The 57,671-nt window shown below is 48.3% G+C and carries 53 protein-coding genes and 1 other RNA gene (2 of these 54 only partly in view); 8 read left to right on the plus strand and 46 right to left on the minus strand.

The window, feature by feature from the left end:
- Positions 1 to 328, minus strand: the 5' portion of a protein-coding gene (locus J3A84_RS03825) for a DsbA family oxidoreductase (RefSeq protein ID WP_207598688.1). Its footprint begins 317 nt before the window's first position; 328 of the gene's 645 nt are visible here — the first part of the coding sequence; the start codon lies at positions 326 to 328; its stop codon lies beyond the left edge, outside the window.
- A gap of 228 nt (positions 329 to 556) precedes the next feature.
- Here J3A84_RS03825 and J3A84_RS03830 point away from each other — a divergent pair, with 228 nt between their 5' ends.
- Positions 557 to 883, plus strand: a complete 327-nt coding sequence (locus J3A84_RS03830; protein ID WP_207598689.1) for a PTS sugar transporter subunit IIB — start codon at positions 557 to 559, stop codon at positions 881 to 883.
- 92 nt (positions 884 to 975) lie between these two features.
- On the opposite strand, the gene J3A84_RS03835 is transcribed toward J3A84_RS03830, so the two are convergent.
- The 4 genes from J3A84_RS03835 to J3A84_RS03850 form a co-directional block, all read right to left on the minus strand.
- Complete coding sequence (locus J3A84_RS03835) at positions 976 to 2,187, minus strand: hypothetical protein (RefSeq protein WP_207598690.1); 1,212 nt, start codon at positions 2,185 to 2,187, stop codon at positions 976 to 978.
- A 90-nt stretch (positions 2,188 to 2,277) separates the two neighbouring features.
- The gene (locus J3A84_RS03840) at positions 2,278 to 2,466 is read right to left on the minus strand and encodes a ferredoxin (protein ID WP_207598691.1); all 189 of its coding nucleotides are present in this window, start codon (positions 2,464 to 2,466) and stop codon (positions 2,278 to 2,280) included.
- 90 nt (positions 2,467 to 2,556) lie between these two features.
- Entirely contained in the window at positions 2,557 to 3,504 is a 948-nt protein-coding gene (locus J3A84_RS03845) for a DUF4097 family beta strand repeat-containing protein (RefSeq protein ID WP_207598692.1), read from the minus strand.
- 31 nt (positions 3,505 to 3,535) lie between these two features.
- Positions 3,536 to 3,886 (minus strand): hypothetical protein, encoded by a 351-nt coding sequence (locus tag J3A84_RS03850; RefSeq protein ID WP_207598693.1) that lies wholly within the window; start codon positions 3,884 to 3,886, stop codon positions 3,536 to 3,538.
- A gap of 190 nt (positions 3,887 to 4,076) precedes the next feature.
- Between J3A84_RS03850 and J3A84_RS03855 the strand changes: the two genes are divergently transcribed.
- Positions 4,077 to 8,915 carry a cytidyltransferase gene (locus tag J3A84_RS03855; protein WP_207598694.1) on the plus strand — a complete coding sequence of 1,613 codons (4,839 nt, stop codon included), beginning with the start codon at positions 4,077 to 4,079 and terminating at the stop codon, positions 8,913 to 8,915.
- A gap of 10 nt (positions 8,916 to 8,925) precedes the next feature.
- On the plus strand, positions 8,926 to 10,173 hold the full coding sequence (locus J3A84_RS03860; protein ID WP_207598695.1) for a lactate/malate family dehydrogenase: 1,248 nt from the start codon (positions 8,926 to 8,928) through the stop codon (positions 10,171 to 10,173).
- Between the two features lie 64 nt (positions 10,174 to 10,237).
- Here the strand turns inward: J3A84_RS03860 and J3A84_RS03865 are convergent, their stop codons facing one another.
- Both J3A84_RS03865 and J3A84_RS03870 read right to left on the minus strand, forming a co-directional pair.
- Complete coding sequence (locus J3A84_RS03865) at positions 10,238 to 11,059, minus strand: creatininase family protein (RefSeq protein WP_207598696.1); 822 nt, start codon at positions 11,057 to 11,059, stop codon at positions 10,238 to 10,240.
- Positions 11,060 to 11,067: 8 nt separating this feature from the next.
- Positions 11,068 to 12,435, minus strand: a complete 1,368-nt coding sequence (locus J3A84_RS03870; RefSeq protein WP_207598697.1) for an MFS transporter — start codon at positions 12,433 to 12,435, stop codon at positions 11,068 to 11,070.
- 263 nt (positions 12,436 to 12,698) lie between these two features.
- On the opposite strand from J3A84_RS03870, the gene J3A84_RS03875 reads away from it, so the two are divergent.
- Entirely contained in the window at positions 12,699 to 13,472 is a 774-nt protein-coding gene (locus J3A84_RS03875; RefSeq protein ID WP_207598698.1) for a helix-turn-helix domain-containing protein, read from the plus strand.
- Between the two features lie 81 nt (positions 13,473 to 13,553).
- On the opposite strand, the gene J3A84_RS03880 is transcribed toward J3A84_RS03875, so the two are convergent.
- Positions 13,554 to 17,003, minus strand: coding sequence for a 5'-nucleotidase C-terminal domain-containing protein (locus J3A84_RS03880; protein WP_207598699.1), 3,450 nt, complete (start codon positions 17,001 to 17,003; stop codon positions 13,554 to 13,556).
- Between the two features lie 271 nt (positions 17,004 to 17,274).
- Between J3A84_RS03880 and J3A84_RS03885 the strand changes: the two genes are divergently transcribed.
- A complete protein-coding gene (locus J3A84_RS03885) occupies positions 17,275 to 18,096 on the plus strand; it encodes a PHP domain-containing protein (protein WP_207598700.1) in 822 nt (273 codons plus the stop codon).
- A 203-nt stretch (positions 18,097 to 18,299) separates the two neighbouring features.
- Here the strand turns inward: J3A84_RS03885 and nagB are convergent, their stop codons facing one another.
- From nagB to J3A84_RS04050, 33 genes are all read right to left on the minus strand, one after another.
- Positions 18,300 to 19,025: a glucosamine-6-phosphate deaminase gene (gene nagB / locus J3A84_RS03890; protein ID WP_207598701.1), complete on the minus strand. Its 726-nt coding sequence runs from the start codon at positions 19,023 to 19,025 to the stop codon at positions 18,300 to 18,302.
- 76 nt (positions 19,026 to 19,101) lie between these two features.
- The gene (locus J3A84_RS03895) at positions 19,102 to 20,256 is read right to left on the minus strand and encodes a mannitol-1-phosphate 5-dehydrogenase (protein WP_207598702.1); all 1,155 of its coding nucleotides are present in this window, start codon (positions 20,254 to 20,256) and stop codon (positions 19,102 to 19,104) included.
- The gene (locus J3A84_RS03900; RefSeq protein ID WP_207598703.1) at positions 20,257 to 20,685 is read right to left on the minus strand and encodes a PTS mannitol transporter subunit IIA; all 429 of its coding nucleotides are present in this window, start codon (positions 20,683 to 20,685) and stop codon (positions 20,257 to 20,259) included.
- A 5-nt stretch (positions 20,686 to 20,690) separates the two neighbouring features.
- On the minus strand, positions 20,691 to 22,754 hold the full coding sequence (locus J3A84_RS03905) for a BglG family transcription antiterminator (RefSeq protein WP_207598704.1): 2,064 nt from the start codon (positions 22,752 to 22,754) through the stop codon (positions 20,691 to 20,693).
- A 72-nt stretch (positions 22,755 to 22,826) separates the two neighbouring features.
- The gene (locus J3A84_RS03910) at positions 22,827 to 24,239 is read right to left on the minus strand and encodes a PTS mannitol transporter subunit IIBC (RefSeq protein ID WP_207598705.1); all 1,413 of its coding nucleotides are present in this window, start codon (positions 24,237 to 24,239) and stop codon (positions 22,827 to 22,829) included.
- A gap of 279 nt (positions 24,240 to 24,518) precedes the next feature.
- Positions 24,519 to 25,403, minus strand: a complete 885-nt coding sequence (locus J3A84_RS03915; RefSeq protein WP_207598706.1) for a DMT family transporter — start codon at positions 25,401 to 25,403, stop codon at positions 24,519 to 24,521.
- Positions 25,404 to 25,506: 103 nt separating this feature from the next.
- Positions 25,507 to 26,085 carry a histidine phosphatase family protein gene (locus J3A84_RS03920; RefSeq protein WP_207598707.1) on the minus strand — a complete coding sequence of 193 codons (579 nt, stop codon included), beginning with the start codon at positions 26,083 to 26,085 and terminating at the stop codon, positions 25,507 to 25,509.
- A gap of 193 nt (positions 26,086 to 26,278) precedes the next feature.
- Positions 26,279 to 28,942: an ABC transporter permease gene (locus J3A84_RS03925; RefSeq protein WP_207598708.1), complete on the minus strand. Its 2,664-nt coding sequence runs from the start codon at positions 28,940 to 28,942 to the stop codon at positions 26,279 to 26,281.
- Positions 28,939 to 29,622 (minus strand): ABC transporter ATP-binding protein, encoded by a 684-nt coding sequence (locus J3A84_RS03930; protein WP_207598709.1) that lies wholly within the window; start codon positions 29,620 to 29,622, stop codon positions 28,939 to 28,941. Before J3A84_RS03930 ends, J3A84_RS03925 begins: the two co-directional genes overlap by 4 nt.
- A 129-nt stretch (positions 29,623 to 29,751) precedes the next feature.
- Entirely contained in the window at positions 29,752 to 30,765 is a 1,014-nt protein-coding gene (locus J3A84_RS03935; protein WP_207598710.1) for a sensor histidine kinase, read from the minus strand.
- A gap of 1 nt (position 30,766) precedes the next feature.
- Positions 30,767 to 31,438, minus strand: a complete 672-nt coding sequence (locus J3A84_RS03940; protein ID WP_207598711.1) for a response regulator transcription factor — start codon at positions 31,436 to 31,438, stop codon at positions 30,767 to 30,769.
- Positions 31,439 to 31,602: 164 nt separating this feature from the next.
- A complete protein-coding gene (locus J3A84_RS03945) occupies positions 31,603 to 32,040 on the minus strand; it encodes a Fur family transcriptional regulator (protein WP_207598712.1) in 438 nt (145 codons plus the stop codon).
- A 104-nt stretch (positions 32,041 to 32,144) separates the two neighbouring features.
- Positions 32,145 to 33,074 (minus strand): HPr(Ser) kinase/phosphatase, encoded by a 930-nt coding sequence (gene hprK / locus J3A84_RS03950; protein WP_207598713.1) that lies wholly within the window; start codon positions 33,072 to 33,074, stop codon positions 32,145 to 32,147.
- Between the two features lie 15 nt (positions 33,075 to 33,089).
- The gene (locus J3A84_RS03955; RefSeq protein ID WP_207598714.1) at positions 33,090 to 33,281 is read right to left on the minus strand and encodes a DUF896 domain-containing protein; all 192 of its coding nucleotides are present in this window, start codon (positions 33,279 to 33,281) and stop codon (positions 33,090 to 33,092) included.
- Between the two features lie 62 nt (positions 33,282 to 33,343).
- Positions 33,344 to 33,540: non-coding RNA, 6S RNA (gene ssrS, locus J3A84_RS03960), on the minus strand.
- A gap of 88 nt (positions 33,541 to 33,628) precedes the next feature.
- A complete protein-coding gene (locus tag J3A84_RS03965) occupies positions 33,629 to 34,024 on the minus strand; it encodes a hypothetical protein (protein WP_207598715.1) in 396 nt (131 codons plus the stop codon).
- Positions 34,017 to 34,283 carry a DUF1292 domain-containing protein gene (locus tag J3A84_RS03970; protein WP_207598716.1) on the minus strand — a complete coding sequence of 89 codons (267 nt, stop codon included), beginning with the start codon at positions 34,281 to 34,283 and terminating at the stop codon, positions 34,017 to 34,019. Before J3A84_RS03970 ends, J3A84_RS03965 begins: the two co-directional genes overlap by 8 nt.
- A 190-nt stretch (positions 34,284 to 34,473) precedes the next feature.
- Entirely contained in the window at positions 34,474 to 35,112 is a 639-nt protein-coding gene (locus tag J3A84_RS03975) for a V-type ATP synthase subunit D (RefSeq protein ID WP_207598717.1), read from the minus strand.
- 2 nt (positions 35,113 to 35,114) lie between these two features.
- Positions 35,115 to 36,503 carry a V-type ATP synthase subunit B gene (locus tag J3A84_RS03980; RefSeq protein ID WP_207598718.1) on the minus strand — a complete coding sequence of 463 codons (1,389 nt, stop codon included), beginning with the start codon at positions 36,501 to 36,503 and terminating at the stop codon, positions 35,115 to 35,117.
- Complete coding sequence (locus J3A84_RS03985) at positions 36,496 to 38,259, minus strand: V-type ATP synthase subunit A (RefSeq protein WP_207598719.1); 1,764 nt, start codon at positions 38,257 to 38,259, stop codon at positions 36,496 to 36,498. The genes J3A84_RS03980 and J3A84_RS03985 overlap by 8 nt, the downstream gene beginning before the upstream one ends.
- 13 nt (positions 38,260 to 38,272) lie before the next feature.
- Positions 38,273 to 38,581, minus strand: a complete 309-nt coding sequence (locus J3A84_RS03990; protein WP_207598720.1) for a V-type ATP synthase subunit F — start codon at positions 38,579 to 38,581, stop codon at positions 38,273 to 38,275.
- A complete protein-coding gene (locus tag J3A84_RS03995; RefSeq protein WP_207598721.1) occupies positions 38,574 to 39,575 on the minus strand; it encodes a V-type ATP synthase subunit C in 1,002 nt (333 codons plus the stop codon). Before J3A84_RS03995 ends, J3A84_RS03990 begins: the two co-directional genes overlap by 8 nt.
- Positions 39,576 to 39,585: 10 nt before the next feature.
- Positions 39,586 to 40,140: a V-type ATP synthase subunit E gene (locus J3A84_RS04000; RefSeq protein ID WP_207598722.1), complete on the minus strand. Its 555-nt coding sequence runs from the start codon at positions 40,138 to 40,140 to the stop codon at positions 39,586 to 39,588.
- Between the two features lie 47 nt (positions 40,141 to 40,187).
- The gene (locus J3A84_RS04005; protein ID WP_207598723.1) at positions 40,188 to 40,667 is read right to left on the minus strand and encodes a V-type ATP synthase subunit K; all 480 of its coding nucleotides are present in this window, start codon (positions 40,665 to 40,667) and stop codon (positions 40,188 to 40,190) included.
- 19 nt (positions 40,668 to 40,686) lie between these two features.
- Positions 40,687 to 42,633 carry a V-type ATP synthase subunit I gene (locus J3A84_RS04010; RefSeq protein WP_207598724.1) on the minus strand — a complete coding sequence of 649 codons (1,947 nt, stop codon included), beginning with the start codon at positions 42,631 to 42,633 and terminating at the stop codon, positions 40,687 to 40,689.
- The gene (locus J3A84_RS04015; RefSeq protein WP_207598725.1) at positions 42,620 to 42,946 is read right to left on the minus strand and encodes a hypothetical protein; all 327 of its coding nucleotides are present in this window, start codon (positions 42,944 to 42,946) and stop codon (positions 42,620 to 42,622) included. The genes J3A84_RS04010 and J3A84_RS04015 overlap by 14 nt, the downstream gene beginning before the upstream one ends.
- Before the next feature lie 160 nt (positions 42,947 to 43,106).
- Positions 43,107 to 44,780 (minus strand): B12-binding domain-containing radical SAM protein, encoded by a 1,674-nt coding sequence (locus J3A84_RS04020; RefSeq protein ID WP_207598726.1) that lies wholly within the window; start codon positions 44,778 to 44,780, stop codon positions 43,107 to 43,109.
- A gap of 11 nt (positions 44,781 to 44,791) precedes the next feature.
- Entirely contained in the window at positions 44,792 to 45,523 is a 732-nt protein-coding gene (locus tag J3A84_RS04025) for a zinc dependent phospholipase C family protein (RefSeq protein WP_207598727.1), read from the minus strand.
- A gap of 146 nt (positions 45,524 to 45,669) precedes the next feature.
- A complete protein-coding gene (locus J3A84_RS04030) occupies positions 45,670 to 47,265 on the minus strand; it encodes a putative polysaccharide biosynthesis protein (protein ID WP_207598728.1) in 1,596 nt (531 codons plus the stop codon).
- 12 nt (positions 47,266 to 47,277) lie between these two features.
- The gene (locus tag J3A84_RS04035; protein WP_207598729.1) at positions 47,278 to 48,243 is read right to left on the minus strand and encodes an RluA family pseudouridine synthase; all 966 of its coding nucleotides are present in this window, start codon (positions 48,241 to 48,243) and stop codon (positions 47,278 to 47,280) included.
- A gap of 61 nt (positions 48,244 to 48,304) precedes the next feature.
- On the minus strand, positions 48,305 to 50,029 hold the full coding sequence (locus tag J3A84_RS04040) for an ATP-dependent helicase (protein WP_207598730.1): 1,725 nt from the start codon (positions 50,027 to 50,029) through the stop codon (positions 48,305 to 48,307).
- A gap of 166 nt (positions 50,030 to 50,195) precedes the next feature.
- Positions 50,196 to 50,396, minus strand: a complete 201-nt coding sequence (locus tag J3A84_RS04045) for a hypothetical protein (RefSeq protein ID WP_207598731.1) — start codon at positions 50,394 to 50,396, stop codon at positions 50,196 to 50,198.
- Positions 50,397 to 50,426: 30 nt separating this feature from the next.
- Positions 50,427 to 50,663: a hypothetical protein gene (locus J3A84_RS04050; RefSeq protein ID WP_207598732.1), complete on the minus strand. Its 237-nt coding sequence runs from the start codon at positions 50,661 to 50,663 to the stop codon at positions 50,427 to 50,429.
- 223 nt (positions 50,664 to 50,886) lie between these two features.
- Here J3A84_RS04050 and J3A84_RS04055 point away from each other — a divergent pair, with 223 nt between their 5' ends.
- The 3 genes from J3A84_RS04055 to J3A84_RS04065 all read left to right on the plus strand — a co-directional run bounded on the left by J3A84_RS04055 (position 50,887) and on the right by J3A84_RS04065 (position 53,816).
- Positions 50,887 to 51,615 (plus strand): phosphatase PAP2 family protein, encoded by a 729-nt coding sequence (locus J3A84_RS04055; protein ID WP_207598733.1) that lies wholly within the window; start codon positions 50,887 to 50,889, stop codon positions 51,613 to 51,615.
- A 100-nt stretch (positions 51,616 to 51,715) separates the two neighbouring features.
- Complete coding sequence (locus J3A84_RS04060) at positions 51,716 to 53,197, plus strand: nicotinate phosphoribosyltransferase (protein WP_207598734.1); 1,482 nt, start codon at positions 51,716 to 51,718, stop codon at positions 53,195 to 53,197.
- 130 nt (positions 53,198 to 53,327) lie between these two features.
- Positions 53,328 to 53,816 carry a QueT transporter family protein gene (locus J3A84_RS04065; protein ID WP_281069611.1) on the plus strand — a complete coding sequence of 163 codons (489 nt, stop codon included), beginning with the start codon at positions 53,328 to 53,330 and terminating at the stop codon, positions 53,814 to 53,816.
- A gap of 103 nt (positions 53,817 to 53,919) precedes the next feature.
- On the opposite strand, the gene J3A84_RS04070 is transcribed toward J3A84_RS04065, so the two are convergent.
- The 5 genes in view from J3A84_RS04070 to J3A84_RS04090 are tightly spaced (at most 27 nt apart) and all read right to left on the minus strand, a layout consistent with a single transcriptional unit that may run on beyond the window.
- Complete coding sequence (locus J3A84_RS04070) at positions 53,920 to 54,126, minus strand: hypothetical protein (protein WP_207598735.1); 207 nt, start codon at positions 54,124 to 54,126, stop codon at positions 53,920 to 53,922.
- A gap of 27 nt (positions 54,127 to 54,153) precedes the next feature.
- Entirely contained in the window at positions 54,154 to 55,155 is a 1,002-nt protein-coding gene (locus J3A84_RS04075) for an ABC transporter permease (RefSeq protein ID WP_207598736.1), read from the minus strand.
- Positions 55,156 to 55,167: 12 nt separating this feature from the next.
- Positions 55,168 to 56,202, minus strand: coding sequence for an ABC transporter permease (locus J3A84_RS04080; protein WP_207598737.1), 1,035 nt, complete (start codon positions 56,200 to 56,202; stop codon positions 55,168 to 55,170).
- A gap of 1 nt (position 56,203) precedes the next feature.
- Complete coding sequence (locus J3A84_RS04085) at positions 56,204 to 57,058, minus strand: ABC transporter ATP-binding protein (protein WP_207598738.1); 855 nt, start codon at positions 57,056 to 57,058, stop codon at positions 56,204 to 56,206.
- A 14-nt stretch (positions 57,059 to 57,072) separates the two neighbouring features.
- A protein-coding gene (locus J3A84_RS04090) for a TetR/AcrR family transcriptional regulator (protein WP_207598739.1) crosses the window boundary here: on the minus strand, positions 57,073 to 57,671 show its 3' portion. Its footprint extends 16 nt past the window's final position; the window shows 599 of its 615 coding nt (coding positions 17–615); the start codon falls outside the window, past its right edge; its stop codon occupies positions 57,073 to 57,075.

Raw genomic sequence — 57,671 nt, forward strand, 5'->3', positions numbered from 1 at the left:
TTTCAGCAAGATGCACCAGTCTGTGGGCATCATGGGTATTGGCTCCCCTTGTTGCGAAGATGTTCATGGGAAGACCAGCCTTACCGGCCATTTCCTCCACACCACGCATTCTGGCTTTCGCCTCCTCCAGGGAAAACCCGTATTTCTCCGCCAGGGATGCTACGGAATTGGGCGACTCCGTTCTGCTCGCATAAGGATCCAGTTCATAGCTTCTGTTTATGATCTCGAGGGTCTCTCCCTCGGGCAGCTCCTCCAGGAAACGCCTGAAATTGTTCTTGCCGATATAGCAGAATGGACACACGATGTCCGCCCATATCTCAACTCTCATAAAAATTCCTCCTTCTCTAAATAAAGGGACCGTGTTTAGCAGTCCTATTATTTTATTATAGCCCACATTCATATTTTATGCAATTTCATTTTACCAAATATGAATATGAGCTGAAATGACCCTGCCTGATGCCTCTGGCAGAAAGATTTGCTGTCTAACTTCCGCCCTGTATGGTAAAATATAGCTAGAATATGAGAATTTTCAGAGAAATAGAAGGAGGTCATTCCATTGATCAATATCGTACTGTTCTGTTCCACAGGTCTGTCCACGAATCTTCTGATCCGGAAGATCGAGAATGCGGCAGAGAAGAAGGACATTGCCGTGAACGTGAAATCCTATCCGGAAAGCATCATGAAGAAATACATCAGCGACGCCGATGTGGTACTCGTGGGGCCCCAGGTGAAGCATGCGCTCACGGAAATCAAAGAAGAATGTGACGCCCACCATGTTCCGCTGGAAGTCATTCCAACTAGAGACTATGGACTTATGGATGGAGAAAAGGTCCTGGCCCAGGCCCTGAGACTTTTCAGTCTTCATAATCCGGAAAAAGAATAGTCTAAGACATAGCGAAAGCGTTTCTTCCCTCATCGGAAGAAACGCTTTTTTTCATTTTCATTCTTTCTCACACACATTCTGCACCCTTGAAATCAGATCCTGTGAATCCCCTTCCAGTTGGCATCCCCATGCATGATGCCCATGACGATGCTGATGGAGTAGACGATTTTCGGGTCCATCATATAGCTGTCCATGAGCCCGATGAAGATGAGGACGATCATGGATACCATGAATCCCACATACATGACTTTCATCATCGGCTGGATCTTCATGGACCGGTTGTAGGTGGCGATGCCCCGGATCTTGAAAAACAGAATCAGAGCGCCCAGAAGGAGGCCGATGATGCCCATCTCCATGACCACCTGGAGCACCGCATTGTAGGGCCTGTTCACCAGATCCAGATTAAGAAGCTCTGCTCTTCCCACCATGAAGTTTCCGAAGGTTTCATCGAAGGTGTTGAAGCCCTTCCCGATGAAGATGGTGGAAAGATTTTCCTTCACCACTTCCAGATAGAACTGCGCTCTGTTCATTTCCTGGGTAAGAGCGAAGAACTGTCCGTGTCTTCTGGAAAACACCGGTATGAGAATCAGAAAGACCCCTGTGGGCACCAGCGCAATGAGAAACTTCATGGAGTAGAGGAAGGAAAGCAGTCCCAGACCGATGAAGAGACCGATGACAGCGATTCTGGAACCGGTCATGAAGATGGACACCAGCGCAACTCCCAGCACAAGCAGATAGAATCTGGATTCATGGTCCTTCTCTTTATAGATATAGAGCCCCAGGGCTGGAAAGAGAGGAATCAGCATGAAGTAGGCCAGCGTGGCTGGATTTTCCAGAAAGGAGGTGTTGATGGAAGAATCAAAGGGAACCCCCCGTACAATCTCGTCAATGATCACCTGTCCCACATGATAGATCCCGACGAGAAGCACCGACACGAAATAGGTCCGGATCAGGGGCATGGTATGATTGGGCCTGTTCAGCGCATATTTCAGCACGAAGTACAGAACGAATGCCGATGCATAAATGAGTATCCCGCGCAGTGTATTCATGGGATCGCTGGAATAGATCAGCGTCAGAACCTGAAGAAGAAGAAATAGAAAGGTGGAAAGTCCATAGGCAAGCTTATTCTGCTTTCTTCCTCTACGGATCTTCTTCAGGGCATCCTTATCCACATAAAGATGGACGGCAAAAAAGAGGCCCATGAAGACCCCGATGAGTGGGGTATTCTCTTCTGGTACCACCGGATACAGTATGATGGATAGTAGCATGATCTTAAAAAGTGTATTTCTTCCGAAAATGTCCATGATGCCCTCCACTCAGCAAATATATAACAAATATACACCATTTCAGAAAAATAAAAAAGAGGCCCGAGGGCCTCCATGCATCACAAATAATTATTCTACTGTGATTGCAGCTACTGGACAGCTTTCTACAGCTTCCTCAGCTAAATCTTCTTCTCCTGCTGGAACTTCGTCAACGATAGCATATGCCTTTCCGTCATCGTTCATATCGAACATTGATGGAGCAACGCTTGGACAAACTCCGCATCCGATGCAAAGATCCTGATCAACTACTGGTTTCATATACAACACCCCTTTTATACTTGATACCCTTATTATAAATAACTTTATCACAAAGTCTATGAACAAATTGTAAACTTTTTGTACAACTTGCTAATATTTAACAATGATCTTTCCGGAAACCGTTGACACATCTAGCTTTACGCTATTGCTTACATTTCTCTCCAGAGATTGTGAAGATTCGTTAATCCCTTCACCATTCTCCACAATGATCTTTCCGCTGATGCTGGACAGGTCATAGCTGAGATCCTGAATCTCTTCGATTTCCACTGAAACCGCTCCGGAAATGGTAGAAATTTCGGAATCCTCCGTGAGACTCTCCGCTGTGACGTTCACGCTGCCCGATACGGAGTCCAGACGGAAGTGGTCCCTGACGCCCGTGGCGGTGATCTTTCCCGAGACGGTCTCTCCTTCCAGCACCTCTACTGCGCTGTAGCTGATGAACTGCCCGGATACGGTGCTGAAGCGGACACGCTCATGTTCGCCCTCTTCCAGGACGATCTCGCCGGAAATATTCTCCACGCGCACATTCTTCGCTCGGATGCCCTCCATGGTGATTTCACCGGATACATTTTCGAAATGGACATCTTCCATATAATCTCTTGGGACCAGAAGCTCGATGTCCAGGTCGTAGCTGTTTCCGATGCCGAAATTGAGATTGCTGATGTCCTTATAGAAATAGACGGCAAGCTGGGTGTCCGTTTCCTCCACCTTCAGGTACCGGTCACGGTAGCGCTCGGGTACGCTTCCTTCCACCAGAAGCCTGATCTCCTCTCCATCGTAGCCTCTGACTTCCAGGTCCCCCATGGGTGTATCCACACGGAGCATTTCCTTGCCCTCCATGGAATAGGACAGGTCCTCAGAAACCTCCACTTCACTGCCCAGGTTGATGCTGATTTCATTTCCGCCGATGAGATTTCGGATCTCCTCCGCGATTTCGCCCGTTCCCAGACCTGATTCAAAGATGATGTAGGCGCCGATGCCGATGGAGACCGATGCGATGATCAAAGTGGTTACAACAATTTTCTTGAATCCGCTCATTTTCACTCCTCCAGAGTATCGCCGGGAAAAGCTATCCCAGCATTCGTTTAAACATAGTCCAGATGGTAAACAGAATCCATTTGATGATTCTGATGACAACAGCTGTTACAAGGACAAACACCGAAAGAACTGCTATGCCGAAGAAAAACAGTGCAAGCTGCGGAATGTTGAATCCTGCAGATGCCGGAAAAACCATGATGAGGATGGGAGATGCCAGGAGCACCAGAGCTGCCGCCAGAAGCAGCAGTGCTATGGTGAAGAGTCCTACAACCACAGAACCCAGAATACTGATCAGGACGGGTCCGAAGAAGATGATGAATAGAATCAGAGCAATGAGTCTTGCTGTCTGATTGGTGCCCTTGCCCTTTTTATTTGGTCCCATGGTTTCCCTCCTCTCTTTTTCTAAACTATACCCTCTGAGAATTAAAAGTGAATTAAAAACCGCTGGGAAAAGAAAAGCTTCTTCCAGTCCCTTTCCTGCTGCCTCTGCCTTATCGAAAACCTTTCCTGCCAAGGTAGAGTATTCGATGGATTCATAATATAATGAAAGAAGAAAGAATGGGGGGATGACGTTGTCACAGGTATTAGGAATCAGCGTACTGACAAATATCAGAAAATCACTGACTCTGACGGGTTTTCTGAGGAAAATAAGCTATACGAAACAGGAGATCCTGGATGCTGCCGGGGATAAGAAGTTCACGCAAGGCATCACGAGGCTTCTGGAAAACAGAGACTACAGCGTGCAGAGCCTCTTTCCCGTCGTCAAAGAAGCCTTCGGCCCGCTGGGCCGCTCAGAGAACGTGGATCTTGACATGATCTACGACTATCTGGTGCTGAAGGTGGATGAAGATGCCAGGGATCGGGTTTTCACCAAAGAGGAGAGAGATTTCATCATCCTCTTCATCGCAATCTATGAAGTGATGCTGAAAAGCGAGGAAGCTTCAGGCAGCGATGCGTTCTACATCACCCACGGATTCCAGTTTCTGACCAAGAAAGAAGTTCAGGAGCTGGAAAACGAAGAATACAGGCGCTTCATGAAAGCCTTCAAGGAGGACCATATCTACGCGCTCATGAAGATGTCCCGAGACCTGAAGGGCTACAATACCCTGGACCATGTGGTGGGCGTTCATCATGTAGGCATGTTCATTGCCCGGCAGCTGAAAAACCTGGGACTACCCATTGATCTGGGCAGAGTCTCCGGCGCTCTGGCAGGCCACGACATCGGCAAATACGGCGTCAAACTCAGTGAAATGAGAAGAGTGCCCTATCTGCACTACTACTACTCGGACATCTGGTTCAAAAAGCACGGCATCGACTACATCCGAAACGTGGCCGTGAACCACAGCACCTGGGACCTGGAACTGGAGAATCTATCTCTGGAAGCACTGGTCCTCATCTACTCGGATTTCAGAGTGAAGAACAGGAATGTGGAAGGGAAAGAGCAGATGTTCATCTACCCTCTGGATGAATCCTTCCATGTGATTCTGGAGAAACTGGACAATGTGGATGAGGCCAAAAAGAGACGATATGAAAGAGTGTATGCGAAGCTCGAAGACTTCGAGAATTATCTGAGGAGTCTGGGCGTGGAAGTCGCCGTCTCCGGAAAGGAAGAGAACCGGAAGATCCTGGAGTCCAGAAAAACCATCCGGACCCTGAAAAAGCCTGCCATCTGCTTCGGCGATGAGATCATTGACAGGCTGAAGTATCATGCCATCGATCACAACATCAAAGTCATGCATCTGCTTCGCGATGAGTTCAGTATGGATACGCTGCTGGAGGAAGCCAGGTCTCTTCGGGACTGGAAGGACCTCAGAGAATACCTGCGGATCTTTGAAGAATACTCCACCTATCTGACTCAAGGGCAGAAGCTTCAGGTCGTAAGCTTTCTTCTGGAATGCCTCATTCATCCGGAGGATGACATCAGGTATCACAGCGCGGAAATGCTGGGAGACATCATTGGAACCTTCGACGAGGATTACCGGAAGGAAATTCCGCTGGAAGAGGTGGCCCCCTCCTCCAATGTATCAGGCCTTCGCCTTCTGGATTCGACCCTGAAGAAGATTCTCTATCCCGGCCACAAGGTCATCGACAGCCACAAGATGCAGCTGGGCTACTCCTTCTCCACCATGATCCAGCATCTCTTCACCAGCCTTCCTGAATCAAGAATCGGCGAATATACCTCTGTGGTGGAAAAGTATTATGAGAACATCAGTCCCAAGAGACAGGAGACCAACATCTTCCTCACGGAAGCCATACGGTATATCCCCTTTCCAGGAAGGCTGAAAGAAGACTTCTTCCGCACGGTGCTCAAGGGCAGCATCATGCAGAGGATTTCCGTACTGGAGCTCATCACCACAAGCTATCCCCTCAGCCATTACAGCGAAGAATTCATCGAGTATCTGAGAGCAAGGCTTCTCAAGGTGAACAGGAAAACGGACATCACCGAAGTCTTTCTCTACATGAAGCTGGCGGGTCAGCTTTCCATGCCGGAAAAACGCAAAGCCCTGGAGCTGGACCTGAAAAGCAGAAAAGCTGAAATGGAAGAAGTGTTCCTGAATAACCTGAAGACCGCCACCCACTGGATCGCCAAGAGAAACAACATCCGGCTTCTGGTTTTCTATACGCTGGATGGAAGTCTTATATCCCCCATCAACACTTCCCTCCATCTGTGCAATCTCCTGAAGGTCTCCGCCATCGAATCCGTTCGAAGAACGGCGGGAAACGCCCTTCTGACCCTCATGAGAAGGCTTTCTTCCTATGAGCGCAATGAAGTGGCTGTGGAGCTTCTGCGTGCCCTGGAAATCGAAGGACACCGCTTCACCGAGTACATCCCGAAACCTCTGGGCAAGGTACTTCTGTATCTTGACATAAAGGAATTCGACGAAATCATCGATGATCTTCTGATCAAGGTGAAAACCGCCAATCCTTCCGTGAAGTCCCTGCTCATCAAGACCCTGGGCACCACACTGGAATCCTTCATCCAGTTCGGCATGAGAAGCACAGAGCTGAGCCAGAAGGAAATCATAGCGCGCATCAAGAACATGCTGAGCGTCCTGCTCTACGGCATGGCGGATTATGAGAATCTCACGGTGAGAGCGGCCTTCACCACCATCGGAAAGGTCATCTTCGCATCGGATATTCTCACACTGGAAAGCAGGAATCAGGTGTTCCTTTTCCTCTACAAGAAGCTCATCACCCTTCTGACCAATGAGACGAGAAATCTCTTATTTCTCTGCCAGAGCGTCGGCCTCAACAACATCTATCGTTTCATGAATGACTATCTTCATGAAAAGGGGCAATTCATCCATGCCGCAACCACCAAGTACGCCTTCTTCCCCGGCACTTTCGACCCCTTCACCCTTTCTCATCTGGCCATCGCCAAGCTGATCCGGGATGAGGGATATGAAGTGTATCTGTCCATCGACGAGTTTTCCTGGTCCAAGAAGACCCTGCCGAACAACGTACGAAGAAGGATCCTTGAAATGAGCACAGCAGGAGAGCTGGACCTCTACCTTTTCCCTGCGGATATTCCGGTGAACATCGCCAGCGATGTGGATCTTCTGAAGCTGAAAACCATCTTCAATGAAGAGGTCTATATGGTCTGCGGCAGTGATGTGGTCATCAATGCCTCCAGCTACAAGAGTGCGCCTACGGAGCATTCCATCCATACCATCAATCATCTGGTCTTCGACCGAACGCGGATCCGGGGGGCCAGAAAAACCATCGAGAGTCTCGTGGACCACGTGATCTTCATGGACCTGCCCAGGGAGCTGAAAGAAGTCAGCTCCTCCAAGATCCGTACCAACATCGATGAAAACAGAGACATCTCCAGCCTCATCGATCCCATGGCGCAGAATTACATCTACATGAACGGCTTCTATCAGAAGGCCCCTGTGGACAAATCCCTTGTGAGTCTCACCTTCCTGGAGAAGAAGATCTATCGGGAAATGGACCCGGAGCTGTCTCATAGCATTGACAAGCTGTTCCCAACAAGCCGCCACGTGATTTCAAAATTCATCAAGGACACGTTCCAGAAGCCTTCCGGAAGAGTACTGACTCTGACGGACCGAACCAGCGGCAAGCCCATCGGCATGAGCATCTTCCACTGGGCAAGAAGCGAGAATCTCATGGATGAGATGAAATCCTCTGTCTTCGCCGACAAGGTGCGGGCGCTGAATCTTGGCAGAATCATGGTGCTGGATGGCCTCTACATTTCCGCTCCGGACAAACTGAGAAACTATCATCAGATTCTGCTCACGGAAACGCTGTCCTTCGGTGTGTCCAGGGACTATGAATGTGCGCTCTTCATTCCCAAGAACAAGTACCTGAAGGAGGACAAGTTCATCAGTCTACTGGGACTGTACAATTTCCAGCTGCTGGACTGTCATGAACCGGTGTATTACGTGGACATGAGTACCCCCATCGCCCTGAACCTGGATATGGAGAACATCCTGAAGGATCCTTTCCGGAGCAATCCCAAGGTGCGCAATAAAATCAACGAGACCCGCGTGAATCTCATGAAGGCCATCGGCGGTCTTTACCCCGGCAATCTCGTTCTCCCCTTTGAGCCGCTGATGCTCCAGCAGGGCATCATCAGTCTCGTCTGTCAGGAGAACAATGTGCCCATGGAGGAAACCAAACCAAGGGTCCTTGGCAATTACATGTGCGTTCCTTACGGGGACGTTTTGGACCGCTCCGTGGTGCCCAACACTGTGACCAAATCCATCCACTCGGAGAAGTATTTCAGCTCTGACATGAAGCGCTTCACCATCGGGGAAGTGCCCTTCTACCTGACCCTTGAAAATCAGGTGAAGACGCTCTCCTCCTTCAGAAAACCGGTGATTCTGGTGGACACCATCCTGCACAAGGGATACAGAATGAATGCCTTAAGTCCCCTTCTGAAGTCCCACGGCATAGAAGTGAGAAAGATCATCACCGGCATCCTCTCCGCCAAGGGCATGGATATGATGTCGGGCAAGGAATACAAGGTGGATGGCGTATACTATCTCCCCAGACTCAAAGCCTGGTTCAACGAGAAGGACATGTACCCCTTCATGGGCGGCGATGCTCTCTGGAGAGGAGAATACCCCAAGCGTAATCTCATCGAATCCATCAACCTGATTCTTCCCTATACCACCCCGACCTTCATCATGGATGCCGGAGCGAAGAAAGTCTATGAGCTTTCCAGAACCTCCATCGAGAACGCCATGACCATCCTCTCCATCATCGAGGAGGAATTTCACCGGGTCTATGAGAGAAAACTGACCTTATCCTCTCTGGGGCAGGTATTCAGTATGCCTCGGGTACCGGATAAGGGACCGGACCTCACCTATGATCTCTATAAAGCACCCACCTATTATCTGGGGTCGGATCTGGAGGAACTGACAAGACTGGAAAAACTGATACAGTAAGGAGATACCTATGAGCATATTCAGAAAACATGAACTACTGGCCTATATTGAAACGAGAAGACTGGATGGCAGCCTTGCTGTCACAGACTTCCTGAAGGATCTGGATGAAAGAATGAGAAAGCGGGTCTGCGGGGTGCTGGAAAGTGCCGATGCCAAGGAAGATCTCCTCTCCCAGATGGAAAGCCTGATCCTTGCGAAAGACCCTCTCTTCATGATTCTGGAAGAAGAGGCCTTCCCTTCCCGATACCTGGCTGAAACCCTGGAAGAGATTCTGGAGAAAAAAGGCGCCGGGCTTCTCCTGGAAAGCGAGAACAGACTGGACTTTCAGGTCCATCTGATCCGGGAAGCGGATGCCAATCTCCTGACGGAAGTCATGAACAAGGAGAAACCCTTCACCCTCTCCATCCTGGGGCTTGGGGATGTGGGTGGAACGCTCCTCATGGGGCTGAGGCTTCTGGGCAGAGATATTCTGAAGGAAATCAGGATCTTCGACCTGGATGAGAAGAAAAGAAGACGCTATTATCTGGAAATCAACGAGGTCAGTGACGGCACCGATCTTCCTCCGGTAAAGGAAGCGGGCATCGAGGAGATCTTCGATACCGATGTACTGGTCTTCACCGTTTCGGTGTATATCCCTCCTGTGGGCACCAGCCTGACAGATGTGAGACTGGTGCAGTTCGAGAAGAACAGGAAGATTCTCCTGGACTATGCGCAGAAGGCAGAAGCAGCCGGATTCAAAGGGTACTACTTCATCGTCTCAGACCCTGTGGATCTTCTGTGCATGAACCTCATGGATGAGGGACAGATTCCAAGCCATAGAATCCGCGGCTTCGGACTGGGCGTCATGGAAGCCAGGGCGAGATTCATCGCGAAAGAGAAAGGTTTCTTCTCCGAAGACCTCAGAACCTTTGGTCCTCACGGAAAAGGACTCATCGTCATCAATTCCATCCATGCCTACGATCCAAAACTCTCCGAAGAACTGACGCACCTGACGGAGCGGGAAAACTTCAGAGTGCGGGAAACGGGATTCAAGCCCTACATCGCTCCCGCTCTTTCCTCCGGGGCCATCTCCATACTGAAAGCCCTGAAGGAAGAGGAGCATTTGAGCACCTGGTATAACGGCAGGGTCTTCATGGGCTCCAGAAACGTTCTGAAAGAGAGTTTCACCCGTCCATCCAAAGTATCTTTGCCGGAGCTTAAAGCGCTTCTCACGGAAACGGAGGAGCTTCTGACCACCCTCTACGAAGGCAGAGCTTAGTGAACCTGAATAAAAACTGAAAAAGAAAGGAAGCAGCCTCAGTAGCTGCTTCCTTTCTTTGTGTCTATAACCATTCACCATATTTCGCGAATACGCTGTTGTTCTGAAATGCGTCCAGGTCATCGAGCTGACTCATAACGGAAGGCACATCCAGTTTCTCCACCAGTCTGTCGATGATTTCCCTTCCCCGGTCAGCCATGAGCTGACGCTCTTCTGCGGTTCTGATGACCGGCGTCTGGGCATGGTCTGACTTCTCGCCGAAATAGTATCCCACCGCTGCGGACTGATAAGCTCTGGAAAAGAGGTCCTGGAACGCCTTCACGGAGGATTCCTTCTTTTCTTCTTCCTTCTTCTCCGGCATCAGAGGCACATCTTCCAGCCTGCCCATGATGTCATAGGCACCCACGTAGATGTCGTAGAAATTGCCATCAGGAATCAGTTCCGCCGCATGCTTGAATACAGCCATGATGAGGTCCAGATAGAGGATCGGCGTTTTCGTCTCATCAAAGAAATCCCTCACCATGGGGCTCAGCGTCATATGAGCCGGTCCATGGAAACTGATGTAGATCTGTCTTGAGAATCCCTGTCTGAGAAGGGATTTCGCTACGGCATACAGATAGTCGATGCCTTCACGGATGCTGACCTGAACCGTCCCTCTTCCTGCAAGTGTGGCTCCCGCATAGAAATAGGGCAGATTGTTCAGAATGACGCTGTCGATCTGTTCAGCCATCTTGAGGGCGATGGCTTCGGAAACGACGGTCTCGCAGTCCAGAGGGAAATCGCCATGCATCTCCACCGTCCCTACCGGCACAATGATGGAAGACTTCTGGCTGAGATACTCCTCCGCTTCTCTGTTCGTCAGTTTTGAAAATATACGTGTTCTCATGATTCCTCCTAGTTTGCGTTCTGCAGTCTTCTCTCCTTCAGTTCAGCCTGTATCTCATCCATTCGTTCCTTGGACAGATTGAAGATGAGGCCGATACCGATGAGCTGAAGCAATGTTGTGATGACTGGCACTGCCGTGGTCAGTGTTCGGATGTTTTCCGCCACCGCGGGTGCCTGAACAGCTGCTCCGGAAACGAATCCCACCAGTCCCAGCATGACGCTGGCCAGGGTAGAGGCCAGAGTGGAACCGATCTTACGGGAGAAGGTATAGATGGAATACAGCGATCCGTCGCTTCTTTCTCCGGTGATGTACTCATGATAGTCCAGCGTATCGGTCACCAGTGCCCAGATGATCATCATGAACACGGTCTGTCCGGCGTTGGCCAGAGTATAAAGAACCAGGAACAGATAGACATTCTGAATCGGTACCAGCAGAAGAAACAGCGCAAAGACAAAGTTCACTGCCGTGGATACCAGAATCAGCTTTCGTTTTCCATACTTGCCCGACAGTTTCGGAATGATGGGAAAAGCGATGAGCATCATGGGAATCATGCTCAGGGTGACGAAGGTCAGCACCTGGGGAGCCTGATAGTATTCCTTGTAGATGTAAGCACCCAGCTGACTGTTTCCGGTGATGTAGAGAAGACTGCCTACTGTGGCCACCATGACTCCGATGAGCGGTCTGTTCTTCAGAACGCTGCGCAGGACTTTGCCGTAGTCAAACTTCTCCTCCTTCACCTTGGGCTGCCTGATACGCTCTGTGGTCAGCTTCAGGGTTACCACATAGCTCAGAAGAGAAAGGAGTGCAAAGGCAATGGCGATATAGAAGAAGTTCTCAGGAACCACACTTCCTTCTTTATCGAAGACCACCTGAGGCACGATGGACAGAAATCCTGCTCCAACAATGAGTCCTCCGAAGGACCTGGCTCTGGAGAGCTTCGTTCTCTCCACGGGATTGTCCGTGATCACCGCCACAAGAGAGCCGTAGGGCATGGATGTTCCAGTATAGCTCATGCCGTAGAAGATATAGGCTGCCACGATCCAGATGTGCTTTGCTGTGGATCCCCAGGCGGAAACATCATAAAAGGCCAGGATCACCGATAGGGCCAAGGGGAACATGGCGATCTTGATGTACGGTTTGAACTTGTCCCCGGACTTTCCGATCTGCCATCTGTCCGGAAACGACCCGATGATCGGATCATTTACAGCATCCCACAGCCTGGACCCTAGAAACAGGGAGGCCATGAAATAAGGACTGACCCCCAGGACATAGGTGCAGAATGTGAGGAAAAACGCATCCACATAGAGGTTCACGAAACTGCCTGCCATATCCCCGAAGAGGTAGCCGACCTGATCTCTGACTCCAAATTTTCTCATATTGTTACTCTCCTTAAAAACATAATTCCGATTTGCATGGTGTAAATGAATTCATTGTCAACAATATAACATCTCTTATACATTGACAAAATGGACTAAATCATCAAATACATTGCAATTCTGGCAAATCATCAGATTTCTGTTATACTGTTTCTGAGGTGAAATCCATGCATAATACCGAAAACGAAAACAGAATCAAACTCTATATATTGGAAGACTATTGCTTAGAATATCAAAGAGAAATGAGTACAGGAGAGTACTATATGATTCTCTTCTGTATGAAAAACGAGCTGAAACTCACCCATGAGAATGAATCCGTGACCCTTTCCATGGGGAACATCCTTTTTGTCAATCCTGAAACGAAACTTCAAATCCATCACTGGAAAGATGACAAACCCGAGAAACCCACCATCCTGATCCGATTCCACAGGAATTTCTGGGAAGAGCTCATAGCCTCATCTCCTGAATTCAACTATATCTATACCGCCCATGACGAAGAAAGACTCTTTGTGCTCAGGACTCCGCCTGCAACCTGGCAGGGTCTTTATTCTGCCGTATCCATGCTTCGTACAGAATATATCCAGAACAGCTTCTGCAGCCAGATGGGTATAACAGGCGCATTCATCACAACCATGGTTCACATGAACCGTACAGTCTATTTCCAGAGGCTCCGAACCCAGCGAACCAGGGACAGCGAGATTCTCATCAAAGACATGACCTACTATATAATCGAGCACTACGCGGAAAAAATTTCACTGGATACGATGTCTTCGGTGTTCAACATCAGCAAATCCAAGATCACGCACCTCTTCAAGGAGCAGTACAACCTGTCCTTCTACCAGTTTGTTCTTCAGCAGAGACTCGTCCACGCGAAGAATGCCATCATATCAGGCATGAGTATTTCCGAAGCTGCCTATCAGTGCGGATTCTCCGATTATACTGCATTCTACAAAGCTTTCCGGAAGACTTATGGCATGTCTCCAAAGGCTCTGCAGATGGAATACCGCACGAAAATCAAAACCCCGGAACCGTTTTAAGGTTCCGGGGTTTTTCAGTGTATAGATCAGATGGTGTGAATCATCGCCTGGAGACTGCCAGGCGTCTGATCGCACCTATCTTTATGCCGCTTTTTTCTTTCCTTTTCTCGAGATGACGCCAGCTGCAAGAATGGACATGACACCCATTCCATAGTATAAACTGTCACCGATGGAACCTGCTGCAGGAAGTCTTTCATCCTCACCGACATGCAGATGTTCCACATATTCATGAGAGATGACTTCTTTTTCGCGGATCATTTCAGCAATGACATCTCTTACAGGAATATAGGTATCTACCACATCCGTTGCCTTGCTGTAGTCGTAGTTGTCTCCACCTGTCAGAAGGAAATCCAGTGTGGATACGCTGTAGATTCCGTCATCCTTCACTAAAGTACCGTCCAGGAGTCTGATGCTCGATATTCTGTTTCCAGCTTCCGCTTCATCATCATACCAGACTTCTATGCCATAGAACTGTCCAGGCCTGAAATCTTCAGGATGGAGTCCATGTTCTATGAGCTTTTTCAGCTCTGCTCCAGTGACCTTCAGTGTAACCAGTGTGTTGTCAAATGGAAGAAGTTCATACATGAGGCCCATGGTGATGTCGCCCTTGTCGAAGCCTCTTCTGATTCCACCACCGTTGATGATGGCAATCTGTGTTCCACCGATTTCCGCCAGAGACTTGGCGATGAACTGTCCCATTGGGGTAACCTGCATTTCATCCGTGTCATGAGGCAGGTCGTTTTTAAGTTCTCCGAGAACCTCATTGAGAATCGGTGCAAGCTCTTCGTAATACTTGTCCACGATGGCCTTCACAGCTGCATCTTCTTCCAGTTCAGGAATAAGTTCAGTCATATTTATAACGTTACCCGTGGCTGCAAGTAGTGTGACTACTGTATCATCCACTTCAAAGTCCAGAGTGATCTGAGAGAGATTTCTTCCGTTGTATCCACCCTGTACGATGGCGATATCATTGACTCTGCCATTGACGACCTGATGCGTATGGCCCGTGAAGATGGCATCAATGCCTTCCACTTCATTCGCATATTCCACGATTTCACCGGAGATGACACCGTCTTTCTGGAAGGATCCCAGATGGGTCAGTGCGATGATGGCATCCACATGTTCCTGTTCTTTGAGAACTTTCACCCATTTATTGGTGGCTTCAACAGGATCCGTAAAGGTGTAGCCCACAACATTTTCTGCTGCAGTCTTGAATTTGGTTTCCGGTGTTGCTATGCCGATAAATCCTATTTTAACTTCTGTACCATTTACAATATGGTCCTGAACTGTGAAAGGAACCACATGATCATCCCATCCTTCAGGCTTCTTGTCCTCTTCCACTTCAATGTTGGATGCCAGGAACAGATATTCTCCATCCTTCGCCCAGGTAGGAATCAGATCACTACCCCAGTCGAATTCATGGTTACCTACTGCAGAAGCAAGAAGATTCATTTCTTTGAGAATCTCATTGACGACTTCACCGTGGGTAAGATTTGAAATCGCTGTACCCTGGAAATGGTCTCCAGCAGACAGGAAGTAGGTATGTGTATTCTCTTCGATTCTCTGTTTGAGGAAAGTCTGTATTCTTGCAAGTCCTGGATTTTTGCTGCTGCCTGAGCTGTCCACGTTACCATGGAAGTCATTGATGGCATAGTAATCCATAGAGAGTGTCTGCTTGATATAAAGATTGGTTTCATAAACGAAGTCGATTTCGCCCATCTCTTCGATGGCTTCTGCAATAAGATCTCTCAGCGGAAGATAGGTATCTTCCACGTCTGTAGCCTTCGAGTAGTCATATTTATCTCCACCTGAGATAAGAAAATCCAGTGTGGAAACGGTGTAGATTTCATCATCTTCCACAGGTGTTCCATCCAGAAGCTGAATCTTCGTGATCTTCTTTCCTGCTTCCGCATCCTTGTCATACCAGACTTCAATTCCATAGAACTGACCCGGTCTGAAGGTTGGTGGATAAATTCCATGTTCAATGAGTTTCTTGAGCTCTGCTCCAGTGACCTTCAGTGTGACAAGTGTGTTGTCAAATGGAAGGATGCTGTACATATCACCCATGGTGATGGTTCCGGCTTCAAATCCGCCTCGGATTCCTCCTCCATTAATGATAGCAATCTCTGTTCCTCCAAGCTCTGCCATGGTCTGTGCAACGAATTGACCCATTGGTGTCACCTGCATTGTATCTGTATCATGAGGAAGATTATAGGCAATGGTACCCAGCTCTTCTTCAAGAATCGGTCCAAGTTCAACATAGTATTCGTCGATGATGGCTCTAACTGCAGGGTCTTCGGTAAGACTTGCCTTCATGGCTTTCATATCGATGACATCACCCTTGACATCTGTAAGTTCCACTACAGGAGCTTCCGTTGTTCCTGTCAGATCAAAGGATAGTGAAATCTTGGATAGACTTCTTCCGTTGTACTGGCCCTGAACGATGACGATGTCATTGACTGTTCCATTGACAACCTGATGGGTATGTCCGGTGACGATGGCATCCAGGTCCACGTCCAGTTCCATTGCCAGGTCAGCTGCTTCTCCAGTGACTTTGCCGTCTTTCATGAAAGAACCTAGATGAGTAAGTGCGATGACAGCATCCACATCGTGGTTTGTTCTCAGTTCATTTGTCCAGTTTTCCACTGCAAGAACGGGATCAGTGAACTCGAACCCTTCCACATTCTCTGCTGAAGTCTTATAAGATGTCTCTGGTGTTGCGATACCGATGAATCCTATTCTCACCGGAACACCGTCCACCATCACTTCATGAATATAGTATGGTTTAACATGATCATCCCATCCAGCAGGTTTATTGGCTTCTTCCACTTCAATGTTGGATGCCACGAAAGGGAATCCGCCATCTTCAGCCCATAAAGGAATGAGGTCTGAACCCCAGTCGAATTCATGATTGCCGATGGCTGAAGCCAGAAGTCCCATATGAGTGAGAATCTCATTGACTACATCTCCATGGGTCAGGTTGGAGATCGGAGATCCCTGATAGTGATCTCCAGCGGATAGGAAGTATGTGTAAGGATTCTGTTTCTTCTGACTTAACAGATAGGTCTGAAGTCTCGCGATTCCAGGATTGCTGGAACTGGCTGAATCGTCAACTGTTCCGTGAAAATCATTGATTGAATAATAATCAAGAACTACTGATGTGCTCAGTTCAGTAATGGCCATTGGTGCCATAAGAGCGGATGTGGTCATCATCTCTTCAGACTCCACTGGTTCCTCAAGAGCCTCATCTGCTGATTCCTCAGGTTTTGTCTCGGTTACGGGTTCCTCCTCGGGTGCTCCCGCTTCCGGCTCAGCTGTTTCTTCCATAGGAACCTCTTCTATAGGTTCACCAGGTTCTTCAGCATCCGGTGCGGGTGGAACCGCCTCTTCAGCTGATGGCTCCGTCTCTACCGTGGCTGGCGGATCTATTGGAACTTCATCCGCATAGAAACGCTGACCAGGAATAAGGGCGAAGGAAAAAATCAGTGCCAGTACGATAGAAAGAGATCGGATAGATTTTCTTCTCTTCAAAAAACTACACCTCCAAATATTTTAGCCAAAAATGGCCTCTAATGTTATTATATCTGTAAGTAACGGTTTACATAACCCAAAACAGGAGTGTTTCCTTATGTTTTATAGATATGTAACAAATTGACCTGATAAACGTTTACATAATAGAAAATATATTTTATATGTCCTGCAAAACATGGTATCATAAGCCTTATTAGACACTGTGGATAACTTATTATGTCAACCCCTACTGTGAATATACTGTAAACAAATAATTAAAGGAATGAATGAAATGAAAATAGAACTGCATTGTCACACCACCTGCTCCGACGGAAGACTCACAACCAGAGAACTCCATGACCTGGCCGTGAAGGAAAACCTGTCCTATATGGCCCTTACGGATCATGATACGGTCAAAGGACACGATGAAATGATGCCACTTCTCAGGAGTTCCGACTTCAGATACATCCCTGGCATTGAACTGACCACAAGTCTGAACGGAGAAAGCATTCATGTTCTGGGATACTGGAATAATGAAGGATACAGGAATCAGGAATTTCTGGACAAGCTGGAGGAACTGCATCATGCCCGCAATGAGAGGATCAGAAAGTTCATCGTGAATCTGAAGCATCACTTCGATCTCGAAATCGATTATGAAAAGCTGAGAGCTAACAATCACGGTGTTCTGACCAGGGCAAATCTCGCCCACGCCGTTCACGAAAAGGTTCCTCATCTGAGCTATAATGAGGCCTTCATGAACTATCTGGACAAGAAAAGTCCTGCCTACATCCCAAACATCAGAATATCAGTGGAAGAAGGAATCGCACTGCTTAAAAAGCATGGTGCAGTGGTGGTCCTGGCACACCCTGTGATCTACACGAAAAATTCCCTGGAAGACCTCCTGCAGTATGACTTCGATGGACTGGAGTGCTTCTACTTCCTGAATGATGAAGAAATGACCAGAAAGAGCCTGGCAGAAGCAAAGAAGAGAAACCTTCTTGTCACCGTAGGATCCGATTTTCATGGCATCATCGGCGACGTGAAACATGGCTATCTGGGATCCATGGAATACGACATGGATCTTTTGAAACCCTTCCTGAGCCAGTTCCAGTAAATAAAGAGCGAAGAGAAAAGATCATCTGATCCTTCTCTTCGCCTTTTTTCGTCCTGTTCTTCTCTCAAGGTTTGCATGAATCCGCATTTTAGTTTACATAATTAATTATAAGTAATTAGAGTCTGAGGTCATAAGCAAATAATCCGGAGAATGATCCACTCATCTCCGGATTATATTCCTGTTTATTCTTATTTCTCTATGGACTACAGCATACTTGCTGCTTCTTTGTCCAGCACAACCGTCACATCAGGATGCAGCTTCAGGAGTGTTGCAGGAATCTTTGTGGTGATCACATCATCCACAAGGCTCTTCACTGCCCATGCTTTGTTTTCTCCAGATGCGATGAGAATGATCTTCTTCGCTTTCAGGATTGGTCCTACACCCATGGTCACAGCTCTGGTTGGCACATCCTTCTCTGATGCGAAGAATCTCGCATTGGCCTTGATGGTCTCTTCCGTCAGCTCTGCCACGTGGGTATTCAGCTTCAGCTCATCCGCTGGCTCGTTGAATCCGATATGGCCATTGGGTCCTATGCCCAGAACCTGAACATCAATTCCACCCATGGATTCGATGAGCTCATCATATTTCTTTGCACCTTCTGTCAGATCCTCTGCTGTTCCATCAGGCACATAGGTATTCTTCTTGTCCATGTTGACATGATCAAAGAGATTGGTGTCCATGAAATAACGATAACTCTGGTCATGATTTCCGTCAAGACCTACGTACTCGTCCAGGTTGATGCTCTTTGTCTTGGAAAAATCAAGACTGCCCTCTTCGTAGAGCTTTATGAGTTCCTTGTACATCCCCACAGGACTGGACCCTGTTGCAAGTCCCAGAACCGCATCTTCCTTCTCGCTGATCACTTTCGCCAGAAGCTCTGCACTGTATGCGCTGACTTCTTCATAGGAATCAAATACTTTAAAATTCATCTCATTACCTCACTTCATGTTATTCTTTTGTCTTCTCTTCCATTCTAACACGTTCCTGAGATAAAGTTAACGCTATTTAATCCAGCTGAAGATGATTGTATTCTTTGAGTACAAGGTCAGTCAGTTCTGAATCCAGCGGCAGCTCAGCATATTCCAGAAGCGCTTCCTTGAGACCGTACTTGTCGATGTAGTGATTCAGCTTGACGCTTTCAAGATCTTCCTCATTCCTGGCACGGGCCAGGGCAGCCAGCGCTTTCGCCAGATAGACCGGCTTCTTTCCAAGAGCCAGAACACCTAAAGCGGGAGCGACAAATCTGTCCTTTCTGGACATCTTTCGAATTGGAGACCTGGCGACTCTTACAAGATCATCCGAGATGTTGGGATTCTTGAAGCGACCGATGATCTTGTCCACGTAGGCCTGATGCTCCTTCGGATCGAATCCGTAGGTTTCTGTGATATAGAAGGACGTTTCTGCCAGTACACCACGAACCATACTTTCCACTTCTTCATCGCTGATGGCTTCAAGCACTGTTTCATATCCCTTGGCCAGCCCGAAATAGGCTGTGGCTGCATGCCCCGTATTCACCGTGAAGAGCTTTCTTTCAATATAGGGAGCCAGGTCATCTACATAGTGAACACCTTCGATGCCTAAAAGGTCACCCTTCACTGCACCCTTTTCCACCACCCATTCATAGAAAGGCTCTACCTGCACATCCAGCATGTTCTCATTGGTCTGAAGAGGCACGATGCGGTCCACTGCAGAATTGGGAAAACCGATATACTTCTCCGCCCGCGCTTTTTCCTCTTCCGTGAGCTCTGAAAACAGGGCTTCCTTCAGAATCTCTGTGGCACCCACCGCATTTTCGCAGGCGATGATGCTGAAGGGCTTTACTTCTTCTCCTGCCAGTCTTTCCTTGATGCCTGGCACCAGATTCCCTGCTATGATCGGTACAATGGTTGGCCCTACGGCGGTGGTGATGATGTCTGCTGCGACCACGGCTTCCTTCAGACTGGCAGGTTCTGTCCTGCTGTTGATGCCAGAGACCCCATCCACATGAATCCGTTTGCCCTTCTCATCGGCGAGGATCACCGTATATTCTCCCTTTGCCTTGATTTCTTCAATCAGCACATCGGACACATCCGCAAAGGTCACCTCAAAGCCATTATTCCTGAGCACAAGACCGATGAAACCTCTTCCAATGTTCCCGGCGCCGAAATGTAGTGCTTTCATTTAAATACCTCCTAAAAGATCCATGATTTCTTCTTTCGTTTCTGCCTTCACCAGTTTCTCCACATTGTCCATATCGGAGCAGAACACAGCGATGTTCGCCAGAATCTCCAGATGGGTGTTGTTCTTGCCGGCGATGCCGAAGACCACTCTCGCCTTGTCTCCATTGAAATCCACCCCTTCAGGAACCTGAATGACACTGATGCCAGAATCCAGCACATCATTTTTTGCCGATTCTGTTCCATGAGGAATCGCAATGTCATTACCGATATAGGTTGTGGAAAGATCCTCTCTTTTCACCATTTCCTCAATGTAGTGCGCATTGACATACCCGCCGGCTACAAGAAGCTCACCCGCCATTTTGATTGCATCATATTTGCTGTCGAATTTTTCATTCAGTCTGATATTCTCCACTTTTAAAATTGTACTCATTTTTACTACCTCCAGATTCGATTTGTTATTTCCAGATATGTGTGCTTCAAGTGCTTCTGCAGTAAGGCGAGAATTTCATTTTCATCCCCATCCTCATAAACGGATACGATGCTTTTCTCAAGAAGTCCGATGCTGATGGTGGATAGAAGCTCCAGCTCCATTTCCCCAAGCGTTTCCGGTGCCACCAGAAGAAGTACGGTCTCCACATCCATGGGATTCGAATCCATCCCGAGAATCTCCATGGGCTTTTCGTTGCGGTAGACCCTGAAGATGGCCCCGGCCAGCTTGCTGCTTCTTCCATGAACCAGCGCAAGCTTTGTTCCTGGAAGAGCCGACCCCGTATGCAGGGCTTTCTGAAGGAGCATATCCTTCACCGTGATGCTCACATCATCCGGCAGCGCCATGGCGTCAAAGGCCACATCCAGAAGTGCTTTCAGATTTTCCGCATGGGTATGGAGCAGTCTGAAGCTTTGGAGAAGATCCCGGATGATCTTGTTCCCGCCCTCCATGGATTCAGTAAGGGAAAGAAGATTCACCTCTCCTTCCCTGACAGGAGCCATGCCGTCTGTCTTGGGTCTTCTCTTGGAAGAGATCAGCAGTTTATTGTTCACCACTCTCTCCAGTTTTCTTTCATCCTCTTCTGAAAGCATGGGGCTCACCTGAATGTAGTCAAAGTCCGCTCCTTTGATCCCCACAGTGGAGATGATGAGGTCAAACTCATCCATGTCCATTTTCTTGAGGTCCCAGATGGACCCCTGCTCGATGATGGTCAGCTGAGGAAACTTATTTAGAAGCCTCTTCGTCAGCATTCTTGAAGTGGCGATGCCGCTGGTGCAAACCACCAGTGTCGATACCTTCGGCGCTTCCTTCAGCTCAGTGACGGCAGATGCAAAATGCAGCGTCAGAAATCCGATTTCATCCTCACTGATTTCCGCTTCATGGAACTTCTCTTTCAGGATTCTCTCCAGCGTTCCATAAAGAACGCCATAATCCTCTTTGATTTCCTTCTTGATGGGATTCAGCACGGTGATTCCATCATGGATCCGATTCAGAAGCGGTTCCAGATGAGAAACCAGCGCATCAAAAAACTTTTTGTCTTTGTTGTAGTAATATCCAGTGGCTTCCGATACAGAATCAATCAGTTCACTGGCAAGGGTGGACAGCTCCATATTTTCATCAATCTCCTGACTGCGGATCCGTTTCGCGCTTCTGAGATTCGCTGCGAAAAAATCGATTTCGCATTCAGGAATATCCATTTTAAGTTCATTGGAGAGTCTGGCATACAGGGAGCGGGCAATACTCTTCTCTTCCCCTTCTGTCTGGCTGCTCTTCTTCTCCACAAAGCATGCTCTCTTCATTCTCGTCAGCGCCAGATGCAGATAAAGAAGAAGTTCAAAGATGGCCAGATCCGTGAGCCTGAACGGCAGTTTTCTGATTTCATCCAGAAGATTTCTTTCAATGATCTCCAGTCTGTTGGCATCCAGGATGGTGAAGATCCGGTCATTCTTGTCCAGAGAGAGAAACTCCCCTTCCTTCAGGGAAAAGATGGGACTCTGTTCCAGTCTCTGCAGAACCAGATGCACAAAACACATTCTCTTGTCCTTCTCTTTGCCTTCCAGGGAAAGTCCATAACCGGGTTTTCTCAGGAGAGAAAGATGCGAATATCGGATCTCCTCTTCAAAGAAATCCAGATCCTGCTGCAGGGTCTTCGCGGAGACGCCCAGTATGGAACTCAGGTATCCGGACTTTACGGTGTCCGTCTTCAGAAGCTCATGGAATATGACGAGGCTGCGCTCGTTTCTCTGAAGCTCGAAATCAGAATAGCTTTTCAGCTCTTCCTTCAGCTTCTCAATGTTCTCTTCGCTTCCTGCGATACGGATCCCCTCATTGATTCTCTTTTCCAGAGACAGATCCGATTCCGCCAGTGTATCTTCCAGAAATTTGATTTCTCGTTGTACAGTCCTCAGTGACACATCAAGTTCTGTTGATATGTCATTCAAGGAAACAAAGAGGTGCTGTGATTCCAGCAGAATACCCAGAATGAGTCTTTCCCTCGCTGTTATATACAAATCACATGCACCCCCTTATTCATTTACAGGCTTTGGCAGAAGCTTCGGCCCGCCTTTATTACATTCATTATACTACATTTTACTCTTCTTGAGGTCTTCCACGATGTCATCATACTTGGTTGTACCCAGGAAGTTGTCCACGGATACATGGATGGCGCCTGGAACCATCTTATGCGCTCTTTCAGTGAGGTCCTTGTGCGTGACCACAAGATCCACATCGGAAGGAAGATTGTTGATGGCGAGGTTTGTGACGTCCACGTCCTCAATGCCCGCTTCCTTCACTTTCTTCTTCAGAATGGATGCCCCCATGGCGCTGGATCCCATCCCTGCATCGCAGGCGAAGATGATCTTATGTACATCCTTGTAGTTCTTTGCAGATGTTGTCAATGTGCTTCTTACAGAGCTTTCCTTGCCCTTCATTTCTTCCATTTTGCTCACTGCGCTGTCCAGATCTCCTTCATCCTGTTTGGATGCTTTGAGAATGGCTGATGCAATGACAAAGGATACTGCTGCTGCAACGATGATACCCAGGAACATTCCGAAGAAGTCTCCCTTTGGTGTCATGGCGATGTAGGCGAAGATGGATCCTGGTGAAGGAGCCGCATTGAGTCCGATGTTCAGCAGGGAGAAGGTCAGTGTACCTGCTGCACCACCAGCCATGGCTGCCACGATCAGAATCGGCTTCATCAGAATGTATGGGAAGTAGATTTCATGAATACCACCCAGGAAGTGAATGACTGCCGCACTGGAAGCGGATGCCTTGGACAGTCCTTTCCCGAAGAACATGTAGGCAAGCAGAATACCAAGACCAGGTCCTGGATTGGATTCCAGCATGAAGATGATGGACTTGCCAGCTTCTGCAGCCTGCTGTGCACCAAGTGGTGTGAAGATTCCATGGTTGATGGCATTGTTCAGGAACAGCACCTTGGCTGGTTCCACGAACAGATGCACCAGTGGCAGCACACCCAGATTGATGATGGCGTCTACACCTGAAGCAAGGAAGTTGTTCAGCGTCTCCACGATGGGTCCGAACACATAGTAGGCGAAAATCGCCAGCACTGTTGCCAGAATACCTGCTGTAAAGTTGTTCACAAGCATTTCGAAACCGGATTTCACTTTTCCTTCGAAAAGTCCGTCGATCTTCTTGATGAGGAATGCGCTGAGTGGTCCCATGATCATGGCACCCAGGAACATGGGAATGCTTGTTCCTACGATAACACCCATGGTTGCTGCTGCACCAACGACACCACCTCTGTGGTCATATACAAGTTTACCTCCGGAATAGGCGATAAGAAGGGGCAGTAGGTAGTTGATCATCGGTCCGACCATTTCCGCCAGTCTCTCGTTTGGCCACCATCCGGTTGGAATGAATAACGCTGTGATCAGTCCCCAGGCAATGAATGCACCGATATTCGGCATGACCATACCGCTCAGGTATGCACCAAACTTCTGAATACCAGCTTTTGTTCCAGATTTCTTTTCCATTTTAATCCTCCATTCTTGATAAGTTCAATAATTCCCGATAAATCATCCCCCCTGATGATCAGTCAGGAAAGATAACCAGTTGAGCCGCGCCGACACGTTTTTTCGCATCCGGATGCAAATGTCGTGAAAGATAACGTTATATTTGTTTATATTTACATATTATTACGTTTTCATTTAATAAACAATCAAAAGATAAATCCCTTTTGTCACATCTCCTATGACAAAAGGGATTTTGCATTCCTTGCAATATACGAATAAGGCTAAATAACTGACGAAAAATCAGACCGCGTCTTTCTCAAGAACTTTGGCATGGACCACCTCTTCTTCTCTCTGAGGCAGCACAATGGCCAGGAAGATGACAAGGGCACCGAAGATCATTCTGATGGTCACCGCTTCATGAAGTATGAGGATTGAGAACACCATGGCGAAAAGAGATTCTGTGGACATGATCACCGCCGCTCTTGCCGGCTTTGTATACTTCTGTGAAATGGTCATGACCAGGAAACAGATGGTGGTGCTGAACACGCCCAGATAAAGAACCGCCAGATATCCTCCGGGGTCCTGCCCGATGAGCGAATCTCCTCTTACGGCCACAGCCGTCATGGACAGCACAAAGGCCGTCATCATCTGGATCATGGTCAGGGTGATGGCATCCTCTTCCTGCGTGAACTCTCCTGTATAGAAGATGTGGAGAGCGAAAGCGAAGGCGCAGAGAAAGCTCAGGAAATCTCCCACGTTGACCCCTCCGGACCACTGCAGAGAAATGAGTCCCACACCGGACATGGCCACAGCTGCCCGGATGATGTCCATCCTCACCAGCGCTCTCTTATGAAAGAGATAGCCGATGAAAGGAACCACTGCTACACATACGGCAGTGAGAAAGGCATTTTTCGACGCCGTGGTGAACTCAAGACCTAGGGTCTGAAGCACAAAAGCCGTGAAAAGAAACACACCGAGAATCATCCCTCTCTTAAGGGTCTTCCTGCCGATGCTTCGGATCTTTCTGAAGTTGAAGGCACCCAATAGAATGCTGGCCACCAGGAACCTCCCTGCCAGGGTCTCGTAGGTGCTCATATAATCAAGGCCTATGGCCGTAGCGATGAAGCCGCTGCCCCATACTATGGAAACCAGAATCAGTCCCATTTCCCCTTTAAATCTGTTCATATACACTTTCCATCCTTACACACAACTCATTATTTTACTACTGTATCCATCTTACCACCTGAAACCCTTTACCGGTCAAGAGCAATCTGAAAAACCTCAAATTTTACTTTCCATCATACTCCTTCTTGACATACAGAAGCTCTTCCTTTGCCGTCAGGTTCTTCCCCTGGAAAGTGAGCCGGACGATATAGGGCATGAAGTCGATGATCCTCAGAAAATCCTCCACCGAAAAGGCGGGGTCATAATGATGGAGAATCGTGCTCATGGCTGTACCATGGGTACCGATGACAACACTCTGGTCTTCTCTTTCTTCCAGAATCCCATGAAGGGCCTCCATGTTCCGTTTCTGCACCATTTCGAGGGACTCTCCTTCGTCCTCATGAAAGGAGAAATCTGCCCATCTTTTTCTGAACAGCTCATGGGTGTTCCCACCTGGCCCCTTTTCCCGTTCTCTGAGCCTCCGATCCGTTTTGATGCTCATCCTCTTTTCTTCCGCACTGATTCTTATGGTATCGATACTTCTCCTAAAGGGGCTAGAAATAAAGCCATCCACATGAATCTCCCGGAAGTAGTCCCTAACGATTCGTGCATCTGCCATTCCTTCTTCCGTCAGAGGCCTGGTCTCATCCTCTTCCCAGCTGTGGTCGGGCTTTGCATGTCTTACCAAATAGATCTCCGTCATAGTTTCCTCCAGATCGCCATTTTCAAATCAAGAACATTCTACTACATTAACGCCCGATTAACCACCCCTTTCAGGCACATAGCCCTTCCACTCTCCTCATGGAGGAATGTGCAGAGACCCGTCTTTCTTTCCCTTTCCGGGGCAAGAGCCTCCCATGCGAAAAGCCTGAGATTTCTCTCAGGCTGAAGGCTTGTCAGATGTTCTCATTTTTCAGCGCGTCAATGGGATTGTCCTTTCTGATCTTATCCATGGCATAGATGCTGGTGGCGAAAACCACAAGAAACACGCTACCCACCGCAAGGATCACAGGGATCCAGGGGATGAAGAAGGCGAAGTCGATGCCATTGCTCATGGACAGGTAGATGAGATAGGTGACGCCTATGGCCACAGGTATGCCGTAGAGGATGCCTTTCAGTCCATAGAGAATGCTTTCATAGGTCATCATCTTGTTGAATCCCCTGGTGGTCATCCCCACGGTCTTCAGCATGGCGAATTCTCTTCTTCGCAGATGAATATTCGTGGATATGGTGTTGAAGACATTGGCTGCCGCAATGAGGGAGATGAGGATGATGAATCCGTAGGAGAAGATATTGATTACGGTGATCATGGCCCTATTCTGATCCATGTAGGTGGCCTGATCCACAAGATTTGTGAAGGAAAGATTCGCATCCTTGAGAATCTCAGACATCTCTCTGTATGCCGCAGCATGATCCTCCACTTCGAAATACAGGTTCACCGCTCCGTTTCCGGGCTTCCCTATGACTTTTTCCATGGCGCTGTACGGATAGATGACTTTCAGCTCGGACCCGTTGGCGTTGTAGCTCATCATGGGCATAGTGCTGATGATTTCTCCAAGCACAAGATCTCTTTCGATGATCACCTCTTCTCTTGCATAGAGGACTTCATCTTCTCCTTCCCCATTTGTATAGACAAGTTTTCCGTCTCTTTCCTCTCCACTGAAGTATCTGTCCTCGAAAAGACTCGGAATCTCCACCTGCCTTGCGGAAAAGGAGCCGTTTTTCACCACATCGAAGGTATAATATCTCGAGTCAGTGGAGTCGTAAACTTTGCCAGATGCATAGACAAGGGCTTTGGGCGCCTCGCCAGCCATGTACTCTTCCTCGGATAAGCCGTTCTCCGCCAGGAGGCTTCTGAAGCTCTCATCATCCAGGAAAGCCAGGTGCATGTTCACGATGCTTTCGCTCTCCCGTGGCTTCAGCATCTCCTCATAATAGCTCATATCCATGAGCTCTGTGTATCCTTCCGTAACCACTTCTTTCGGCACGAGGAGCGTTCCATACATCTCGCTGTACTCGTAGGATGTGTCGTTCACCCCTTGGGCTCCGGACAGAAGCTTCAGGACATCTTCCGGGTTTTTCTCCTGGCTCGGCGTCAGATAATAGGTGATGTCATGGTCCATTTCCTCGAAGACCTGCTCTGTTCCTTTCTTCAGGTAGGAAGTGAAGCTGGAGGCCGATATGAACAGCACCACGCTCATGAAGAGGGACACCACCGTGGCTCTGTACTTTCTTCTGTTCCTCTTGAAGTTCTTGGCGGCCAGCATGCCGTCGAACCCGAAAAGTTTATAGGTGAGCTTTGAGGTTTTCACCTTTCCAGGCCGGATTCGGATGTCATCGGTCTGCCTGATGGAATCAATGGCCGAGACCCTGGCTGCCTTTCTGGCAGGAATCCAGGCTGAAAGAAGGACGGTGGCTAGACCCAGCGCCGCTGCAATGAGCAGGGATTCCGGTGAAATTCTAAGGACCAGCTCGGACTTTGTGCCACCGGCCCAGAGCGCATTGAGCACATCACTGGAAAAGACGAAGGTCAGTCCGATGCCCGTGATGCCCAGAAGAATACCCAGAGGAATACCGATGCCGCTGAGAACCAGTGCTTCGAACAGTACACTCGAGAGGATCTGCTTCCTTGTGGCACCCACGGATTTCAGCAGTCCGAACTGTTTTGTCCGTTCACTGATGGAGATGGAGAAAGCATTATAGATGAGGGAAATGGAACCGAACATGATGATGGCTGAAAGTACCGCCACCATGCTGTACAGTACGGCATTTAACGTGTTCTCATTGGAATTTCCGGAGAATCTCAGAAGATCGCTGTTGACTCTCGTCGCATAATCCCCGTATTCTTCCAGAAATTCGTAGGTATCCTTCATGGGGTCCACGCGGACATAGGCATCAAAACTATCCGGACCTGCTCCGTCAGGAAGAGTCAGGGCTGTATACCCTGGTGCACTGAAGCCCTCAAAGGAAGGTCTTTCATAGATACCGCTGATGGTATAGGTTCTTGTGCTGACCTTTTCAAGCTCCTCATTTTCAGTGATGTAGCTGTCCGTCTGATGAAGCTTCATGCCTTCGGAAACGCGCTCACCCAGCTCCAGAGTGATCACATCTCCTACACTGTAGCTGGCACCGCCATTGGTTTCAAGATGATCCGGCAGAAGGATTTCCCGACTGCTCTCCGGCATCTTTCCTTCCAGAAGATGCACAGGCATCATATCCCTGAATCCCTCCCCCATGGCACCGATGAACAGGTAAGGCTTATATTCATTCTCGATCGCATCGATTTTCGCATACCCTATGTTCTGGATGGTGGTGACCCTCTCAGCGCGTTCATCGTTAACGATCTCTTCGAGTTTTTCTCCATTCACATCGAATATACCGCCGTGAAAATCACCATCCTTCTCCTTGGTCACTTCAATGATGTAGGTCTTCAGGCTGTTCACAGAAGTCGTTACCGCCGTGAACAGAGATACGGAAAGAATGATGCCGATGATGGTCACAAGGGTTCTGGTCCTGTTTTTCATCAGGTTCTTCAGTGTGACTTTATTCAGGATATTCATCTTCGGATCACCTCATCCTTCGTGATCCTTCCGTCTTCGATGGAAATGATGCGATTGGCCTGGAGGGCGATGTTTTCATCGTGGGTGATGATGATGAGGGTCTGGTTGTATTTTCTGTTGGACTCCTTGAGCAGCTCAATGATGTCCTGGGAGTTCTTCGAGTCGAGATTTCCTGTGGGCTCATCCGCCAGCACCACCGCAGGGGCATTCATGAGGGCCCGTCCGATGGAGACTCTCTGCTGCTGTCCCCCGGAAAGCTGGTTCGGCAGATGATTCTCCCGTCCATGAAGAGATAGAGTGCCCAGCAGCTCACGGAGCCTGTCTTCATTGACATCTCTCGCATCCATGAGCACCGGAAGGGTCATGTTCTCCACCACATTCAATACCGGAATGAGATTGTAGAACTGATAGATGAGTCCCACCTGTCTTCTTCTGAAGATGGCCAGTTTCTCATCATCCTGACTGTAGACATCGCTGCCGTCCATGAACACTTTTCCGGATGTGGGCTTATCCACGCCACCCAGAATATGAAGCAGTGTGGACTTTCCTGAACCGGAAGGCCCGATGATGGCCACAAAGTCTCCTTTCTCGATGCCAAATGTCACATCATCCAGTGCCTTGACCTGATTTATGCCGTCACCATAGGTTTTGGTGAGATTTTCCACTTTTAAAATTTCCATTATGAATCCTCCTGATCCTATTTCTTATACTCTCATGATAAGGAAGAAACCTTACAGGTTCATGACGCTAATCTTACAGAATCGTCACATTGAAAAAAGCTGAGGACCGAGTACAAAGTACCCGAATCTTCAGCTCTCGGCTCTTCCCTTATAGAAGCGGATGGTGAATCCTGCTCCACCTGAAGGCCTGTTCTCCGCCTTCAGGGTTCCGCCCTGCTGGGTGATGATCATTCTTGAAAGGGCCAGTCCGATGCCCACACTGGTCTGACCGGATGACTTTCCTTTATAGAACCGCTCAAAGAGATGCGGAAGATCCTCCTTATGGATGCCAGGGCCATTGTCCTCAATGACGATCTCCGTGAAGAGCACATTCTCCGACACCGAAATGGTCAAGGTGCCGCCCACCGGCGTGTGCTCCATACAGTTTTTCAGGATGTTCAGAAGCGCTTCGGCGCTCCAGTTGAGATCGCCGAAGTAGCTTTCCTCCCCTTCCTGCCTGATGACAAGCGCCTGGTCCTTTACGTCCATGGCAATGGCCAGGGGCTCCACCGCTCTTTGAAGGAGCGTTCTCACATGAACCTTCTCCCTCATCATCTTCGCCGTATTGGCATCGAGCTTCGCCATTTTCAGAAGAGCACTGATGAGCCAGTCAATCTGATCAAGCAGCTTCATCTGTTCCTTCACAAGAGATTTTCTTCTTCCGGTTTCCAGCCGCTCCTCCAGAAGCAGATCGCAGGTGAGATTCAGCGCCGTGAGCGGCGTACGGATCTGATGAGAGATATCCGCAAGAGACTCCGACAGATAGATCTTCTCATTCAGAAGCGCCCCCTGCTGCTCTTCCATCTTCTTGTTCATCTTGTGAATCTGGGTTCTCAGAATGGAAAGCTCTCCTTCCTCGTAAGCGGATATGGGCGAAAAACGTTCCTTGTGGAGCACATCCTCCATCTCCTCCGTCAGTCTCGCGATGTTTCTGTAGCGCCGGAAGGTGAAGAAGAGATTCGCCGCAATGAGCAGGCTTGAAACCAGCATCAGAAGATATCCTGTTTCTCTCCCGCTTCTGAAACCGATGAAGATCATGAGGGCAGAAAAGAGAAGCTCCAGGAGAAGCATTCTTCTGACCTCGGGATTCCGTAAAAATTTCATCTCAATCACCAACCTTGTAGCCTAGACCACGGACGGTCTTGATGATGGTCGGATGCTGCGGGTCATTCTCGATTTTGTCTCTCAGGCGCTTGATGTAGACCGTCAGGGTATTGTCATTGACAAAATCCCCCGCGATGTCCCAGATTTCCTCCAGAAGCTTCGCTCTGGAGAGCACCATGCCACGATGATTCATAAACACCAAAAGCAGCCGATATTCCAGTGCGGAAAGAAAGATCTCCTCTCCGTTTTTCCGTACGGCCGCCTTTTCAGGGTCCACCAGAAGGTTTGCGATCTCCATGGTGGTCTGCTGCCTTCCTGTTCTTCGAAGGACATTTCTGATTCTTGAAATCAGCTCTCTGGGCCGGAACGGTTTCTTCACATAATCGTCCGCGCCCATATCAAAGCCCGCCACTACGCTGTATTCGTCCCCTGAAGCCGTGAGAAAGATCACAGGGGTATCATCCTTCTCCTTGATGGCGCGGCACACTGCGAAGCCGTTACCCTCTCCTAAAGAGATGTCAAGAAGACACAGGTCGTATTTCTCTTTTTCCATGCGCTCCAGGGCAATCTGCTGTCCGGATGCGGTATCCACAGAAAAGCCTTCTCTTTTTAATATATCCACAAGATTCGTCACAATGGCCGGGTCATCTTCCACAAGCAGAATTCTATGCATCACTACCTCCATAACCTGAACTTCTTTCCTACTTCCTCTTTCTTTCACTTTACCATATTTCCCTGAAAAACATTCTGAAGAACTTCTTATTATCACCAATCAGACTTCACAGTCAAAAAAAGAAGCAGAATCTCTTCTGCTTCAGTACCTGCTATGTTTCATCCTCAGATGGCCTTTTCTTCCTGTGCCTTTTCCTGACATTCTCTGCAGACGCCATGGAAATTATAGACTTCACTGTCCACTCTGAATCCCGCCAGATCGTCTGACAGTTCTTCCACATTGACTTTGATGTTCACATCAAAGATCTTTCCGCATACATCGCATTTGAAATGCCCATGTTCCTTTGGATTGAACACGTCATATCTTGCTTCATTGGTATCAATGGGCAGTATTTCTATGAGTTTATGCTCCAGAAACAGGTTCATCGTATTGTATACGGTGGCCTTGCTTAACGTCGGAATCTCATTGATCAGTGCTTCATATATATCATTCACAGATGGATGATTATGATTGTTCATCATATACTCGAAAATTCTCTTTCGCTGATAGGATGGTTTTACGCCTTTGTCTCTGAGGTAAACATCAATATTATTCACTACCATATTTTTCACCTCTAATTATAATGATTTTAATTTAGTTTAATTATAAAGTAAAATCAGCACAATATCAAGTGCAATGAAGAATGGTTCTCAGGAATCCGCCTTGATCAGTCCAGCTGCTCGCTGCTGTTTCTCGCACTGACTTCCCGCATTCTTTCATCGATGACTTCCGCCGGGGATACCTTGGAAATTCTGGAGTAGCGGAAATTCGCCGCTGCCGCTTCGATGATGATGGAGATGTTTCTTCCGCTTCTCACCGTTACTACAAGCTTCTTCACCTTGACGCCGAGGATTTCCTCGAATTCATCCATGCCCAGGCGATCGTAATCTCCGTCGTCTCTCCAGTGTTCCAGATGAATGATGAAATCGATCCGCTTGTTCGGGATCATGGTGGACAGTCCGTAGAGAGCCGATACGTCTATTATGCCAAGGCCTCTCACCTCCATCATGCCGAAGGTGATTTCAGGGCATCTGCCTCGAAGCACCCCATCCACAGCTCGGATATCCACTGCATCATCCGCCACCAGTCTGTGTCCTCTCTTCAGAAGCTCCAGCGTCGCTTCGCTCTTACCGATGCCGCTGACTCCAGTGATGAACACACCCATGCCGTAGATGTCCACAAGGGTTCCATGAAGCCTTGTTTCCGGTGCGATCTCATTGGACAGATACATGGTCAGCCTGGAAATGAAGATGGTGGAGGAAAGATCCGTGCGGAGAATCCACTTCTTGTTCCTTCTGGCAGCGTCCATGAGCTCTTCATGGGGCTCCAGACCTCTGGTCATGATGACGCAGGGAATGTCATAGGACATGAATTTCTCCACTCTCTTCTCCCTGAGGGCAGGAATGAGCTCATCCAGAAAGCTCCATTCACCCATACCGATGACCTGCACCCGTTCTCTGGAAAAATAGTTGTAGAAACCTGCCAGCTGAAGTCCTGGCCTGTTGATATCATTGATCATTATTTCACTGTTGATGGCACCTTCATTGAGCACTTCCAGTTCGAAGTCCTTGATGAGGTTTCTCACTTTCACTGACATGGTTCTTCCTCCGTTCTATTTCTTATTTCCCTTATATTCCACGCCGGACAGGTTTCCCCGAACACTTTGGCGTATTCTTCGTAAGTATTCTTCTCTGTATCTTGCGCGTTCCTTAGCTTCTTCTTCCGTCAGATCTCTTTCTCTGGAGATCCTGGTGAATTCATTGATCTTCGCCACAAGTTCATCATGTGGGATCTTATCCATCATTTTTCATACCTCCGTATACATGAAAATTGCTCTGCTGGGAAGCAGAGCAATCATAATCATTTAAGTTTCCCGACATGCCGTTCACCTATGGATCCATACCTGCCTCAGCAGGTGGGTTCGCCTCAAGAAAATTCTTTATCTTCTAATGTCCCTAGGAAAAGGTAGCTACCTTTATAGCCTGATATCATTTTCTCTGTTAGCAATCCCGGATTAGTTATGTAGGTTGAATATATAGGCTACACGTACATTTCAGGATCTTATTTAAGTATATTATAACACAAATCTCGTATTTTTCAACACGGGCTCTTTTGAATATTCCCAATATTCCGTGAACTTATCGGTGGTTTCTACATTTCCAGTTCATCCAGAATGTCTTCCAGATCGCTGTCCAGGTCTCCCTTGGAGAACAGCATCGCCACCTGGATGCTATCCATTTCATCGGCTTCCAGCTCATAGGTCAGGTACTGTGCATCAATGCCTTCCTCTTCGATGAGCTCCTCCATGATTTCGCCCAGATTGTCCACTGCCAGGTCCACCAGATAGTTTGTCAGGTATTCATTGTAGACGGCTTCCTCGTCTCCCTCTTCCACCTGATTCTTTGCATAGGCCTGTGCCGCTTCCATCTCGTCTTCATCAAAATCATAATAAGCCGTAGCGACCAGCAGTCCCTCTTCCTCTCTTAGGATATCAAGATCCGATAATCCATTATTTTCCAGATATTCCATGATACTGTCTTTATTCATCTTTTCCACCCTCACTGTATAACAGATTTTTATATTCCTTCTTCACACGCATGAACTCCTCATCATTCTCGATGGCATTGAGTTCTTCGTTTCCTTCCTTGTCCACATCTACACGATACACATACTCATCCCCGGCTTCTTCCTCCAGTGGTGCAAGTATGAGATACTTCTGTTTTTCAAGATATATTTCCGCAACGGCTTCCAGTTCTACAACATTTCCGTCTTCGTCCTTGAACTTCAGGATATTTTTATCTTCCAATTCTATCAACTCCTATCACACTTAGATGATATCATTAAGACAAGCCACTATTCAAGAAATATTTAACCCGCTGACCAAACATTATGAAGGTGATACTGCGATTTTTTCGAATTCAGAGTCCTTTCTTCACTTCCGGCAAAAAGAGATCAGAGCGGACTTCCACTCTGATCTCTTCATTGTATCTCTTTCTCTAGGCTTTCTGAATCAGTTCTTTTACCTTCATGAGCCTTGTGATGGTACCTCTTTCATTTTCATCCAGTTTCATGCGGATGAACTTGATGGTCTCCTGAAGCTCAGGGATCGTTCTGTATTCCAGCGCGTTGACCCTTCTTCTGGTTTTTTCGATTTCATCAGCCATAAGCTGACAGGATTTTTCCACTTCCGCCAGATCCAGAAGCTGCGGCATGATGGCGTAAAGTCTTGAGATGGCATCGTCAAGCTCTGATGAGGTCTGTGCATATCCGTAGGGATAGATGCTTCCAGGGTCCTCAGCCAGTTTTCTGACGAAGTTCATCACAGGAACATTTACACTCATGACATTCTTCTTTCTGATGTCCACCGTGATCTCTTCCTTGGGAAGAGCCACCGCTTCTTCCAGAAATTCCGGACTCATGATGGCGGAGGAGACGAGAAATTCCTTGAACACTTCGATCAGTTCCTTCTCCACGTTCTCACGCAGGGTCTTGTTTCTTCTGATCATTTCAATGAAACGTCTCATCAGTTCATCCTGTTTGTCCTTCAGGAGCTTATGCCCTCTAGTTGCGGTAACCAGTCTTGCCTTCAGTTTGGTTAATTCCATACGAGTTGGATTAACATTTAGAACAGCCATGGTTACTCAACTCCTTCGGGTTCCTTAGGGATGTATTTGTCGATGTATTCGTCTCTGATTCTCTTCAGCTCGTTTCTTGGCAGGATCTTCAGAAGCTCCCAGCCCAGGTCCAGTGTATCGGTGATTTCTCTGTTGGTCTCATAGCCCTGATTGACATATCTCTTTTCAAAGGCTTCTGCGAAGTCCGCAAAGGCTTTGTCTGATTCAGACAGAGCGGATTCACCAAGGATGACCGCAAGCTCCTTCGCTTCCTTACCGGTTGCGTAGGCTGCGAACAGCTGGTTCATGGTATCTGCGTGATCCTCTCTTGTCTTGTCACGGCCGATACCCTTATCCTTCAGTCTGGACAGGGATGGCAGCACATCAATAGGTGGCTCGATTCCTCTCTTGTAGAGGTCTCTGGAAAGGATGATCTGCCCCTCTGTGATATACCCTGTAAGGTCAGGAATCGGATGCGTCTTGTCATCCTCAGGCATGGTCAGGATCGGAATCTGTGTAATGGAGCCGCCCCTTCCCTTGATTCTTCCCGCTCTTTCGTACAGGGTGGAAAGGTCAGTATAGAGGTATCCTGGATATCCACGTCTACCCGGTACTTCCTTTCTCGCTGCAGAGGTCTCACGAAGCGCTTCCGCATAGTTTGTCAGGTCTGTGAGAATAACCAGCACGTGCATACCCTTCTCGAAGGCAAGGTATTCGGCACAGGTCAGCGCCATTCTAGGTGTCGCGATTCTTTCGATGGCAGGGTCATTGGCCAGGTTCATGAACAGAACCGCACGGTCGATGGCGCCTGTCTTCTTGAAGTCGTCGATGAAGAACTGCGCTTCTTCAAAAGTGATACCGATGGCTCCGAAAACAACCGCAAACTTATCTCCCTTTCCAAGGACCCTCGCCTGTCTTGCAATCTGCGCTGCAAGGTCGGCATGGGGAAGACCTGAACCGGAGAAGATCGGAAGCTTCTGACCACGTACCAGGGTGTTCAGTCCGTCGATGGCTGAAACACCGGTCTGAATGAATTCGGACGGATAGTCTCTTGCTACGGGGTTGATGGGCACACCGTTGATGTCCAGTCTCTGATCCGGAATGATTTCAGGTCCGCCGTCTTTCGGTCTTCCCAGACCATCGAAGATTCGACCGATCATGCTTTCCGCAACACCCAGTTCAAGAGGTTTTCCAAGGAATCTTACTTTGGTCCCTTTCAGGTTGATTCCAGTGGAACCTTCGAAGAGCTGAATCATGGCTTTGTCGCCATCGATTTCAAGCACTCTTCCTCTTCTTTTTTCTCCGGTCTGGATTTCGATCTCCACGAGTTCCTCGTACTTGACGCCTTCCACACCTTCCACGACCATAAGAGGTCCTACAACTTCGGTTACTGTCCTGTATTCTTTAAGCATTCAGGATCCCTCCTTCTGCGATGAGATCGTCCATGATCTTCGTAAGTTCAGTCTTGATGTCTGCGATCTTGCCGATGTCGGACTCATCAAGATATTTTGCTCTGGCGATCTTGTCTCTGATTTCCAGATTGATCAGATCACTGAGATAGATGCCGTTTTTGAGGGCTCTCAGACCTTCATCATAGAAGTGAAGCACAAGGTCCAGCATGAGATTCTGCTTGTCCAGGGATGCATAGGTATCCACTTCGTGGAACGCATTCTGCTGCAGGAAGTCTTCTCGGATGGACTTGGATGCTTCCAGCTTCAGCTGGTCGGTCTCTGAAAGAGAGTCACGTCCTACAAGTCTTACGATTTCCTGCAGGGAGGACTCTTCCTGCAGAAGGCTCATGGCCTTGATACGATTGTCTGCAAAGTTTTCATGCACATTCTGGTTCATCCATCCGTCTACCTTGGACTGGTACAGGGAATAGGAGTTCATCCAGTTGATGGCTGGGAAATGTCTTCTGTAAGCAAGGCTTGCATCCAGTCCCCAGAACACTTTGACGATTCGAAGAGTCGCCTGGGATACCGGCTCCGAAATATCTCCTCCTGGAGGGGATACGGCACCGATGATGGTCAGGGCACCGATACGGTTGTCACTGCCATAGCAGTTGACCTTACCGGCTCTTTCATAGAACTCGGCCGCTCTGGATCCAAGATACGCAGGATACCCTTCATCACCAGGCATTTCTTCCAGTCTACCAGACATCTCTCTCAGCGCTTCCGCCCATCTGGATGTGGAGTCTGCCATGATGGCTACGCTGTAGCCCATGTCTCTGAAGTATTCCGCGATGGTGATTCCTGTATAGATGGAAGCCTCTCTGGCTGCCACCGGCATGTTGGATGTATTGGCGATCAGAACGGTTCTCTTCATGAGAGACTCACCGGTCTTCGGGTCTTTGATTTCGGGGAACTCGAGAAGAACGTCCGTCATCTCGTTTCCACGCTCACCGCAGCCTACATAGACCACGATTTCAGAATCCGCCCACTTGGCCAGCTGATGCTGAACAACGGTCTTACCGGATCCGAAGGGTCCTGGAACCGCAGCGGTTCCTCCCTTGGTGATGGGGAAGAAGGTATCGATGACTCGCTGCCCTGTAACAAGAGGCTCGTCAGGATTGATTTTGCTTTCATATCCTCTCTGCTTTCTTACAGGCCACTTCTGCATCATCATGAGTTCTTCGCCGGATTCCAGTACGCATACGGTATCCACAACGGTGAACTCTCCTTCTCTGATTTCCTTTACTGTGCCTGAGATTCCTGCAGGCACCATGATCTTGTGCAGCACAACGGTGGTTTCCTGGACAGTTCCGATGACATCCCCCTGGGATACTTCATCGCCGACCTTCACCGTTGGTGTGAATTTCCATAACTTTTCTCGGTTCAGGGATGGTACAACCACTCCTTTTTCAAGAAAATCTCCCACCAGTTCCATAATTGCATTCAGAGGTCTCTGTATTCCGTCGAACATGGACTCGATGAGTCCAGGTCCCAGTTCCACGGAAAGAGGTTCTCCTGTTGTATATACAGGCTCGCCAGGTCCGATTCCAGTGGTTTCTTCATAAACCTGGATGGATGCCCTGTCGCCTCTCATTTCGATTATTTCACCAATGAGCTTTCTATCTGAAACTTGAACCACGTCATAGACGTTGGCTTCATCCATACCCTCTGCAACAACAAGGGGGCCGGACACTTTGATTATTTTTCCGACTTTCATTAGAGCGCTCCTTCTATAATATATTTGAACCTACAGCTTTTTCCACATTCTCGTTGATTCTGTCCAGACCGATATTCAGGCTTCCCTGATTGCTTGGAATCAGGATCACCGCAGGAACGATTTCCTTGTTATATCGTTCAATGGACTCCGGAATGAGCACAGCTGACTGTTCAGTGATAAACACTACTCCATATTTCTTCATGGCCAGAGTATCCAGGGTTTTTCTGGTCTCCTCGGGTCCAACCACAGGGAATACATCGATGCCCAGTGCCTTGAAAGGCAGTATGGAATCCTTGTCCCCGATTACTCCTATCTTATACATATAAATCACGCAACCTTTCCCTGATGACTTCTGGAGAAAGCTTATTGATCTTTGAAATCATGATGATTCTCAATGCCTTGATTTCAGCTTCCTTGGCATGCAGGTAGGAAAACAGCGGTTCTGGTCCAAAGACAATATTTCTCGAAGGTTCATTGATCTCCATGAGTCTATTGTCGATGATTTTCTCAAAATCACTCAGCCTACCGGTTCTTCGAAATGCCTCCAGTCCCTCTGTCAGCGGTTTCCCGATATCTTCCTTTCGGAATTTATCCAGAATGCCGTCCAGTGTGTCGTTGATGGAATATAGAATCTTGTCTCTGTCTATGGCTCCTCCATCCAGAAGAACCTCTTCCAGGAATTTCATTTCCTTATCCATTTTCTTGACACGAATCAGCGTCTTCATATTGGTGAAGTCCACCTGATTCTTCACGAACTCCTGAAACATCGGAATGTCCGTCTCATCAGCCAGTGCACGGAGGTGTCTGTAGTAATGACGATCCAAAACGATGTCGATCATCTGAGGATCGCCGCTCTTCTCGTATTCTTCTACAGTCTCCTTTAGCGCTTCTCCGATTCTCCTGTCAAGGTCCGAGAAGTCCTCCTGGGACATGGCCGCCTTAAGCTTCGTCAGGTCTTCTGTTCCATAGGGAACATAAAGAGCAGACAGGCTCTTTCCCAGAACGCGCTCTTTCACGAGCACCTTCAGGTTGTGGTAATCATACTTGAGAGACAGAAGCTTTGTTATGATCTTTTCACCAGTGAGCTCATCCATGAGCTTGTATACTCTTCTGAGCTCTGCTGAAAGAATGTTCTCATAATCTTCAGGTCGTGCCACATTACTTAGATGCTGCTGGTATTCCGTTTCCCCAAGGATTCTGAACACTTCGTCCATGTCCTTGGCATCCACCATTCTTTCCAGTCTTGCGCGAGATAGGAGCCTTTTTTCAAGAACTTTTATTCTGATGACAGCTTGGGAAAAATCCATTCTGTTCATGAAATCCCTCCTATTCCTTAAATAATGCGTCTGCTACATCTTTGACCAGCTCATCGCGGTAGAAGTCGACCATGTCATTGAAATTGTAGTTCAATGAGATCTTGTCGTCTTTCACCTGGAAGCCGGATTCCACGGACTCCTCAGAAATTTCGTATCCCAGACCCAGTGCCTTGAGATCGTCTCTGTATTCCTTCTTCACCAGAAGGGTTTCCGTACCCTTCAGGTTCAGAGAAGATAAAGTCGTTTTCACATATTCTATATACTGATCCTTTGGCAGTTCGCCAAGTCTCTTCTTTGCTTCTTCAAAAACCTTGTCGATGATTCTCTGCTTACTGCTTAAAACCTCATTACGGCTGTTGACTTCTGCATTGGAAATCATTCTTTCCTTCAGGAGATTCGCATCGAATGCCGCTTTCTCAAGCATCTTCGCCTTCTTCTCCTCAGCTTCTTTGACCTTCCTTGAAACAGTATCCTTGCTGAAAGCTTCTGCTTCTCCGATCTGTCTCTGAGCCTTGATCTTGGCTTCTTCCAGAATCTTATCTGTTAGATTTCCCAGATTGGACATTTACTCACTTCCTTTATCGTCGTTTGCTCAAAAAATTCTCTGACTTCTTAGAAACCACCTGAAGAAAGTAGAATCAGTGACATAACGAAGGCAAGAAGCGCATAGGTCTCAACCATAACAGAGTAGATGATACCCTTTGTGGACTGTTCTTCATTCTTTGCAAGGATTGCAACACCCGCTGCAGCGACCTTGGCCTGGAACATTGCGGAGTAAAGTCCGACAAGAGCGATGGGCAGACACGCGAACAGGATGTATAATCCCTGCTGCATGGACATATCCACTGTAAGGGAACCCAGTGACATCAGACCGATAACGAATCCGTACAGACCCTGTGTACCTGGAAGCAGCTGAAGAACCAGGGACTTACCGAACTTTTCCGGTTCTTCGATGATGAGTCCTGATGCGGCCTCACCGACAATCCCAACACCCTTTGCTGATCCGATTCCTGAAAGAAGTACCGCCAGTGCGATACCGAGTACCGCGAAAACTATTCCGCCATTTTCAACTAAAGCTTGTCCAAAATTCATTTAAATTTCCTCCTAAATTTTATTCCACGTTGATGTATTTTGATTTATTTCTAAATAATTTAAATGCCTTTCCTCCGCCTTCATAGAACTTACCGAAAAATTCCACGTAGGTCAGTCTTGAAGTATGCACGTATGCGCTCAAGGCAGAAAGGAACAGATTGAATAACTGACCGAATACGAAGATGATGATCCCCGGAAGAATTCCGATGGGTCCCATGTCAAAAAGCATGTTCATGATCATATTCATGGCCACAGCGATGAATCCGCCTGAAAGCCCTAAAGCCATCAGTCTTGAGTAGGATACAAAGTCTCCGATATATCCGGATATGCCGTAGAGGGAGTAGAAACCGCCAGCAAGCTTACCGCCTACGGACTTGTTCTCTCTTCCTCCGGTTAAAACGATGCCCACCATACCGATGATCATGACCCACATGGATATGGGCTGCACCACATCAGGTACGGGCACGAATCCTGCTGCCAGGAATCCGATGGCGCCCATGAGTGCCATATACCAGAATCCCACATCAAAGAGCGCATCCAGCGGCTTTCCTTCTCGGAAGGAGAGGTACGCCTTGATGGCCAGTGCATAGAACAGATGGATTCCACCGAATATGATGGAGATCACAAGAAGCTCCGTATACTGTTCCATGGGTGCGATCAGGGACGGCAGTGTGATCAGGTCTCCGAAGAAGGATCCGTAGATCAGTCCCCATGCGATGACACTGAAGCTTAAATAGAACAGGAACTTCACGAAAAGCTTCGTTCCCTTGTCCAGATTGAAGAATTTCAGCGCCACACCTGTGATGGCCAGAAGGATGATTCCATAGGCCAGATCCGCAACCATCATGCCGAAAAAGGCAAAATAGAATGGCGCAAGATAAGGAGTCGGATCCACACTGTTGTAAGTAGGCAGCGCATACATGGTGGTGAGACTCTCGAAGGTCTCACTGAAGCTTCCATTCTTCAGAAGAATGGGCACTTCCTTGTCTGTATCCACCGCATCTTCGATTTCCAGATAAAAGGCATTGTCCTGTGCGCCTTCCACCGCTTTTCGAAACTGCACCGCTTTCTCTGTAGGTACATAACCTGATATGACATTGACATTTTCCGTCTTCAGGAAATTGGATTCCGCTGCAAATCTGAGTTTCTTGTTCAGAAGATACTCATAGACCTCTTCAAACTGAGGCAGATGATTCGCCATGGATTTGATTTCCGATTTCACTTCAGCCTTTTCACTCTTCATTCTGCTGAGCTCGACTCTGATCTTCTCCATCTCCGAAGTGGGTGTCCCCTCTGTGGGAATGGACAGACTGGTGTAGCTGTTGTTTCTCAGTATTTCGTTGAACTCTTCTCTTTCCGTGGAAGAGGTGATTCCTAAAATATATGCTTCATCCTTACCTTCGCTTAACACTTCGAAATGGGTCTCTTTAAGAGGCTCCAGATCGCTCTTCAGCTTTTCCATGAGCTTTTTAGGAACGGTGCCTGTAAAGACTTCACTGAAGGTGAAATCTCTCAAGGACTTGACTTCGTAGTCCAGTTTTTTCCAAGGCCTCAGTTCTTCAGTGAGGGCCTTGAGCTTCATTTCTTCCTGACTTAGATGGTCAATCTTTCCAGTAAGGGCTCTGAACTTTGAAATGATGGGATCATAATCAAATTCAGCCACCTTGTCTTCCAGTTCCTGGAAGGTAAAGCTGTCCTTACCCTTAATCATTGCCTTTATTCCTGATTCTCTCTGGTCATACTGTTTCAGAAGGTCCAGCGCATATTTCACGCTCTGGATCTCTTCATCGATGACCACAAGGTCTGCAGGAACTTCCAAGGTTTCAAGGCCTTCTTCCGATAAGGTTTCATCAGCCTTCAGATCAGTAAAGTGAACAGATCCGAACTTCTGCAGTTCATGCAGAAGCCTGTCCCGATCCGAGTCGAAGGTAAATAAGCTGAAGCTGCTCATCTTAACGATTGCCATTTGCCTTCACAATCCTCTCTACTATAATATTTACTGCATCTCCAAGATCATTGACATCAAGAGACTCCAGTTTTGCTGCCTGGGACTTTCCTTCCTGAAGAATCGGTTGCGCAAGGGTTTCCCCTTCCTGTATCGCCTTTTCCTTCAGCGCCTGAGACTCTTTCTGTCCCCTGGCCATGATTTCCTTGAATTTCGTTTCGGCGAGCATTTCCGCATCACGCCTGATATCTCTCGCCTTCTGACTTGCCTCTGCTGTAAGATCCCGTGCTTTCTGCTCCGCTTCTCTTACTTTATCCAATGCTTCTTTTGCCATCCTATCACCCCCGTTCCTATTTTGCTGTGCATTATGCAAAACGTTACCATACTGTATAATTTTACCATGGTATCCTTAAAACCGCTATGAAAAAGGAATGTGTATTCTTTATCATTTAAAGGGTTAAATAATACCACATAGATTATAGTTTACGCTAATTTCACACTGATATCAACTGATTCTTGATAATTTCTCCACTTTTCTCATCATAAACCACCGGAGTATCAGCCATGAACACTTCTCCCGAGGTAAGATATCTCAATACATCCATACTGAACATTTCCACATGGACCTTCCTGCCCAGCTCCTTGGAGAGCCTGCTTCTGAGTGTCCTGTCATCGGGGTAGCTTCTCTTAAGAAACGCCGGCACGAACTGCTTCTTGTTCCCGGAAAGCCAGTCGTATTTCAGCAGCTCATTGAGCACCACAGTCTGTGGTTTCCGGCCCCTTTCCGTAAGATAGGCGAGAGAAAACTCGAAAAGCACCTGATACTGCTCCTTGGCACCCAGACTTCTTCCCTTATACCTCTGCTGGAGATCCTCGCCCAGTTCCTTGTAGAAGCGGTAGGGATCCTCCTCTTCCGCCAGGATATAGGTCAGGGCGGCGGAGAACCTTCCTGAATTGTAGTATTTTTCAAGGGCTTCCTCCGTGTGATGCAGACCGCGAAGATCAGAGAAGCTCATCCAGCGGGTCTTCAGCACTTCATAGGGGGCATAGGGGCTGTACACGATGCCGTATTTTTCCGCATCCCTTTCCATGGGCGTGCCTTTGATGACCTTCAGAAAACCCAGCTGAAGCATGTCAGGCTGGAGGGCATAGACATCATTGAAGCTCTGATGGAAACTCTCCGGGGTGTCGTAGGGCAGCCCTGCGATGAGGTCCATATGGTTATGGATGTTTGAAAGCTTCACCAGCTCCTCAAGCTTCTCCAGCACCTGATGAAACCCGATGAACCGGTTGATGGCGACAAGAACATCCTGCCTTGTGCTCTGAATGCCCACCTCGAACTGGATCCTGCCCGCCGGTGCGGTCTGAAGAAGGGCCACATGCTCCTTTGTGATGAGGTCCGGGGAGATTTCAAAGTGAAAAGTCACCTCGGTGTCCAGGCCGATGAGGTAGGACCAGATGGCTTCACAATCGGGATGAATGTTGAAGGTCCGGTCAATGAACTTCACCACCTTTGTGCCTGTCTGAAGGAGCTTCTCCACCCGCTCTTCCACATCTGCATAGGGAAGGAACCGAAGGTCCCTTTCCGAAGAAGACAGGCAGTAGCTGCACTGGTAGGGGCATCCTCGGGAGGCTTCTATGTAGGAAAGTTTTCCGGTGAGGTCCTCCCCTTCGTCATAGGGATAGGGAACCTGTCTCATATCCATCTTCTCCCGGTCGGGATTCAGGAAAATCTCAGCGCCTTCTCTGTAGGTCAGTCCTTTGACGCCTGAAAGATCCCTTCCATGGAAAAGAGAACCTAGAAGGTCCCCATAAGTAAGCTCCCCTTCTCCACGGATGATGTAGTCTCCAGCCATGATGGATAGGTGTTTCCTACTGTCATAGGTGACCTCAGGTCCTCCATAAAGTATTCTGATATTCTCGTCTATACGTTTGATAAGCACAGAAAGTTCCCTGACCAGATCAAAGTTCCAGATATACACCGAGAACGCCACCAGGTCAGGTTTCCTTTCCAGAATTTCTTCCAGGATCTTGTCCTTCATTTCATTGATGGAAAACTCCAGCCTCTCGGTTTCCACATCAAGGTTCGCTGAAATCTTCTCCAGATACCGGAGGCTGATGTTGGTGTGAATGTATTTGGAATTGATTGCTGCAAGTACTACTTTCATCTTCTGTTTCCTTATCTGTCTTTATAATATTTCTCATAGTAGTCCAGAAGAAGCCCTGCCGTTGTATTCTGAGCCACTTCCAGCATTTTTCTGGAGAGGGTCTCGTACATGACTTCTTTGTCTTCTATGCTTTTGTATTTCTCATAATAGAAGTTGGCCACCACTGCATTTTCACGGATGTAGTCATCCAGGGTCTCAAACCTCAGAATACCGGAATCCACCGAATAATCGATTTCCGCAAAAATCTTCTTCTTGATCCAGGTCTCATAGGATTTGTGACTGTCCAGCAGCCTGTTGTTCACATGCTGAGGCACCGTCATGTCCTGGGCCAGATGGCAGAATACGCCCAGGTAGAAGACCGATCGCTCGATGTTCCCTTTTTCAAGATACAGCAGGGATTTATGCATGTTCTTCTGCGCTTCTGTCAGGCCATCGGAGAATCCGAAGAGCCCCTTCTGCTTCTCATTATGGTAGAAGTGGTTGATGGACTTGAAGTCCTGGTCTGCCCATGTGGCCCCCTCATTCAGGGATTTGATGTGGTCTTTGTAGAACTCGGCGGCTTCAATATAGCCTTCATTCTCCAGAATCACCACCGCCTGAATGTTGATGAACCGGTGCACCATGCACGGAGTCTTGAATGCCATCTTTTTAAATGGATTGGCTGCAAGCATCATGCCCGTCAGCACTTTTCCATAGGTATTTTCAAATCTTTTCTTCTTTCTTTCTTCAAATATTCCTTCCATTGGTAAAACAACTCCTTTGAGTTCAGATCCTGTTAACGCCTGAAACTCTCTTTCCCAATTGATAATGGATTTCAATTGTCTTACTACTATTATAGGATATTTTACTTTGAAACACAAAAAACAATCCATGAAAATTCCATAAGGAGCTATTTCATTCTTCTCTGAATCCCCTTGGGTATCATGCGATAGATTCTTGGGGAGATCTCATTGAGCTCATCGCTTGTAATGCCTCCTGTGAGCAGCATGGACACGGCATAGATCCCCATGCCGATGAAGATGTTGACCATGGTCAGAATACTGCTTATGATGTAGCCTGCTTCAAGCATACCGAAGAGTTCTCCTAGAAGGAAGATCACGATACCCATGAATGCCGCTGATATCACAGGACCGAAGGCATTCTTTCCTAGCTTCACCTTGTATCCCAGCACTTTTGTAATCAGGTAATGATTGACGACGAAGGGAATGAAGAAGTTGGCCACATTGGAGACCAGCGCACCCATGATATTCACTTCCGGCATCCCCACCAGCACATAGTTGATGAGAAGTCTTGCAAGAATCCCCCCCAGCATGGTGAAGGTGCCCCAGTAGAACTTTCCGAGCCCCTGGAAAATCACCGTCTGAATCTGAATCATGCCCAGGAAGATGACGCTGATGGAACCATAGCGCAGAAGCTCCACACCGGTTTCATACTTCAGCACGTCATAGATGGGTCCGGCCAGCACCGTCATGCCCACAAAGGAAGGCACCGACACCAGAAAGACCATCTTCACCGCATAGTTGATCTTCTTTCTGATGGACTCCTCATCCCCCACCGCCTTGGCAGCGGATACTCCCGGAAGAAGCACCGAAGCCAGTGCCACCACGATGGTGTTGGGCACGAACTGCAGGCTCTTGAACTTGGCCAGCTCACTGTAGGCCGTCTTTGCGGCAGCATAGACAAGTCCCGCATCCAGCAGACGGTTGTTGATGATCAGAGAGTCGATGAATCCGCCCAGATGGATGACTCCGGCGGAGATGGTGATGGGGAAGGAGTAGGAGAGCAGTTTATTCACAAGCTCTCTGCCCGTATGATGATAGGCGTTTTCATCCTGTTCACTTCTTCTGATCTTATGCAGCCTTCCCTTGTAGAATTCCCGCATAAGCAGAAGAACAGCAAATAGTGCCCCTACGCTGGTTCCGAGGGTTCCACCAGCCACGCCATAGACCAGATCCACCCTCATGAGCAGATAGGCTCCCCCCAGAGAGACCACCACATTGATGAGCTGCTCAAGGATCTTGGACAAGGCATTGGCTGACACATATCTTCTGCCCAGGAAATATCCTCTATAGGATGATAAAATGGCGGTGATCATCACCGTAGGCGCCAGAGCTCTTATGGCAATAGTCGCCTCAGGCGTTTCCGCAGCCTGGGTGATGAAGGGGGCCAGGACAAACAGCAGGAGCCCCGCAAAAAGACCGCCTCCGATGAGAAGGGTTCTGGACAGGCGAAAAGCCCGCAGAGCATCTCTGGGGTTGTTCTGTGCATAGAGCTCTGAAATGAGCTTCGAGATTCCTCTCTGGATGCCTTCGTTGGTCAGGACATAGATCAGGGTGAACGCGTCATAGGCCACAACATAAATGCCGTGACCTACTCCGCCCAGTATTCTGATCAGAAGTGGCACATAGACCACAGACATGATTTTAACAAGGAGCTCCGCCATGGATAAATAGGCGAACCCCTTTCCTGTGGATTGCTGTTTCATAGTTTCCTCCGTCTACAGATCAAACTTGAATAAATCACTCTTGATTTTCTTCAGAAGTGGAGGAAGCTTCTCCGCCACCACCTTGTTGCCCAGATATTCCAGTTTGCCGTCGGGATTCTTGAAGGTCACCTTATAGGCATAAAGGAACTGGAAGGTCAGATGATATTTGTTGATCAGGTAGTTGTTGACTTCCTTGTCTCCGTATTTCGGGTCGCCGATGATGGGATTCCCTAGAGAAGCCAGATGGGCCCTTAACTGATGGCTTCTTCCTGTAAGCAGGTCCAGCTCCACCAGAGAGAACTGTCCTGTGCTCTCTTCCGTCTTCACGGTCATGGCGATCTCCTTCTTCCCGGGGCCGGCCGTATCGCTGACGCTGCTGAGGTTGTCATCGGTTCTCTTCTCGATGTAGGCTCTGTATTCTCCATCCTTGATTCTTCCCTTGACGATGGCCAGATAGTTCTTCACGATTCTTCCGTCTCGGATCATCTCGTTTAAAGCCTTCAGCGCTTCATAGTTCTTCCCGTAGATGACGATACCGGAGGTGTTCCGATCCAGTCGGTTCACAGGGGATGGGGAAAAGGTCTTTTCTTCCTTCGGATCGAATTCTCCTTTTCTGTATAGATAAGTCAGCACCTGATCCGTCAGGGTCGGGTCGCTTCCCTCATTGTCCTTGTGCACAAGGATGCCGGGCCACTTTTCCACCATGAGGATGTTCTCGTCTTCGAAGGTCACCTTGAATTCCGGCTCCACATCATAGACCTTGGCCTTGGCCTTGGGCGCATCAGAATAGAGATACTTGATTTCAATCACATCTCCCTCTTCCAGAAACGTCTTTTCCTTTCCTTTGGTTCCGTTGATCCGGACATCTCCTTTTCGTATGGTTTTGAAGATGGCAGACAGCGGCACGTCCTTCAGATATTTCCTCAGGAACTTGTCCAGTCTCTGACCAGCCTCGTTGGGTCCAATTTCTATTCTCATATTTATCTCCTAATCACTTCAGAATGCGCAAATGCATCGTTAAATTTAATATCACCCTATATTATAGTACGAAACGGCTTCTTTTTCTCTCTTTTCCGTGAATAAATCTGGGGCTATAGATATGAAGCTCTTCTTTGGCCCGGGTGATGGCCACATAAAAGATTCTTCTTTCCTCTTCCAGATTCTCCAGAGATGCGCCGTGGGGCATGTAGCCTTCCACCGCATTGATGACGAAGACCTTGTCAAACTCCAGCCCCTTGACCCCATGGACCGTGGACAGGGAGACCTTCGCTTCCGTGACTTCCGCCTCTCTGGTGGAAGCGGTGAGCAGATCCAGCGGATTGTCATAGTAGGCCGCTACTTCCTTCATCTCATCCAGCTCCTCGAAAAGCTCCTCCTCGTCTCTGCCCGTGCGCTCCGCATAGCTTCTCAGATACTCCTCATAGCCTAGAACCTTCTCGATGTATTCCACCACACGCTCCGTGGTCATTTTCCGGATTCCGGAAAGGTCTCTTAGAAATTCCCGGTTCTTGATCAGGGAGTAGTTGTTCTTTGCCGGGTCCAGAAGAATCTTCTCGATGTCCTCCCCCAGTCCGATCTTTCTCATATCCGCTTTGGACTGATACCGGTAGGGTTTGTTGACGATTCGCAAGAAGGCCTCCCGATCGTCCTGATAAGCCGCTCTCAGATAATCCAGAATATCCTTGGCGATGAATCCCTTGAAGAAGTTGTAGTTGTCTCTGGAATGAAAAGCGATCTTCTCTTTGCGCAGAAACTCCTTCACCCGCATGCCTTCTCTGTTGGTTCTGTAGAGAATGGCATAGCTTCCGAAGGCGTCTTTTCTGATTTCGTTGGCGATGTCCAGCAGCATCAGCTCCTGGTTTTCAGGAAAGATCTTCGTGATCTTTCTCTTTTCCTTCCGGCTGGCAAGAAGCTCCTTCTTGTTCCGCAGAGTATTCAGCTGAATCACTTCTCCCGCATAGTTCACGATGTTCTCGGTGCTTCTGTAGTTGTATTTCAGGTACAGCTTCTTCCCCTGGAACATCTTCTCGAAATCGATCATCCCGGTGGGATCCGATCCTCTGAAGGCATAGATGCACTGATCCTCATCGCCCACACAGAAGAGCCTCTGCTCCTTGGAGATCTTCTGGATGATCTTCAGCTGGATGGGGTCCAGATCCTGAAACTCATCGATGAGGATATGACTGTGGGCATTTCGAAAGGCGGTCAGAAACGCCTCATCTTCGAACTGCCGAAGCACTTCGATCTGAAGATCGTCAAAATCAAGCAGCCCCCGCTTCTTCCGCTCCGACTCGTAGAGGTCAAAGGCCTTCTCGAAGAGATCGTCCTTATGGGTCAGCACCAGGTCCGTCTCCTTCAGATAGGTCTTGACCTTGTATTTCGAAATGTCCCTTAAGATGGTCTCCACATCATCGGAGTCCAGCTTCAGCTCCTTCTGGAGCCTGCTGCGGATGATAAATTCATCCTTCCCGTAGATCATGCTGATGGCTCCCCTTTTCACCCGTAGAATCCGATAGCAGAGTCCATGGATGGTGCCGAAGAAGGGTCTTATGCTGCCCTTCCCCTCATAACGCTCCTCCATCTCCACGGCAGATGCCTTGGAAAAAGTCAGCACAACGATTTTCTTCGGAGAAACGCCTTCTTCTATGATATGCTGGAGTCTTCGGAGCATCACCGTGGTCTTTCCGGACCCCGGTGGCGCCACCACCAGAACCTTATTCTCTTTTGTCAGATATGCATCCTGCTGATACTTGTCCAGTTCCAAAATCATCTTCCTCCAGTTCCTTTTCTTTCGTAAGTCTCTATTCTACCCTATTTCACATCCTTAGGAAAGAACACTTCCTCTATATTGTGCGAACGCCAGACATCCTCATACGTCTGGAGGCAATGAAAAGAGGCTTTGCAGCCTCCCCTTTTGTTTCCATCCGTATCTACATGAAATTCGGTGAAGTGATTCCGGCAAGAATCACCAGAAGCGACACCGCCGCCAGAAGCACCATGCCACCGGATTCCTTCTTTTCCAGAATCAGCGACGACAGTGCGGAGTAGAGTCCAAAGACCAGAAAAAACGGCCAGATGAACCAGGTCCAGTAGTAGAAAATGCCAAGTCCGTTCATGAGCTGTAGCAGCAAGAAAATCCCTCCCCTTCGTATCTGTCGCTGTTATCTGTAGATGCTGCTGAGCATGGTGATGACGCCGAGTATGAATACAGGGATTCCCCAGGCACCCTTCTCCGATTTCATGGAAAAGAACCCCAGAAACACCGCCAGAGCCCCCAGGGCCACAGGCTGCCAGAACCAGCCCGCGATGGCGGATAAAAAGCCACCGATCAGCATGTACTGCGCCGTATTGTTTCTGAATTTCATGGGTTCTTTCCGATCGTCCAGTCTGAAAAACATGGTCTATTCCCCCTTCAGCATAAATTTCAGTTTCGATTATCCTTATTCTATCAGAAATCCGCCTTCGTTTCCTTAAATGAATCCATCTTTCCATCAGGAATCACAGTGAAAACCTTCTTTCCCCCTGTCAAAAAGTTCCATGTCATCTGTTATAATGAGGAGAAGGCAGCCTGTATAAAAGCACAGGCAGGCAGATTCAGCCGATGAAAGGAGTGAATTCGACATGAACAAAGACAGGGTGAGAAAAGTCGCCATCACCTTCTTGCTGCTTTTCCTGGGTTTTGGAATCATCTATGCTTCTCTGGCGCTTTTTTCAGAAATCTCGGAAAGTGTCGTCAACGAAAATATACGGGTCATCGATGATGCCGTTGTGCATTTTCTCATGTATTTTTCTTCCCCGTTTCTTCAGGATGCACTGACGCTCCTCACAGAAATGGGTTCCGTCTGGTTCACGGCCATGGTGAGCGCCATGATTCTCCTCTACCTCTGGTTCAGAGGGAAAGACAAGTGGACGATGCTTTTTTACGCCATCGCCATGGGCGGAGGCGGACTGCTCATACTGCTTCTGAAGGAATTTTTCAGAATCGAGCGGCCTTCCATCAATGAAGCCATCGATGCGGTGGGTTACAGCTTTCCCAGTGGGCATGCCATGGGTTCCATGATTCTCTATGGATTCATCGCCTATCTTGTGGTGAGAAGTGCGCTGAAGAAGAAAACCAAGATCATCCTCACTGCAGCACTGCTTCTTCTTGCCTCACTGGTTGCGGTTTCCAGAGTCTATCTCAGCGCCCATTACCCCAGTGATGTGGTGGCCGGTCAGGCTGGAGGCCTTGCATGGCTTCTCTTCTGCATCATTCTTCTGGAAGGAATCCAGTGGAAAAACCGCAGCGGCTTCATGCCCGTAAAAGGGTTCAGAAGACTTCTGGATCGCCTGTCCGGTCTCTTCAGCTGATTCCCTTCAGCGTGAAAGCTGAAGTTCTGTAGAAAAACTCCTGTAATTTGGTATAATGGTACAAAGCAGACAACCAAATAATTTTAGGAACGGTGATAATATGGAACGCGTGATTGACGTAAGGAATGGTAGAAATCTCACGATGCTCTCTGATTTCTATGAACTTACCATGGGCAATGGTTATTTCGAAAATGGTGTGGACGAGACCATCGCCTATTTTGATATGTACTTCAGAAAGATTCCCGATGAAGGCGGTTTTGCAGTGATGGCTGGTGTGGACCAGCTTATAGAGTATCTGGAGAATCTCACCTTCACCAAGGAAGACATTGAATTTCTCAGAAGCAAGAATACCTTCAGCGAAGGCTTTCTCAGCTATCTGGAAAACTTCAAGTTCGAATGTGATGTCTGGGCAGTGCCTGAAGGTACTCCGGTGTTTCCCAATGAGCCCCTGGTGACCGTAAGAGGGCCCATCATCCAGGCCCAGTTTGTGGAGACCATGGTCCTTCTGACCGTGAACCATCAGACCCTGATTGCCACCAAGGCCAACAGAATCGTAAGAGCCGCGGCAGGAAGAGATGTGCTGGAATTCGGTTCCAGAAGAGCCCAGGGCTATGACGGTGCCATCTACGGAACCCGAGCAGCCATCGTCGGTGGCGCAACCTCCTCTTCCAACACCCTGGCGGAAATCATGTTCAATGTACCCGCCGTGGGCACCATGGCGCACAGCTGGGTACAGCTCTTCGATTCAGAATATGAAGCCTTCAGAAAATGGGCGGAAATCTATCCGGATAAATGCTCCCTGCTGGTGGATACCTATAACGTGCTGAAATCCGGTATCCCCAATGCCATCAAGGTCTTCAATGAATATGTGCTGCCCACAGGAAATCGGCCTAAGTCCATCCGAATCGATTCCGGTGACATCACCTATCTCACCAAGCAGTCCAGAAGAATGCTGGATGAAGCAGGCTTTGAAGATGTGAAGATCATCGTGTCCAACTCTCTGGATGAATACATCATTCGAGATGTACTGGCACAGGGTGCACCCATCGATGTCTTCGGTGTGGGCGAGCGGCTCATCACTGCAAGAAGCGAACCGGTCTTCGGTGGTGTATACAAACTGGTGGCCGTGGAAAGAGACGGAAAGATCACGCCGAAGATCAAGGTCAGTGAGAACCAGGAAAAAATCACAACGCCGCACTTCAAGAAGATCTACAGAGTCTTCTCCAACAAGTCCGGCCTGGCTGTGGCAGATCTTCTCTGCGAGCATGATGAAGTCATCGATGAAAGCCAGCCGCTGACCATCTTTGATCCCACCTATACCTGGAAGAGAAGAACCTTCAAGGAATACACCCTGAGAGAACTGCAGGAAAGAATCTTCGAGAAGGGCGTACTGGTCTATAAGAGCCCGACGGTCCTTGAAATCAGAGCCTATTCAAAGAAGGAAATCGAGAATCTCTGGCCTGAAGCCTTAAGGCTTGAGTATCCTCATAGATACTATGTGGACCTCTCTCAGAAGCTTTGGGACACCAGGCAGAATCTGCTCATTGAACAGTCTCAGATGTATGCCGAAGACAAATACTAGAAGCGGAAATATCCAGAACCTCCGGAAGAAAAACTTCCGGAGGTTCCTTTGATTTCGGGATAAGCTGTGATATAATTGGTCAGGTTTTATCATTTATTTTAGCAATCATCAAAAGTGGAGGAACATAAAATTGAGTACGAAAAACATAAATCACGTGGAATTTCTGGTCAAATCGTCCATCGTCGCAGCCATCTATGCTGCGCTGACCATGCTGCTGCCTTTCAGCTATCTGGGCGTACAGTTTCGAATCGCTGAGATCCTCGTCCTTCTGGTCTTCATAGACAAGAGATATATCTACGGTCTCACACTGGGATGCCTCATCGCAAACCTTGGCAGTCCCTTAGGTCCTGTGGATGTGATCTTCGGTACCCTGGCCACACTCATCGCACTGCTTCTGATTTCAAAGACGAAAAATCTTTTCGTGGCCACCCTGTGGCCTGCTGTGGTCAATGGAATCATCATCGGTCTTCTTCTCTACTACCTGCTGGATCTGCCCTTCTTTCTGTCGGCAGCCCAGGTGTTCTTTGGAGAATTCGTCGTGGTGACCCTCATCGGCTACTTCCTCTTCAAGAGAATTCTGAGAGATCGGAAACTGGTGGAGATCATCTCCTTCAGATAAGAATCATCCATCAGAAAAATGACGATACGCCTCTTCCATGCTTCCTGCATGAAAGAGGCGTATCTTTTTGTTTATTTTTACAATGATTTTTGAGCGGCTTCCATTAACTCACAAGAAGCCAGATGCCGAAACCTGCCGCCGCTAGAGCGAAGACATAGAAAAAGATTTCCGTTCCCTTTTCTCCCAGTAGCTTGCGGAACATTCTTATTTTCGCCATGTTCCAGATCTGCTCCGGTTTCTTCACCGTGATGAAGATCACCGCTGCCGCGTAGACAATGAGTAGTAGTCCAAGTAGTGCCAGTCCGTCCATATTATTACCTCCAATCATTTATAGTTGTTATTTCAGTCCTCTGTTTATTTTCTTTCTCATGGCCAGCATCACCACAGATGAAATGAGGAGGATCATCAGAGTGCTGAAGAGGATGCTTCCCCAGGCGGCTTCCTTCAGTATGATGGAATCCATAGCCATGAACGCCCAGTAGAAGGGAGACCAGTACAGTAGAAAATGGAGTCCTTCTCTCAGGTAGATGGCGCCGAATATGGATCCCAGCACAGGCAGAAACACCATTTTCATACCGGATATGGCAGCCAGCACATTGTCGCTGTTGACGCCGATGGTGAAGCCGATGATCACTGAAGTGAGTGCAATGGACACGGTGACAAGAGCCGCCATGAAGTAGTTGATGCTGCCGTAATCAAGAATCAGTAGAATCCCGATGACATGAACAAGAGGAATGAGAAATCCCAGTGCTGCTTTCCCCAGAACATACTGGATTCTATTCACCGGAGCCACATTCATGGCTGCCAGGGTGTTCTCCTGCTTTTCCTCCACCAGATTGATGAGGATGATCATACCTCCGAAGATGGAGATGAATACTGCCAGGAGACTTCCTCCATACTGCTTGATGGGAGAAAGCTTCCAGCCCACATCCGATACCGTAAGCGTGACTGGAACCTCAATGTCTTCATTGGATAATGAATCCAGGAGCAGCACGGCCATTTCCTGCATATCCACCTTCTCGTTCCCCTGGGTCACCACCTGAAATCCGTTTGCATCTTTCGTGATGCCATAGACATCATCCAGTGCTTCCACACGCTCCAGAAGGACTTCTTCCGACTCAAATTCCTCTACCTTGGCATATTGCGTGAAATAGGAGATCTCCTCCTCCGTCACCGTATCGTCTACGGCGAACCGTAGAATGGACTGAGAGACGGAGCTTGTCAGCATATTGAGAATGACAGCGATGAGAAAGGGAACCACAAGGATATAAAGAATCATGTAGTCTCTCATGCCGGACTTCGTATCACGGCCCATGATGGCCAATATTTTCTTAAGCATTCTTCTCCCCCCCTACACTGTCAGTGTCTTCTTGTATCTGAGTACCGCCGCCATGAAAAATACTGCCCCTGCCAGAATGAAGAGTCCCGATGTGGTCAGGATGAAGCCCGTGTCCGGCCTTTCAAGAAACACCTCTCTGAAGGCGAAAAGCAGAGGATAGGACGGCAGGATTCTGATGATGAGCGGCGAAAACGACGGCATGAAGTAGGAAACTCCCCCGAAGGCCATGATCATGATGATGATGTAGAGCGCTCCCATGGACTTGATGATGGAATCGTAGAAACTTGCGATGAAGAGTCCCAGCGCCGTACCGAAGAAGTTGGATGCGGCCAGCACCAGAAAGAGATGCAGGTAGTTCACCTTCATCCCCACCACCAGAACCGTTGTGATCAGCCCGGTAAGAAGCCCAGTGAAGAGCATGACACCCACCTTGGAAAGCAGGTAATCTCTTATGCTCACCGGCGTCACCGTAAGGGCTCTTATGGTGCCTTCCTCCTTGTCCATGAACACATAGGCCGCCACGATAAACAGTCCCATGAACGCCGAATTCATCATGAGGAGAATCGGCATATAGTTGGTCCGGTCGGAAAGTCTTTCCGCATCGGCATCCAGCACTTTCACTGTGGTGGTTTCCGTGTACTGTGGATGCTCGGTCTTGAAGCCGGCCAGAAGGACGCTTTCCATCATGTTTCGAATTTCTTCGCTCTCATAGCCCTGAAGAATGATTTCGTAGCCCATGCCTTCACTCGTCTCGCCGATGACGGCCCCCTGAGAAGCACGATCCTTCTCCATGGCCAGAACCACTTCCTCTCTGGAATCCAGAAGCGTGATGTCCGCGCTCTGGTCCTTCTCCATGGATGTGAGGATCTGTTCGCTGTTTATACCGGATTCCACATGGAGAAACAGCTTCGTGGTGGGATCGGCGTTCTCCGGCACCACAAAGAGCAGCACCGCAACGATGATCAGCGCCATGATGAATTCGATGTAGATGTAGTAGGTTCTGTAGGAGACCTTCAGGTCTCTTAAAAAGGTATGTAGAAGCTTCATTTTATACCAGCCCCCTGCCCGTCAGTCTGATGAAGATTTCCTCAAGCGTCGCCTCTTTCGTATGCATCATTTCAATGTGACCGTCCTTGACGATTTCATTGAGCAGAAGTCTCTCTTCCTCATTGGAGAGGTCGATGAGTGCTGTCTCCAGCTTCTCTCCCTTGAGATATTCCACCTGTACCACTTTCTTTCCATACTGCAGCTTGAGGTTTCTTGGAGAGTCGATGACTTTCAGCTGCCCGTCCACAATGAACCCCACCCGGTCGCAGAGCTCATCCGCGATGAACATGTTGTGGGTGGTGAGAAACACCGTGGTGCCCTCCTTGTTCTTCTCCTTCACGATGTCCTTGATGCTGCCGGCAATGGCAGGGTCAAGGCCCGTGGTGGGTTCATCCAGGAACCATAAAGAAGGCTTGTTGATCATGCTTCTGGCAAAGGTCAGTCTGTGCTTCATCCCCTTGGAGAAGGTGCCGGCCTTCTTGTTCTTCACATGGTCCAGGCCCACCAGCTTCAGAAGCTCTTCCGGGTCCATGGTCTCCACATCAAAGAGTTTTCTGTAGAACTCCAGATTTTCCAGTGCAGTGAGCTTTCCATAGACATTGGACTGCTCAAAGGATACCCCGATTCTGTTGAATACTTTTCGGTCAAACTTTCGAAGATCATAGCCTGCCACCTGCCCGGACCCTTCCTGGATGGGCAGAAGACCCGTGAGAATGCCCTGGGTGGTGGACTTTCCTGCTCCGGATGGTCCGAGAAAACCGAACACTTCCCCCTGCTCCACCTGAAAACTCACATTCTTCAGTGCGTAGTTTTTGTCTTTCGTGTAGGAATAATTGAGATTGTCGACTTTAATCATTTTACCCTTCCCCCTTAACTGATGCCGTTTCTGATGAGATCAAAGAATTTATCCAGCTCCTCCATGATCTTCATGGAATAGCCCTCGTCCTGATGTTTCTCGAAATAATACTCCACTACACTGATCTGCATGCCGATCATGATTTTCGCCACCAGCCGAAGATCCAGATCCGCCCTCACATCCCCGTTTTCCTGCCCCTTCTGAAGAAGGGCTATGAACATGTCGTCTCCCTTGGGTGTGAAGGTTTCCCTGATCTTCTGAAGAAGGCCGCTGGTATCTTTCATCATGCGGTTTCCGATTTCCGCATAATCAGGATTCTCCAGTGCAAACTCGATGCCCGCCCGATACATCTCCCGCAGCGCATCGTAGAAATTCACCTCCGCGAAATTCATCATGGATGGGGTCAGATACTGAATCTTCTTTTCTCCGATGATGGACATGATGTGAAGATAAAGATCCTCCTTATCCTTGAAGTACTGATAGAAACTCCCTTTGGAGATTCCGCTTCTCTCCACGATGCGGTTGATGCTTGCCACGTCATAGTCGTAGTCTTTAAACTCTGCCACAGCTTCGCCAAGAATCCTTTCCCGCTTCTCCTCCGGCAGATTGAAAA

The organism is Proteiniclasticum aestuarii, assembly GCF_017368455.1.
Classification (GTDB): Bacteria; Bacillota; Clostridia; order Clostridiales; family Clostridiaceae; genus Proteiniclasticum; species Proteiniclasticum aestuarii.

Bases quoted from the DNA above. Each gene is read 5' to 3' on its own strand.
- J3A84_RS03940 (WP_207598711.1), bottom strand. From the start codon at position 31,438: ATGCATAGAATTCTGCTTGTGGAAGATGACCCGGCCATTGTGACGAAT.
- J3A84_RS04055 (WP_207598733.1), top strand. From the start codon at position 50,887: ATGAACAAAGACAGGGTGAGAAAAGTCGCCATCACCTTCTTGCTGCTT.
- J3A84_RS04060 (WP_207598734.1), top strand. From the start codon at position 51,716: ATGGAACGCGTGATTGACGTAAGGAATGGTAGAAATCTCACGATGCTC.
- J3A84_RS04075 (WP_207598736.1), bottom strand. From the start codon at position 55,155: ATGCTTAAGAAAATATTGGCCATCATGGGCCGTGATACGAAGTCCGGC.
- J3A84_RS03955 (WP_207598714.1), bottom strand. From the start codon at position 33,281: ATGATGGATAAGATCCCACATGATGAACTTGTGGCGAAGATCAATGAA.
- J3A84_RS03930 (WP_207598709.1), bottom strand. From the start codon at position 29,622: ATGGAAATTTTAAAAGTGGAAAATCTCACCAAAACCTATGGTGACGGC.
- nagB (WP_207598701.1), bottom strand. From the start codon at position 19,025: ATGAATTTTAAAGTATTTGATTCCTATGAAGAAGTCAGCGCATACAGT.
- J3A84_RS03975 (WP_207598717.1), bottom strand. From the start codon at position 35,112: ATGGCTGTTCTAAATGTTAATCCAACTCGTATGGAATTAACCAAACTG.
- J3A84_RS03870 (WP_207598697.1), bottom strand. From the start codon at position 12,435: ATGAGAAAATTTGGAGTCAGAGATCAGGTCGGCTACCTCTTCGGGGAT.
- J3A84_RS04085 (WP_207598738.1), bottom strand. From the start codon at position 57,058: ATGATTAAAGTCGACAATCTCAATTATTCCTACACGAAAGACAAAAAC.
- J3A84_RS04025 (WP_207598727.1), bottom strand. From the start codon at position 45,523: ATGGAAGGAATATTTGAAGAAAGAAAGAAGAAAAGATTTGAAAATACC.
- J3A84_RS03980 (WP_207598718.1), bottom strand. From the start codon at position 36,503: ATGCTTAAAGAATACAGGACAGTAACCGAAGTTGTAGGACCTCTTATG.
- J3A84_RS03915 (WP_207598706.1), bottom strand. From the start codon at position 25,403: ATGAACAGATTTAAAGGGGAAATGGGACTGATTCTGGTTTCCATAGTA.
- J3A84_RS03895 (WP_207598702.1), bottom strand. From the start codon at position 20,256: ATGAAAGCACTACATTTCGGCGCCGGGAACATTGGAAGAGGTTTCATC.
- J3A84_RS04000 (WP_207598722.1), bottom strand. From the start codon at position 40,140: ATGTCCAATCTGGGAAATCTAACAGATAAGATTCTGGAAGAAGCCAAG.
- J3A84_RS03850 (WP_207598693.1), bottom strand. From the start codon at position 3,886: ATGGGACCAAATAAAAAGGGCAAGGGCACCAATCAGACAGCAAGACTC.
- J3A84_RS03840 (WP_207598691.1), bottom strand. From the start codon at position 2,466: ATGAAACCAGTAGTTGATCAGGATCTTTGCATCGGATGCGGAGTTTGT.
- J3A84_RS03920 (WP_207598707.1), bottom strand. From the start codon at position 26,085: ATGACGGAGATCTATTTGGTAAGACATGCAAAGCCCGACCACAGCTGG.
- J3A84_RS03935 (WP_207598710.1), bottom strand. From the start codon at position 30,765: ATGAAATTTTTACGGAATCCCGAGGTCAGAAGAATGCTTCTCCTGGAG.
- J3A84_RS04010 (WP_207598724.1), bottom strand. From the start codon at position 42,633: ATGGCAATCGTTAAGATGAGCAGCTTCAGCTTATTTACCTTCGACTCG.
- J3A84_RS03990 (WP_207598720.1), bottom strand. From the start codon at position 38,581: ATGTATAAGATAGGAGTAATCGGGGACAAGGATTCCATACTGCCTTTC.
- J3A84_RS04020 (WP_207598726.1), bottom strand. From the start codon at position 44,780: ATGAAAGTAGTACTTGCAGCAATCAATTCCAAATACATTCACACCAAC.
- J3A84_RS04035 (WP_207598729.1), bottom strand. From the start codon at position 48,243: ATGAGAATAGAAATTGGACCCAACGAGGCTGGTCAGAGACTGGACAAG.
- J3A84_RS03965 (WP_207598715.1), bottom strand. From the start codon at position 34,024: ATGAATAAAGACAGTATCATGGAATATCTGGAAAATAATGGATTATCG.
- J3A84_RS03865 (WP_207598696.1), bottom strand. From the start codon at position 11,059: ATGAGAACACGTATATTTTCAAAACTGACGAACAGAGAAGCGGAGGAG.
- J3A84_RS03925 (WP_207598708.1), bottom strand. From the start codon at position 28,942: ATGAATATCCTGAATAAAGTCACACTGAAGAACCTGATGAAAAACAGG.
- J3A84_RS04070 (WP_207598735.1), bottom strand. From the start codon at position 54,126: ATGGACGGACTGGCACTACTTGGACTACTACTCATTGTCTACGCGGCA.
- J3A84_RS03875 (WP_207598698.1), top strand. From the start codon at position 12,699: ATGATTCTCTTCTGTATGAAAAACGAGCTGAAACTCACCCATGAGAAT.
- J3A84_RS03985 (WP_207598719.1), bottom strand. From the start codon at position 38,259: ATGAAAGTCGGAAAAATAATCAAAGTGTCCGGCCCCCTTGTTGTTGCA.
- hprK (WP_207598713.1), bottom strand. From the start codon at position 33,074: ATGTCAGTGAAAGTGAGAAACCTCATCAAGGACTTCGAACTGGAAGTG.
- J3A84_RS03885 (WP_207598700.1), top strand. From the start codon at position 17,275: ATGAAAATAGAACTGCATTGTCACACCACCTGCTCCGACGGAAGACTC.
- J3A84_RS04015 (WP_207598725.1), bottom strand. From the start codon at position 42,946: ATGGCAAAAGAAGCATTGGATAAAGTAAGAGAAGCGGAGCAGAAAGCA.
- J3A84_RS03995 (WP_207598721.1), bottom strand. From the start codon at position 39,575: ATGAACAGAATGGATTTTTCCCAAGCTGTCATCAGAATAAAAGTTCTT.
- J3A84_RS04005 (WP_207598723.1), bottom strand. From the start codon at position 40,667: ATGAATTTTGGACAAGCTTTAGTTGAAAATGGCGGAATAGTTTTCGCG.
- J3A84_RS04080 (WP_207598737.1), bottom strand. From the start codon at position 56,202: ATGAAGCTTCTACATACCTTTTTAAGAGACCTGAAGGTCTCCTACAGA.
- J3A84_RS03835 (WP_207598690.1), bottom strand. From the start codon at position 2,187: ATGGACATTTTCGGAAGAAATACACTTTTTAAGATCATGCTACTATCC.
- J3A84_RS03860 (WP_207598695.1), top strand. From the start codon at position 8,926: ATGAGCATATTCAGAAAACATGAACTACTGGCCTATATTGAAACGAGA.
- J3A84_RS03900 (WP_207598703.1), bottom strand. From the start codon at position 20,685: ATGAGTACAATTTTAAAAGTGGAGAATATCAGACTGAATGAAAAATTC.
- J3A84_RS04030 (WP_207598728.1), bottom strand. From the start codon at position 47,265: ATGAAACAGCAATCCACAGGAAAGGGGTTCGCCTATTTATCCATGGCG.
- J3A84_RS04050 (WP_207598732.1), bottom strand. From the start codon at position 50,663: ATGTTTTTCAGACTGGACGATCGGAAAGAACCCATGAAATTCAGAAAC.
- J3A84_RS03910 (WP_207598705.1), bottom strand. From the start codon at position 24,239: ATGGAAAAGAAATCTGGAACAAAAGCTGGTATTCAGAAGTTTGGTGCA.
- J3A84_RS03845 (WP_207598692.1), bottom strand. From the start codon at position 3,504: ATGAGCGGATTCAAGAAAATTGTTGTAACCACTTTGATCATCGCATCG.
- J3A84_RS03945 (WP_207598712.1), bottom strand. From the start codon at position 32,040: ATGGTAGTGAATAATATTGATGTTTACCTCAGAGACAAAGGCGTAAAA.